This is a genomic window from Streptomyces sp. NPDC048389, from assembly GCF_040706335.1.
Lineage (GTDB): Bacteria > Actinomycetota > Actinomycetes > Streptomycetales > Streptomycetaceae > Streptomyces.
The window spans coordinates 1-57165 of record NZ_JBEZKP010000004.1; the positions used below are offsets into that span (position 1 = coordinate 1).

The 57165-nt window shown below is 70.3% G+C and carries 49 protein-coding genes and 2 pseudogenes (1 of these 51 only partly in view); 24 read left to right on the forward strand and 27 right to left on the reverse strand.

The features are described 5' to 3' along the window. The first annotated feature begins 396 nt into the window (after window positions 1-396). A complete protein-coding gene (locus tag AB0903_RS04285) occupies window positions 397-804 on the forward strand; it encodes a hypothetical protein (protein WP_366698842.1) in 408 nt (135 codons plus the stop codon). Between the two features lie 17 nt (window positions 805-821). Here AB0903_RS04285 and AB0903_RS04290 read toward each other — a convergent pair whose 3' ends face one another. Further along, window positions 822-2075 carry an IS256 family transposase gene (locus tag AB0903_RS04290; protein ID WP_366698844.1) on the reverse strand — a complete coding sequence of 418 codons (1254 nt, stop codon included), beginning with the start codon at window positions 2073-2075 and terminating at the stop codon, window positions 822-824. A 261-nt stretch (window positions 2076-2336) separates the two neighbouring features. After that, entirely contained in the window at window positions 2337-2852 is a 516-nt protein-coding gene (locus AB0903_RS04295) for a hypothetical protein (RefSeq protein ID WP_366698846.1), read from the reverse strand. Between the two features lie 423 nt (window positions 2853-3275). Here AB0903_RS04295 and AB0903_RS04300 point away from each other — a divergent pair, with 423 nt between their 5' ends. The 4 genes from AB0903_RS04300 to AB0903_RS04315 all read left to right on the forward strand — a co-directional run bounded on the left by AB0903_RS04300 (window position 3276) and on the right by AB0903_RS04315 (window position 7269). Continuing rightward, complete coding sequence (locus AB0903_RS04300) at window positions 3276-3812, forward strand: low molecular weight phosphatase family protein (protein WP_366698848.1); 537 nt, start codon at window positions 3276-3278, stop codon at window positions 3810-3812. Window positions 3813-4126: 314 nt separating this feature from the next. Further along, a complete protein-coding gene (locus AB0903_RS04305; protein ID WP_366698850.1) occupies window positions 4127-4882 on the forward strand; it encodes a Clp protease N-terminal domain-containing protein in 756 nt (251 codons plus the stop codon). Between the two features lie 81 nt (window positions 4883-4963). After that, on the forward strand, window positions 4964-6529 hold the full coding sequence (locus tag AB0903_RS04310) for a histidine kinase (protein ID WP_366698852.1): 1566 nt from the start codon (window positions 4964-4966) through the stop codon (window positions 6527-6529). A gap of 113 nt (window positions 6530-6642) precedes the next feature. Next, a complete protein-coding gene (locus AB0903_RS04315; protein WP_366698853.1) occupies window positions 6643-7269 on the forward strand; it encodes a glyoxalase in 627 nt (208 codons plus the stop codon). A 64-nt stretch (window positions 7270-7333) separates the two neighbouring features. Here the strand turns inward: AB0903_RS04315 and AB0903_RS04320 are convergent, their stop codons facing one another. The 3 genes from AB0903_RS04320 to AB0903_RS04330 form a co-directional block, all read right to left on the reverse strand. Next, a complete protein-coding gene (locus AB0903_RS04320; RefSeq protein ID WP_366699210.1) occupies window positions 7334-8434 on the reverse strand; it encodes a M20 family metallopeptidase in 1101 nt (366 codons plus the stop codon). Between the two features lie 103 nt (window positions 8435-8537). Further along, window positions 8538-8945: an ATP-binding protein gene (locus AB0903_RS04325; protein ID WP_366698854.1), complete on the reverse strand. Its 408-nt coding sequence runs from the start codon at window positions 8943-8945 to the stop codon at window positions 8538-8540. After that, window positions 8945-9247, reverse strand: a complete 303-nt coding sequence (locus tag AB0903_RS04330; RefSeq protein WP_366698855.1) for a hypothetical protein — start codon at window positions 9245-9247, stop codon at window positions 8945-8947. The genes AB0903_RS04325 and AB0903_RS04330 overlap by 1 nt, the downstream gene beginning before the upstream one ends. Window positions 9248-9551: 304 nt before the next feature. On the opposite strand from AB0903_RS04330, the gene AB0903_RS04335 reads away from it, so the two are divergent. Both AB0903_RS04335 and AB0903_RS04340 read left to right on the forward strand, forming a co-directional pair. Next, window positions 9552-10433: a helix-turn-helix transcriptional regulator gene (locus tag AB0903_RS04335; RefSeq protein WP_366698857.1), complete on the forward strand. Its 882-nt coding sequence runs from the start codon at window positions 9552-9554 to the stop codon at window positions 10431-10433. Further along, window positions 10433-10627 carry a DUF397 domain-containing protein gene (locus AB0903_RS04340; protein WP_366699212.1) on the forward strand — a complete coding sequence of 65 codons (195 nt, stop codon included), beginning with the start codon at window positions 10433-10435 and terminating at the stop codon, window positions 10625-10627. The genes AB0903_RS04335 and AB0903_RS04340 overlap by 1 nt, the downstream gene beginning before the upstream one ends. A 170-nt stretch (window positions 10628-10797) precedes the next feature. On the opposite strand, the gene glgP is transcribed toward AB0903_RS04340, so the two are convergent. After that, complete coding sequence (gene glgP / locus AB0903_RS04345) at window positions 10798-13476, reverse strand: alpha-glucan family phosphorylase (RefSeq protein WP_366698859.1); 2679 nt, start codon at window positions 13474-13476, stop codon at window positions 10798-10800. 478 nt (window positions 13477-13954) lie between these two features. On the opposite strand from glgP, the gene AB0903_RS04350 reads away from it, so the two are divergent. The 4 genes from AB0903_RS04350 to glgB all read left to right on the forward strand — a co-directional run bounded on the left by AB0903_RS04350 (window position 13955) and on the right by glgB (window position 22578). Then, entirely contained in the window at window positions 13955-15952 is a 1998-nt protein-coding gene (locus AB0903_RS04350; protein WP_366698860.1) for an alpha-1,4-glucan--maltose-1-phosphate maltosyltransferase, read from the forward strand. Beyond that, a complete protein-coding gene (treS, locus tag AB0903_RS04355; RefSeq protein WP_366698862.1) occupies window positions 15949-17721 on the forward strand; it encodes a maltose alpha-D-glucosyltransferase in 1773 nt (590 codons plus the stop codon). Before AB0903_RS04350 ends, treS begins: the two co-directional genes overlap by 4 nt. 176 nt (window positions 17722-17897) lie before the next feature. After that, entirely contained in the window at window positions 17898-19283 is a 1386-nt protein-coding gene (locus tag AB0903_RS04360; RefSeq protein WP_366698864.1) for a maltokinase, read from the forward strand. Between the two features lie 733 nt (window positions 19284-20016). After that, window positions 20017-22578, forward strand: a complete 2562-nt coding sequence (glgB, locus tag AB0903_RS04365) for a 1,4-alpha-glucan branching enzyme (RefSeq protein WP_366699214.1) — start codon at window positions 20017-20019, stop codon at window positions 22576-22578. A 70-nt stretch (window positions 22579-22648) separates the two neighbouring features. On the opposite strand, the gene AB0903_RS04370 is transcribed toward glgB, so the two are convergent. Continuing rightward, the gene (locus AB0903_RS04370; protein ID WP_366698866.1) at window positions 22649-24874 is read right to left on the reverse strand and encodes a UvrD-helicase domain-containing protein; all 2226 of its coding nucleotides are present in this window, start codon (window positions 24872-24874) and stop codon (window positions 22649-22651) included. Window positions 24875-25176: 302 nt separating this feature from the next. On the opposite strand from AB0903_RS04370, the gene AB0903_RS04375 reads away from it, so the two are divergent. Continuing rightward, the gene (locus tag AB0903_RS04375; protein ID WP_366698868.1) at window positions 25177-26616 is read left to right on the forward strand and encodes a WGR domain-containing protein; all 1440 of its coding nucleotides are present in this window, start codon (window positions 25177-25179) and stop codon (window positions 26614-26616) included. Between the two features lie 67 nt (window positions 26617-26683). Here the strand turns inward: AB0903_RS04375 and trxA are convergent, their stop codons facing one another. From trxA to AB0903_RS04390, 3 genes are read right to left on the reverse strand one after another with little or no spacing between them, the layout of a single operon-like run. After that, window positions 26684-27019: a thioredoxin gene (gene trxA / locus AB0903_RS04380; RefSeq protein ID WP_366698870.1), complete on the reverse strand. Its 336-nt coding sequence runs from the start codon at window positions 27017-27019 to the stop codon at window positions 26684-26686. Between the two features lie 3 nt (window positions 27020-27022). Further along, window positions 27023-27415 carry a MerR family transcriptional regulator gene (locus AB0903_RS04385; protein ID WP_366698872.1) on the reverse strand — a complete coding sequence of 131 codons (393 nt, stop codon included), beginning with the start codon at window positions 27413-27415 and terminating at the stop codon, window positions 27023-27025. Window positions 27416-27473: 58 nt separating this feature from the next. Further along, on the reverse strand, window positions 27474-27995 hold the full coding sequence (locus AB0903_RS04390; protein ID WP_366698874.1) for an Lrp/AsnC family transcriptional regulator: 522 nt from the start codon (window positions 27993-27995) through the stop codon (window positions 27474-27476). 91 nt (window positions 27996-28086) lie between these two features. On the opposite strand from AB0903_RS04390, the gene AB0903_RS04395 reads away from it, so the two are divergent. Together AB0903_RS04395 and AB0903_RS04400 are read left to right on the forward strand one after the other, a co-directional pair. Continuing rightward, window positions 28087-28998, forward strand: coding sequence for an NAD-dependent epimerase/dehydratase family protein (locus AB0903_RS04395; protein WP_366698876.1), 912 nt, complete (start codon window positions 28087-28089; stop codon window positions 28996-28998). Further along, a pseudogene (locus AB0903_RS04400) lies at window positions 28998-29875 on the forward strand (aldo/keto reductase). The gene AB0903_RS04395 and the pseudogene AB0903_RS04400 overlap by 1 nt, the downstream one beginning before the upstream one ends. 398 nt (window positions 29876-30273) lie before the next feature. Here AB0903_RS04400 and AB0903_RS04405 read toward each other — a convergent pair. From AB0903_RS04405 to AB0903_RS04415, 3 genes and pseudogenes are all read right to left on the reverse strand, one after another. Further along, window positions 30274-31731: a cellulase family glycosylhydrolase gene (locus AB0903_RS04405; RefSeq protein WP_366698878.1), complete on the reverse strand. Its 1458-nt coding sequence runs from the start codon at window positions 31729-31731 to the stop codon at window positions 30274-30276. A gap of 39 nt (window positions 31732-31770) precedes the next feature. Then, window positions 31771-32010, reverse strand: a pseudogene (locus tag AB0903_RS04410) (recombinase family protein); the annotation flags it as partial. 293 nt (window positions 32011-32303) lie between these two features. Continuing rightward, the gene (locus AB0903_RS04415) at window positions 32304-33677 is read right to left on the reverse strand and encodes a cation:dicarboxylase symporter family transporter (RefSeq protein ID WP_366698880.1); all 1374 of its coding nucleotides are present in this window, start codon (window positions 33675-33677) and stop codon (window positions 32304-32306) included. A 127-nt stretch (window positions 33678-33804) separates the two neighbouring features. Between AB0903_RS04415 and AB0903_RS04420 the strand changes: the two genes are divergently transcribed. From AB0903_RS04420 to AB0903_RS04430, 3 genes are all read left to right on the forward strand, one after another. After that, a complete protein-coding gene (locus AB0903_RS04420) occupies window positions 33805-35430 on the forward strand; it encodes an ATP-binding protein (protein WP_366698882.1) in 1626 nt (541 codons plus the stop codon). Beyond that, window positions 35427-36107 carry a response regulator gene (locus tag AB0903_RS04425; protein ID WP_366698884.1) on the forward strand — a complete coding sequence of 227 codons (681 nt, stop codon included), beginning with the start codon at window positions 35427-35429 and terminating at the stop codon, window positions 36105-36107. The genes AB0903_RS04420 and AB0903_RS04425 overlap by 4 nt, the downstream gene beginning before the upstream one ends. Window positions 36108-36406: 299 nt before the next feature. Further along, complete coding sequence (locus AB0903_RS04430) at window positions 36407-37138, forward strand: helix-turn-helix transcriptional regulator (protein ID WP_366698886.1); 732 nt, start codon at window positions 36407-36409, stop codon at window positions 37136-37138. Between the two features lie 189 nt (window positions 37139-37327). On the opposite strand, the gene AB0903_RS04435 is transcribed toward AB0903_RS04430, so the two are convergent. Beyond that, on the reverse strand, window positions 37328-38353 hold the full coding sequence (locus tag AB0903_RS04435; RefSeq protein WP_366698888.1) for an ATP-dependent 6-phosphofructokinase: 1026 nt from the start codon (window positions 38351-38353) through the stop codon (window positions 37328-37330). A gap of 353 nt (window positions 38354-38706) precedes the next feature. On the opposite strand from AB0903_RS04435, the gene pta reads away from it, so the two are divergent. From pta to AB0903_RS04460, 5 genes are all read left to right on the forward strand, one after another. After that, window positions 38707-40836, forward strand: coding sequence for a phosphate acetyltransferase (gene pta / locus AB0903_RS04440; RefSeq protein ID WP_366698890.1), 2130 nt, complete (start codon window positions 38707-38709; stop codon window positions 40834-40836). Beyond that, the gene (locus AB0903_RS04445) at window positions 40833-42038 is read left to right on the forward strand and encodes an acetate kinase (protein WP_366698892.1); all 1206 of its coding nucleotides are present in this window, start codon (window positions 40833-40835) and stop codon (window positions 42036-42038) included. Before pta ends, AB0903_RS04445 begins: the two co-directional genes overlap by 4 nt. Before the next feature lie 138 nt (window positions 42039-42176). Then, window positions 42177-43607, forward strand: coding sequence for a pyruvate kinase (gene pyk / locus AB0903_RS04450; RefSeq protein WP_366698894.1), 1431 nt, complete (start codon window positions 42177-42179; stop codon window positions 43605-43607). A 143-nt stretch (window positions 43608-43750) separates the two neighbouring features. After that, window positions 43751-44020 (forward strand): type II toxin-antitoxin system prevent-host-death family antitoxin, encoded by a 270-nt coding sequence (locus AB0903_RS04455; protein ID WP_366698896.1) that lies wholly within the window; start codon window positions 43751-43753, stop codon window positions 44018-44020. Continuing rightward, window positions 44010-44492 (forward strand): type II toxin-antitoxin system VapC family toxin, encoded by a 483-nt coding sequence (locus AB0903_RS04460; protein WP_366698898.1) that lies wholly within the window; start codon window positions 44010-44012, stop codon window positions 44490-44492. Before AB0903_RS04455 ends, AB0903_RS04460 begins: the two co-directional genes overlap by 11 nt. A gap of 343 nt (window positions 44493-44835) precedes the next feature. Here the strand turns inward: AB0903_RS04460 and AB0903_RS04465 are convergent, their stop codons facing one another. From AB0903_RS04465 to AB0903_RS04480, 4 genes are all read right to left on the reverse strand, one after another. Further along, entirely contained in the window at window positions 44836-46146 is a 1311-nt protein-coding gene (locus tag AB0903_RS04465) for a hypothetical protein (protein WP_366698900.1), read from the reverse strand. Between the two features lies 1 nt (window position 46147). Next, complete coding sequence (locus AB0903_RS04470; protein ID WP_366698902.1) at window positions 46148-46705, reverse strand: DUF6114 domain-containing protein; 558 nt, start codon at window positions 46703-46705, stop codon at window positions 46148-46150. A 97-nt stretch (window positions 46706-46802) separates the two neighbouring features. Then, complete coding sequence (locus AB0903_RS04475; RefSeq protein WP_366698904.1) at window positions 46803-47459, reverse strand: DUF6230 family protein; 657 nt, start codon at window positions 47457-47459, stop codon at window positions 46803-46805. Window positions 47460-48214: 755 nt separating this feature from the next. Continuing rightward, a complete protein-coding gene (locus AB0903_RS04480) occupies window positions 48215-49183 on the reverse strand; it encodes a tetratricopeptide repeat protein (RefSeq protein ID WP_366698905.1) in 969 nt (322 codons plus the stop codon). A 205-nt stretch (window positions 49184-49388) separates the two neighbouring features. Between AB0903_RS04480 and AB0903_RS04485 the strand changes: the two genes are divergently transcribed. Further along, on the forward strand, window positions 49389-50024 hold the full coding sequence (locus AB0903_RS04485; RefSeq protein ID WP_366698907.1) for a TetR/AcrR family transcriptional regulator: 636 nt from the start codon (window positions 49389-49391) through the stop codon (window positions 50022-50024). A gap of 135 nt (window positions 50025-50159) precedes the next feature. Here the strand turns inward: AB0903_RS04485 and AB0903_RS04490 are convergent, their stop codons facing one another. The 9 genes from AB0903_RS04490 to AB0903_RS04530 form a co-directional block, all read right to left on the reverse strand. Then, the gene (locus tag AB0903_RS04490; protein ID WP_366698909.1) at window positions 50160-51860 is read right to left on the reverse strand and encodes a methylmalonyl-CoA mutase family protein; all 1701 of its coding nucleotides are present in this window, start codon (window positions 51858-51860) and stop codon (window positions 50160-50162) included. A gap of 78 nt (window positions 51861-51938) precedes the next feature. After that, a complete protein-coding gene (locus tag AB0903_RS04495) occupies window positions 51939-52268 on the reverse strand; it encodes a DUF3817 domain-containing protein (protein WP_366698911.1) in 330 nt (109 codons plus the stop codon). A gap of 190 nt (window positions 52269-52458) precedes the next feature. Continuing rightward, a complete protein-coding gene (locus AB0903_RS04500; protein WP_366698913.1) occupies window positions 52459-52968 on the reverse strand; it encodes a MarR family transcriptional regulator in 510 nt (169 codons plus the stop codon). 90 nt (window positions 52969-53058) lie between these two features. Continuing rightward, complete coding sequence (locus AB0903_RS04505; protein ID WP_366698915.1) at window positions 53059-53673, reverse strand: XRE family transcriptional regulator; 615 nt, start codon at window positions 53671-53673, stop codon at window positions 53059-53061. Window positions 53674-53830: 157 nt separating this feature from the next. Further along, on the reverse strand, window positions 53831-54568 hold the full coding sequence (locus tag AB0903_RS04510; protein ID WP_366698917.1) for a TetR/AcrR family transcriptional regulator: 738 nt from the start codon (window positions 54566-54568) through the stop codon (window positions 53831-53833). After that, a complete protein-coding gene (locus AB0903_RS04515) occupies window positions 54565-55248 on the reverse strand; it encodes a DUF4166 domain-containing protein (RefSeq protein ID WP_366698919.1) in 684 nt (227 codons plus the stop codon). The genes AB0903_RS04510 and AB0903_RS04515 overlap by 4 nt, the downstream gene beginning before the upstream one ends. Then, complete coding sequence (locus tag AB0903_RS04520) at window positions 55245-55973, reverse strand: hypothetical protein (RefSeq protein WP_366698920.1); 729 nt, start codon at window positions 55971-55973, stop codon at window positions 55245-55247. The genes AB0903_RS04515 and AB0903_RS04520 overlap by 4 nt, the downstream gene beginning before the upstream one ends. Window positions 55974-56106: 133 nt before the next feature. Next, window positions 56107-56400 carry an MTH1187 family thiamine-binding protein gene (locus AB0903_RS04525; RefSeq protein WP_366698922.1) on the reverse strand — a complete coding sequence of 98 codons (294 nt, stop codon included), beginning with the start codon at window positions 56398-56400 and terminating at the stop codon, window positions 56107-56109. Next, on the reverse strand, window positions 56397-56741 hold the full coding sequence (locus tag AB0903_RS04530) for a DUF3817 domain-containing protein (RefSeq protein ID WP_366698924.1): 345 nt from the start codon (window positions 56739-56741) through the stop codon (window positions 56397-56399). The genes AB0903_RS04525 and AB0903_RS04530 overlap by 4 nt, the downstream gene beginning before the upstream one ends. Window positions 56742-56910: 169 nt before the next feature. Here AB0903_RS04530 and AB0903_RS04535 point away from each other — a divergent pair, with 169 nt between their 5' ends. Beyond that, window positions 56911-57165, forward strand: partial view of an AIM24 family protein gene (locus tag AB0903_RS04535; protein ID WP_366699216.1) — the 5' portion only. 378 nt of this gene lie beyond the right edge of the window; 255 of the gene's 633 nt are visible here — the first part of the coding sequence; it begins with the start codon at window positions 56911-56913; its stop codon lies off the right edge, out of view.

The following is a 57165-nucleotide window of genomic DNA, read 5'->3' on the forward strand; positions in this document are numbered from 1 at the left end:
CTTCATCGTGGACACCGCCCGCCGACCAGCGCGAGCACGGAAGGACGCCCGCACACCAGACCCGTGACCTGCAACTTCACGATGCACACCGCTCACTGGGGCATGATGAAAGCCTTGTGCTCGAGCCTGGCATGCTGGCCCGGGAGGGCTTGCCGACCGGACGTGGAGCTTCAAGGCGCCGACGGCGGTGTCTCATATGCTCAGCCTATGAGAGAGCCTCATCCGATCGAGCCACCAGGAACGTTTGTCACCAGGGGTGATGATCGTTGGCGCGATGATCGGTGGTATGGGCGGTACCGGTTGTGGTTTCCTCAGGTGTCGCCGTGGCCCGACCCGCACTGGACGTTTGTTCGAGTGCGTCCGGGATGGCGATCTTTGGTCGAGGAGACGCTCTCGGTGGTGGCCACCGAGGTACCCAGGCAGAAAACCTGGCCGGTCCATTTGCTCAACCAGAAGGTCCATGGGCGAGGCTGGGGCTTCGACCTGGGCCCACCTGATGCTGACTACCTCTGCCTGGAGCAGCTGTCTGACATCTGCTACATCGACATGCGCAACCTTCACAAGCTCATCGATCTCCTGGCACCGGCTATGGAGGACGCGCACTTCTTCGTCTACTCGGCGGGCGACGGCCTCGACCGGTGGGTCGACGAAGTACACATCCGTGACGGGCGTAGCATCGTTGCCAGGTGGACCGTCGAGGGCGAGGCCTGGGCTGATTTCCCTGCGTTGTGCGCGGAGTTCGCCGGTAATCGCGCTGGGGACGAGGCCTTCGGTCGCTTCGTCACCTGTCTGAGCGATCAGTGAGCCCAGCCGCGAAGCCATCACGCGGCACTGTTCTCCAGGCGTTCGATGAGGACACCGTTCTCGAACCTGGCGCCGGAGCGGACGAGCGCGACGAGGTGGGCTCCGGTGATCGCGCGCCAGCGGTACTGTGCGGACTCGACGAGCTTGAACACCATCGCCAGCGCCGCGGCCGGGCTGCCGGCCCCGCGGGTGACCTTGGTCCTCAACTTCACGGTGCTGAAAGTGCTCTCGATGGGATTCGTCGTGCGCAGGTGCACCCAGTGCTCGGCGGGGAAGTCGTAGAACACGAGGAGCTCGTCGGCCTCGTCGGTGACCTTCTTGGTCGCTTTCTGCCACTTCGCTCCATAGGTGCGCTCGAAGTCCTTGATTGCCTTCTCGGCGTGGTCGCGGTCCTCGGCGTTGTAGATCTCCCGCAGGGCCTTCTTCGCGCCGGGCTGAGCCGACTTCGGTAGCGCGTTCATGACATTGCGAACCTTGTGAACCCAGCACCTCTGGTGCCTGGCCTGCGGAAACACTTCTGCGAGGGCCCTCCACAGGCTCATCGCGCCGTCACCGACTACAAGTTCGGGATCGCGCATGCCGCGTCGGCGGCAGTCACGCAGCAGATCCGCCCACGACTCGGTCGATTCACGCAGCCTCTCGGCCAGCGCGATGAGTTCCTTACCACCGTCGGTTCGCACGCCCATGAGGACCAGGACGCAGGAGTGGGCCTGGCCGAGGCGGACCTTGGGGTGGACGCCGTCGGCCCACACGTAGACGTAGTCAGAATCCGACAGGTCGCGGGCCTGGAAGGCGGTGTGGTCGTCGGTCCACTGCTTCGTCAGCCCGGTCACCGTCGCCGGCGAGAGGCCGGCCGAGGAGCCCAGGAACTGCTCCATCGCGGGCACGAAGTCCCCGGAGGACAGTCCGTGGAGGTAGAGCAGGGGCAGGACCTCGCTGATCTTCGGGGACTTGCGGCACCACGGCGCGAGGATCTTCGACGAGAACCGCTTGCGCTCGCCGGTCTCCACGTCGACGCGCTTGTCGTTCACGCGGGGCGCCTTCACCGCGACCGGCCCGGCGGCGGTGGTTACCGTCCGTTCGCGATGATGGCCGTTGCGGACCACCAGACGGCGGCCGACCTCGTCCCGCTCACCAGCCAACTCGGCTATGTAGGGGTTGGCTTCGGCTTCCACGGCTGCAGCGAGCATCCGCCGGGCACCCTCGCGGACGATGTCGTCCATCAGGGATGCGGTCTCGGTGGTTCCGTCGTTGTTGACTACGCTGAGCACGGGCGTACCTTCCCAACCCGCGGTGCAACGCGGGTCTACTCGGTGACCATCAATCGATCACTCGGGAAGGTACGCCCTCCGCGTTCCGCGAGGCACCCCTCCCGAGCCCGATCCACAGGTCTTGAGCATTGCTCCCAGGGTTCAGCGCGAGGGGGCATGGCGGCAGCGGCCGACAGCACGTGCTCCGAGGACGCGAGGTCATGCGTCGGGAGATCGGCTGCCGGCCGCTGGTCTTCGCAGCTGCCTGAAGAAACCGGGTGGTCAGTCGCGCTTCAGCCGGCGGATGGCCATCATTGCGCCGCCTCCGAGCACGAGCATCCCTGCGGCTCCGCCCAGCAAAGGGGCCGAGCCGTCCTCACCGGTGTTGGCGAGGTGAGGCCTGTGCGAGCGTACGGTGATCGCGGCTGAGAGCTTCAGTTTTGATTCCTTCCCCTTAAGACGGAAGGTGTACCGGCCCGGGTCTGTCCACTTGGGGATGGTGACGGTTCCCTCCACCGTGCCGTTGCTGTCAGCGGTGAAGAAGCCCAGCTTGATCGGTTTCGAGAGGAATGCGCCCACCCCCTCGTTCGGATCGAACCCGGTTCCGGTGAAGCTGAGCTCGTCTCCTGCGTCCACGGTGGTGGCGCTGAGGGTGAGGCTCGGGGAGTCGGGTGGATAGGGATAGGGATGGGCGTGGGCAGTTTGGGCTCCTACGACGGGGACTGCGGCCAGGACAGCAGAGGCTGCCGTGGCCGCGAAGGCAGCACGCCACTTCGATGACGCCGTCATCGCATTCACGCTCCTCAAGTGGAATCAGGCCGATGTCATGGTCCGCCTCGCGAGTACGGTATGTGGAATGGATGTCGCGGAATAGCACCTGTTAAGCGCCCTCAGGAAATAAGACGCCGTATGGGGTACATGGATCACCGGATCGGCCGTCAGTACCCCCGCGGCACGAGGAGCCAAGCCGGCCGATATGCGAAATCTTGGCCACCCGGCAGCGCTCGCCTTCGGACGTCCCGGGACTTCGGCAGATCTCCTGGTCGGTCAAACCCGACCATGGCCGGTGGCGCAGGCGGCGAACACACAAACGCACAGCGGGAAACGCTCATTGAAGTACACACCCGACGGAGATGTCGGGTGAATACTGACACCGCGTCGCACGTCTTGGTCTGCTCTTCCTCCCCTCCTGGAGCGTGTGTGCCCCCATTCCGTGTACTCGTGGTGTGCACCGGCAACCTCTATCGCTCTCCGCTTGCCGAGTGCCTGCTCAGGCACCGGCTGCTCGAGCATCGGCGGGTGATCCACCTGAGCAGTGCAGGCACCCGGGCTGTCGCGGATATGCCGATGGCGGCTGATGTCGCCTCCTTCCTCCTCGGACGTGGCGTTCAGCCCTGCGGGACGGGCTCCCGCCGACTGACCAAGGAGATGGTCGAAAGCGCGGACCTGGTACTGGGCGCTGCGACGGAACATCGTGAGGCCGCTGTGCGGCTGTCCCCTGTGCGTGCGTTGTCCCGTGCATTCACCTTCCGCGAATTCGCCTGGCTGGTGCGTCGCGAGGACGCCGCGGGCGTCGTGGATCCGGCCGCACGGTTTGCGACCCTCGTCCGGGGCGCGGCCGCTCGCCGTGGTTCCGTGTCGACACGCGACGCAGACGTGAACGACCCTCTTGGCGCACCTCCACTGCAAGTACATGAGTGCCTGGTTCAGATCGCGGAGGTCGTGGAGCGCATCGCCGCGCCCATGCGGACCAACTAGCCCCGCTGTTTCACTTGGGGACGGCCGACTGGGACGGAGGTACGAAAGTGCCTTCCTGGCCTGGGCGATGAGCCTTGCCGAGGGGTTGTGTCGGTCCAAGCCGGAGCCTTGTACGTGCAGGCTGTCGGGTTGCCTCCGAAGGCCCGGGTCGGTGCCGACGGTTCGGGGCGGTCGGTCATGCCGGCAGGAGCACTCTCCGATGGAGACACCCGCCTGGCTGGCTGTCGGTGACCGCGATTACCTGATGGGCCGGTGGACCCGAAAGCGACAACTCTGGGTTGACGATAAGCACATCGTCAACCTAGAGTTGTCGCATGACAGATCCAGTCCGCATGACTCATCCTGTCCGGCTCGACGATCTGATCGACGCCATCAAGAAGGCGCACACCGACGCGCTCGACCAGCTCTCCGACGCGGTCATCGCCGCTGACCACCTCGGTGACATCGCCGACCACCTCATCGGCCACTTCGTCGACCAGGCCCGGCGTTCCGGGGCGTCCTGGACCGACATCGGCCGGTCCATGGGCGTGTCCAAGCAAGCCGTCCAGAAGCGCTTCGTCACCAAGGAATCGGACCAGCCACTCGACCTCGACCCCAGCCAGGGCTTCGGCCGCTTCACCGACCGCGCCCGGAACGTGGTCATGGCCGCGCAGAACGAAGCCCGTTCCGCCGGCAACGCCCAGGTGGGTCCGGAACACCTCGCACTCGGCCTGCTCGCCGAGCCGGACGGCCTCGCCGCCAGGGCGGTCATCGCGCAGGGCGTGACCCTCGACATGGTCCGCGGCTCCGCCACCACGGCGCTGCCTGCCCCTGCCGAGGAACTGCCCGAGGTCATCCCCTACGACGCACGGGCCCGCAAGGCAATCGAACTCACCTTCCGCGAGGCGCTGCGCCTCGGCCACAACTACATCGGCACGGAGCACATCCTGCTTGCCCTGCTGGAGGCGGAAAACGGGGCGGGCCCCCTGTCGGGCCTCGGCCTGACCAAGGAAGCGACCGAGCAGCACGTCACCGAGACACTGGCACCCTTCATGGGCACCCAGGAGAACCCTGCCACCCGGGAGAAGTGAACGGAGCAGAAACGAGCGGGCCGTTTATGCCCCCACTTTCGTCAGGGGCCCTGTCCAGGGGCCGTACGGCAGGGTGGGGGCATGCGCGGAGACCTGCGGAGGAACCGGCGGAAGGACCGGCTCACGGACCTGGCCCTGTGGGCGGTCGTGGCCGGTCCCGTCGCACTGAGGTACGGCACCGAAAGCTGGTGGCCGGCCGTCCTGAGCACAGGAGTGACCGGCCTCGCCGTCCTGCTGTGCCGGGTGCGGCCGCTGGTGTCGCTGCTGATCGTGATCGCGGCCGGTCTCGTCCAGAGCCTGGAACTGCTCAGCCCGTCCTACGCCCTCCCGCTGGCCGCCTTCGGGTATCTGACGGGCCGCCGCAGTGCGACCGCACGGCCCGCGCTGCTCTCCTTCGCGGGCGTCGCGGCAGCGGGGCTGGGCCTCTGCCTGGCCCTGGACGACCTGTGGACCTGGTTCGCCCAGCTCGGCACGCTCCTCTTCGCCGTCGTGGTGCCGTGGCTGGTGGGCCGCTACGTCCGCCAGTACGCCGAACTCGCCAGCAAGGGCCGGCAGCTGGCCGACCGTATGGAACGCGAACAGCGGGCGGTCGCCGACCGTGAGCGGCTGCGCGAGCGGTCCCGGATCGCCGGGGACATGCACGACTGTCTCGGCCACGAACTGTCGCTGATCGCGGTACGGGCCGCCGCCCTTGAGGTCGACCCGGACCTGGACGCCCGCCGCCAGGCCGCGGCGGGTGAGCTGCGCCAGGCCGCCGCGGACGCCACGGCCCGCCTGCGCGACATCATCGGCGTGCTGCGCGCGGACGGCGACCCGCCGACTTCACCCGCCGACGAGACGGTGACCGCGCTCGTCGAACGGGCGCGGGGCTCCGGCATGCCGGTCGAGCTGACGCAGAAAGGCACGCCGCCCGCGCTGCCGCCGATGACGGACCGGGCCGTGCACCGCGTCGTCCAGGAGTCCCTGACGAACACGGCCAAACACGCACCGGGCGCGGCCGTCCGCGTACGGCTGTCGTACGGCGAGGGCGACGTCACCGTCCGCGTCACGAACTCCCGTGCCGCCTCGGCTTCTTCCCTCCCCTCGAGCGGTACGGGCCTGGTCGGTCTGGACGAACGGGTCCGCCTCGCGGGCGGCACGCTCACCCACGGCCCGGACGGTGACGGCTTCACGGTCTCCGCCCGCCTCCCGCTGACCACCGGCCCCCCGGCCGCGCCCACGCCCCCGGCCCCGACGTCTGCCCGCGAACTGGACCAGGACCGCCGCCGGGTGCGGCGCGGCCTGGTCCAAGTGATCACCGTGCCGGTGGCGGTGGCCGCCGTGCTCGGCGTCCTCGTCCTCGGCTTCCGGATGTACAGCGACACCCGCACGGTCATGGACCGCGACCAGTACGACCGCGTCCAGGTCGGAGACTTCCGCGCCGACGTCCTGACCCGCCTGCCCCGTCTCTCCCTCGACGGCGCGCCCGCCGGCGTCGACCCCGAACCGCCGGACGCCGGAGGCTGCGAGTACTACCGCGCCGTGAAGTACGAGTCGTCCCCCGCGTACCGCCTCTGCTTCAAGAACGGCCACCTCGCCTCGAAGGCGATCGTGGCCGATGTCGACAACGAGGAGGAACGCGACCGAGAACACGCCCCGACCGGGTAGGCCGTGCTCGCTGAGCATTGCGCGTCACGATGGCCGCTGACCCCAGGCCCGGGCCGCGTTCCGGTCAGGATTCGAGAAGCGCAGGTCCCGGAGCCGCGGCTAGCGTCATTGTCATGACTTCCATCGAATCCGTCACCCTCGAGGTGGCCGACCCCGCGACCGCCGACCGCTTCTACACCACCGCCTTCGGCCTGGGCAGTCAGATCCGTCTGCGGGCCTCACAGGAGCCCACGACCGGCTTCCGGGGCTTCACTCTGTCGCTCGTGGTGTCCCAGCCGGCGAACGTCAACGCTCTCTTCGACGCGGCCGTGGATGCAGGCGCCACGACACTGAAACCCGCCGCCAAGTCCCTCTGGGGCTACGGGGGCGTCGTACAGGCCCCCGACGGGACGATCTGGCAGCTCGCATCGTCGTCCAAGAAGGACACCGGCCCGGCCACCCGGCAGATCGACCACATGGTGCTCCTGCTGGGGGTCGCGGACGTGGCCCGGAGCAAGCAGTTCTACGTCGAGCGCGGCCTCGCCGTGGCGAAGAGTTTCGGCAGCAAGTACGTCGAGTTCGCGGCCGGGTCGGGGCCTCTCAACCTGTCCCTGTACAAGCGCCGCGGCCTGGCAAAGGTCGCGGGGGTCTCTCCCGACGGCACCGGCTCGCACCGGCTGACGATCGACAGCGATGCCGCGCCGTTCACCGACCCTGACGGGTTCGTGTGGACGACCGCGTCGGAGGCCGGGTCGTCGTGAACCGGGTGACGCGGGTGACGCGGGTGCATGTCGACCCGGCCCACCGGCACGTCCGGCGGCCGCATCAGGGCCTGTGAGCCGTCAGGGCCTTCACCAGTCCGGCCACGAGGCGCGCCCGCTCGGCCATGGCGTCGACCACCAGGTACTCGTGGTCGGCGTGGGCACCGCCCCCGACCGCGCCGAGACCGTCGAGCGTCGGCACCCCGAGCGCGGCCGTGAAGTTGCCGTCGCTTCCGCCCCCGACCGCCCTGCCTTCGATGCCGGGAAGCAGCCGCTCGGCCAGCGCGAAGAGCCCGGCCGACGCCGACTCGGGCATCGGAGGCCGGCCGACACCGCCCTCAATCGCGATCTTCGCCTCGTCGAGATGCGTGGCGAGTGCCGCGAAGGCGGCCTCGACACGTTCCTTCTCACCTGCCGACTCGACCCGGACATCGACGAGGACGGTCGCCTCCGCGGGCACGACGTTGTCCGACGTCCCCGCGGACGCGACGGTCGGTGTGACCGTCGTGCCGATGTCGGGGCGGCCGAGCGCTGCGATGGCCAGCACCTGGTGTGCCGCTTCGACCAGGGCGTTGACCCCGGCCGCGGGCTCCAGGCCCGCGTGCGACGCCCGGCCTGTGACGGAGACCTTGAACGAGCCGCAGCCCTTGCGGCCGGTCTTCAGTGCTCCGCCGTCGGCGGCGCCTTCGAGCACGAGTACCGCGCCGCAGGCCATGGCTCGTTCCTCGATCAGGGCCCGGGAGGAGTGGGAGCCGACCTCTTCGTCGGCGGTCACCAGGATCTCGACGCCCGACCGGTCGTCCAGCGCCGCCAGGCCATGGACGGCCTGCACCAGACCGCCGAGCATGTCGAACACTCCGGGGCCGGTCGCCCGCCCGTCCTCCACCGTGAACGGACGGCGTGCAAGGGTGCCGAGCGGGAACACCGTGTCATGGTGACCGAGGATCAGCACGCTCGGATCGCCGCCCCCCGACCAGTGGACGTGCGGCCCTGCCTCGCTCTCGACGAGGACGGCCTGCCCGCCGAGCCGGCTCTCGATGATCGCGGCGACCGCTTTGGCCGACGCCGTCAAGGCGCCGAGGTCGCGTGAGGGCGACTCCACCTCGACGAGTGTCCTGAGGTCGTCGAGCATCGCGTCGACACTCACATCGGCGGTGTTGTGCATCGTCACGCCGCAAGAGTACGCGGTGGGGCGGTGACGAAGTCCCGCCTCACGCCCCGAGCCAGGTACGCGTCAGTGGATGCAAGTCGCCCCCGCCGAGCGGCGACTATGTGACCGACAGCACCGCCCAGACAAGCTTGCCCGGCCCCTCCCGGTCGGCGACACCCCATTTCGCAGCCAGCACGTCGACGAGGGGCAGGCCCCATCCGCCTGTCGCGTCCTCGCGTGGGATCGCCATCAGCGGACGAACCTCGGAGGCGTCGTGGACTTCGATCCGGAAGCCGTCGGGCACCTGGAGGTACCGGGTCTCGATCTCGCGGCCCGGGGTCGTCGCATGCCGGACGGCGTTGGTCAGCAGCTCCGAGAGGACGAGGGACGCCGCGTCCTCGATGCCGCTGAGGCCCCAACCCGCCAGCACCGCACGGAGTTCCGCCCTCGCCCGGCCGACGTTGCGCCGACTGCGGCTCCAGCGACGGACGACGACGCCGGCCACCACTGTGACGGACGGTTCCATCACGCCACCTCCACGCCGTGGATGAGACGCGGGCCCACGTCGATGCCGTGCACGGCGAGCCACAGCGCCCTTCGGCGCTGCCGTTGCAGCCGGACGGACTCCCGCGCCTCGTGGGCGGTGAGGTAGGGCCGTACGAGGCGGCTGTCCTCGCCGCGCAGGAGCGGGCAAGGCGGGGACTGCGCGACAACCGCCGAAGCGGTTCCGCAGGAAGGTTGCGGCCGGCCGTGGTGGCGGTGACGACCAGAGGGAGGCAGCAGGAACCGCAACAGCGGTTCGCACAGGAGAAGGATAAAGTGCAGCACGTTGACGCTCCTAGCAAGCGTTGGCCATGCCCCCGGATCGTTGGCCCGATCGCGGGGGTCTCTGCTGTGTCGATGTCGTAGAGGGCGGCGGCGGGCCACGCGATCCACAGGCCCGGTCGCTTGATGGCACGTCAGTCGACGTGGAGCCCCCTGTCACTAAGTGACCCCGCCACCCAAACTACGGGTACTCACTCCGCTACCGCAAGTGACTCTATCGCAAATTTGCGCCGCCTCTCCGAAGTGCCCCGCTGGCCTCCTCCACAGGCAACGCGGCACACTTACCCGCACGTTGAGGGGAGAGAGCATGCCCGCTGGTGGGAGGCCCACCGTTCGCAGCCGGAGGCTCGGAGCGGCGTTGAAGCGCCATCGAGAGGCCGCCGGCCTCGATCAGTCGACGGCCGCAGCAGCGATCCTGAAGTCGATCACCAAAGTGAGCCGCCTCGAGAGCGGACACGTCTCTGCCTCCCCGCTGGAGGTCCGCACCCTGCTCGATCGCTACGGTGTCGACGACGAGGACGAGCGCAGCAGGCTGGAGAGGCTGGCACGGGCCAGCAATGAGCGCGGCTGGTGGCTCGACTACCAGGAGATCGTCAGGCCGGGCTACGCGGACCACATCACGTTGGAGACCGACTCGACCTACATCCGATCGTGGGAGCCGGCCCTCATCCCTGGGCTGCTGCAGACCTCTGAATACGCTGAGGCCGTCATCACCTCGGGCCCGACCTTCATCACGCCCGAGCGGGTGGCCGAGTTGGTCAAGGTGCGCCAGGAGCGACAGAAGCGCATCGAAGCAGGCGGAGTACACTTCACCGCCATCGTCTGGGAACCTGCGGTGGTTTCTCTCACTGCTCACGATCCGATGGTCCGCAACCGTCAGCTTCAGCGGCTGCTCGACGCGGGCGAACGCCAGAACGTCACGGTGCAGATCCTGCCGCAGGCAGCGAGTACGGCCGCCGGAATGTCAGGGCCGTTCGTGGCCTTCTCCTTCGGCGTAGAGCCGAACGTCGAGGCGGTATCCGTCAGAACCGTCGCCAACACCACCGTCGTGGAGTCGCCGGAAGACCTGGCCCTCTACGTCAACGTTTTCGACCAACTGCGCTCTGCGGCCATGTCCCCGGTGGACAGCGCCGAGCGGATTCGCGGACTGCTCGCTGAGACGCCAGTACCAACGGAAGAGGCATCGTGATACCCGAGATCGTCAGTACCTTTCGCAAGTCGTCCTACTCGGACCAGCAAGGCGACTGCGTCGAGGTGGCCCGCACCTTCGACCAGGGCCGTGCCGTACGCGACAGCAAGAACACCACCGGCCCGGTACTGGCCTTCGGCCTCGCCCCATGGCGCGCGTTCCTCAGCGGTCTGGCGGCCGAAGCACGCGGCTGAAGCAACAGCCCGGCCCCCGCTGGCTGTTCGGCAGGCGTGGACGGGAGCCCGCCAAGGCGCACGGCTCTCCGTTCCCGGCGGCCCGGCTCCCCCGCCTGACAGGAAGACGGCGCCCCCGCCCGGCCACCACCCGGGCAGGGGACGCCGTCCCCGGCAATCGCGTCACCCCGTCACCGCAGCAGCACGCCGCCCGATTCCTCCGCCACCGACTCCGTCGGGACCGCGACGAGGCCGAGGTCCGCGCCCACCGGGATGAGCCGGTGCGAGGGCAGGATGCGGACCGTGTAGCCGAAGGGGCCGGTGCGGTCGAGGGCGAGGGGGCCCTCGTACACCCAGCGGCCCTCCAGGTCCGGACCGCTCGCCGGTTTCAGCGGGAAGGTGCGGGCGTCGCGGATGGCGTCGTCGGAGTCGACGCGGCCCGCGACCACCTGCACTTCGACGTCGTCCGGCTGCAGTTCGCCGAGCGTGGCCTGAACGCGCAGCGTGAGTGTCGAGCCGAGACCGGCCGTCGCGGAGGCGCCCGCCGCCGCGTCCTGGTCGACGGCCTCCACGTGGTCGACGGCCACCTGCCGCCACGCGGAGCGCACCCGGGACTTCCAGGCGGCGAGTTCCTGGGCGCTGGTGGCGTCCATGGAACGGTGCGCGTGCGCGGCGGGGGCGTACAGCCGCTCGACGTACTCGCGGACCATGCGGCCCGCGAGCACCTTGGGGCCGAGGGTGGTGAGGGTGCGCCGGACCATCTCGATCCAGCGGTCGGGGAGGCCCCCGCTGCCCCGGTCGTAGAAGCGGGGGGCGACCCGGTCCTCGATCAGCGAGTAGAGCGCCGCCGCCTCGAGTTCGTCGCGGCGGTCCTCGTCGGTGGACGCTCCGTCGGCGGTGGGGATCGCCCAGCCGTAGTCGGGCTCGTACCACTCGTCCCACCAGCCGTCGAGGACCGACAGGTTGAGCGCGCCGTTCAGCGCGGCCTTCATGCCGCTGGTGCCGCATGCCTCCAGGGGGCGCAGCGGGTTGTTGAGCCAGACGTCGCAGCCGGGGTAGAGCTTCTTGGCCATCGCCATGCCGTAGTCGGGCAGGAAGACGATGCGGTGGCGCACGCGCGGGTCGTCGGCGAAGCGCACCAGTTCCCGCACCAGCCGCTTGCCCCCGTCGTCGGCCGGGTGGGCCTTGCCGGCGACGACGATCTGGATCGGCTGGGTGGGGTGGAGCAGCATCTCCGTCAGCCGCTCCCGGTCGCGAAGCATCAGCGTGAGCCGCTTGTACGAGGGCACCCGGCGGGCGAAGCCGATGGTGAGCACGTCCGGGTCGAGTACGCCGTCGATCCAGCCGAGTTCGGCGGAGCCCGCGCCGCGCTGGCGCCAGGAGGCGCGCAGCCGGTCCCGTACCTCGTGCACCAACTGCTCGCGCAGTGAGCGGCGCAGCTCCCAGATGTCGGCATCGGGGATGTTGCCGACGGCGTCCCAGCGTCCCGAGCCGCCGACGGTCAGGGCGTCCTCCGCGCGGGCGGCGCCGATCTGGCGGGCGCCGAGGCGGAACACCTCCGGTGCCACCCAGGTCGGGGCGTGCACCCCGTTGGTGACGGAGGTGATGGGCACTTCCGTGGCGTCGAATCCCGGCCAGAGTCCGGCGAACATGCTTCGGCTGACCGCGCCGTGCAGTTCGGAGACGCCGTTGGCGCGCTGGGCGAGCCGCAGGCCCATCACCGCCATGTTGAAGAGGCCGGGTTCGCCGCCCGGGTAGGTCTCCATGCCGAGTTGGAGCACCTTGTCGACGGGCACGCCCGGCAGTTCGGCGCCCTCGGCGAAGTGGCGTGCGACGAGTTCGCGGTCGAAGCGGTCGATGCCGGCCGGTACGGGGGTGTGGGTGGTGAAGACGGTCCCGGCGCGCACCGCCTCCAGCGCCGCGTCGAAGCCGAGGCCGCTGCCGCCGTGTTCGGGCGCTTCGCCCAGTTCGCGGATGCGTTCGAGACCGAGGAAGCCGGCGTGGCCCTCGTTGGTGTGGAACACCTCGGGGGCGGGGTGGCCGGTGAGCCGGCAGTACGTGCGGACGGCCCGGACTCCGCCGATACCGAGCAGCATCTCCTGGAGCAGCCGGTGCTCGCTGCCGCCGCCGTACAGCCGGTCGGTGACGTCGCGGGCGCCGGGCCCGTTCTCCTCGATGTCGGAGTCGAGCATCAGCAGCGGTACGCGGCCGACCTGGGCGACCCAGATGTGCGCGTGCAGCGAGCGGCCGCCGGGCAGGGCGAGGGACACCCGGGCCGGGGCGCCGTCCGCCTCGCGCAGCAGGCCGACGGGCAGCTCGTTCGGGTCGAGGACGGGGTAGTGCTCCTGCTGCCAGCCGTCGCGGGACAGCGACTGGCGGAAGTAGCCGTGGCGGTAGAGCAGGCCGACGCCGATGAGCGGTACGCCGAGGTCACTGGCCGCCTTGAGGTGGTCGCCGGCGAGGATGCCGAGGCCGCCGGAGTACTGCGGCAGGGCGGCGGTGACGCCGAACTCGGGTGAGAAGTAGGCGATGGCCTCCGGGAAGGCGGGGGTGTCGGGGCCGCCGTCGCCGCCGTGGGACTGGTACCACCTGCGGCCGTGCAGATAGTCGTCGAGGTCGTCGGCGGCGGCGGTGAGCCGGCGGAGGAACCGCCGGTCCTTGGCCAGTTCGGCCATGCGGGTGGCGGAGACGTTCCCGAGGAGCCTTACGGGGTCGCCGCCGACGGCCCGCCACCCCTCGGGATCGACGCATCGGAACAGTTCTCGGGTCTCGGTGTGCCAGGACCAGCGCAGATTGCGTGCGAGGTCACTGAGAGGCCCGAGCGGCTCTGGGAGGACGGGGCGGACGGTGAATCGACGAATGGCCTTCACAAGTTCCACCTTCGCAGGGGAGGTACGCATCCGAGGGGACGCACGACGGTGCGTCCTTTTCCGTCATTTCCGACGGTATCGGTCCGCGCCGTACGTAACCACGGCGCACTGACGTGCGCCCGGCGCATTGGGGCACCCGGCGCGCTGACGGTCGTCGGACAAGACCGGTTCCGGCCTCGTGTCGGGCCGGTCTCTTCACGTGTGTCTTGTGCGACCCCGTACGTCCTAGTAGTTAACACATCACCGGATTGCCCACCCGAACGGCGTGGGTAAGGCTCACCCGGAACGCAGGCGAGAGCACTCCCGATCGGCCTCCCTACCGTCCAACCGAGTGAACGCGGACAGGAGCGGACATGCCCGCAGCCCGCCAGTCACCGACTCAGCAGATACAAATAAAACCCAGTCAAATGAGACTTGGTCCGCACAAACGAGATATTCCGCTCCATCCGACCTGCCCGCACAGCCCTCAGGTGATGTTGTGAACTCGCTCATCGGTCGCATCCCCGTCCTGGACGTCCGCCCACTCGTCGACTGCGGCAGAAGGCCCGCGAAGGCCGTGGCGGGTGAGACCTTCCAGGTCACCGCCACGGTCTTCCGCGAGGGCCATGACGCTGTCGCCGCCAATGTCGTGCTGTACGACCCGAAGGGCCGCCCCGGCCCCTTCACCCCCATGCGGGAGCTCGCCCCCGGCACCGACCGGTGGGGAGCGGAGGTCACCCCCGCCGCTGAAGGCCACTGGACCTACACCGTCGAGGCATGGAGCGACCCCGTCGCCACCTGGCGCCACCACGCCGGCATCAAGATCCCGGCCGGGATCGACACCGAACTGGTGCTGGCCGAGGGCGCGGAGCTCTACGAACGCGCCGCCGCCGGGGTGCCCAAGAAGGACGGCCGGGAGGCCGTGCTCGCCGCCGTCGACGCGCTGCGCGACACGGCGCGGCCCGCCGAGGCGCGGCTCGCCGCGGCGCTCGCCGCCGACGCGGACGCCGCCCTTTCCCGGCATCCGCTGCGCGAGCTGGTCAGCGCCTCCCCGCCGCTGCCCCTGCTGGTGGAGCGGCGACGGGCGCTCTACGGCTCCTGGTACGAGCTGTTCCCCCGATCGGAGGGCGCCGTCGTCAAGGAGGGTGAGCCACCGGTCTCCGGCACCTTCCGCACCGCGGCGGAGCGGCTGCCCGCCGTCGCCGCGATGGGCTTCGACGTGGTGTACCTGCCGCCGATCCACCCGATCGGCACCACCCACCGCAAGGGACCGGACAACACGCTCACCGCGGGCCCCGACGACGTCGGTGTGCCCTGGGCGATCGGCTCCGCGTTCGGCGGGCACGACGCCGTCCATCCCGACCTCGGCACGCTCGCCGACTTCGACCGCTTCGTGACGGCCGCCCGGTCACTGCGCATGGAGGTGGCGCTCGACTTCGCGCTGCAGTGCTCCCCCGACCACCCCTGGGTGAACGAGCACCCCGAGTGGTTCCACCACCGGGCCGACGGGACCATCGCGTACGCGGAGAACCCGCCGAAGAAGTACCAGGACATCTATCCCGTCGCCTTCGACAAGGACATGTTGGGCATCGTCCGGGAGACGGTGCGGGTGCTGCGGTTCTGGATGGACCACGGCGTACGGATCTTCCGGGTCGACAATCCGCACACGAAACCGGTCGTCTTCTGGGAGCAGGTGATCGCGGAGATCAACGGCTCCGACCCCGACGTCATCTTCCTGGCGGAGGCGTTCACCAGGCCGGCGATGATGCACACCCTGGGCGCGATCGGCTTCCAGCAGTCGTACACGTACTTCACCTGGCGCAACACCAAGCACGAGCTCACCGAGTACGTCACCGAACTCTCCGGCGAGGCCGCCTCGTACATGCGGCCCAACTTCTTCGTGAACACCCCCGACATCCTGCACGCCTACCTCCAGGAGGGCGGCCGGCCCGCCTACGAGGTGCGCGCCGTGCTCGCCGCGACGCTGTCCCCCTCCTGGGGTCTCTACGCGGGCTACGAACTCTGCGAGAACGTCCCGCTGCGGGTCGGCAGTGAGGAGTACCGGCACTCGGAGAAGTACCAACTGCGGCCGCGCGACTGGGAGTCGGCCGATCGGGAGGGGCACACGATCACCCCCCTGATCACCGCGCTCAACCGGATCAGGCGCCGTCACCCGGCGCTCCAGCAGCTGCGCGACGTCCACTTCCACCACATCGACAACGACCGGATGATCGCCTACTCCAAACGCTCGGGACCCGACGTCGTCCTCGTCGTCGCCAACCTCGATCCCCACCACACCCAGGAGGCCACGGTCTCGTTGGACATGCCGCAACTCGGTCTCGCAGGGGACGAGACCGTACCGGTGCGCGACGAGCTCACCGGCGAGACCTATCACTGGGGCAGGGCCAACTATGTGCGCCTCGAGCCGGGTACCGCGCCCGCGCACATCCTCACCCTGCGACCGTCCCAGCAGACCGGAGGGTCACCCACATCATGATCGTGAATGAGCCCGTCCACGACACGTTCGAGGACACACCCGCACGCGACCGCGACCCCGACTGGTTCAAGCGGGCCGTCTTCTACGAGGTCCTGGTCCGCTCCTTCCAGGACAGCAACGGCGACGGCGTCGGTGATCTGAAGGGCATCACCGCCAAACTGGACTACCTGCAGTGGCTGGGCGTGGACTGCCTCTGGCTGCCGCCGTTCTTCAAGTCCCCCCTGCGGGACGGCGGCTACGACGTCGCCGACTACACCTCCGTACTGCCCGAGTTCGGCGACCTCGCCGACTTCGTGGAGTTCGTGGACGCCGCCCACCAGCGCGGCATGCGCGTCATCATCGACTTCGTCATGAACCACACCAGCGACCAGCACCCGTGGTTCCAGGAGTCCCGTACCGATCCGGACGGGCCCTACGGCGACTACTACATCTGGGCCGACGACGACAAGCAGTACCAGGACGCGCGGATCATCTTCGTCGACACCGAGGCGTCGAACTGGACCTTCGACCCGGTGCGCAAGCAGTACTACTGGCACCGGTTCTTCTCCCACCAGCCGGACCTCAACTACGAGAACCCGGCCGTGCAGGAGGAGATCATCTCCGCGCTGCGGTTCTGGCTGGACCTGGGCATCGACGGCTTCCGGCTGGACGCCGTGCCGTACCTGTACCAGGAGGAGGGCACCAACTGCGAGAACCTCCCGCGCACCCACTCCTTCCTCAAGCGGGTCCGCAAGGAGATCGACACGCACTACCCGGACACCGTGCTGCTGGCGGAGGCCAACCAGTGGCCGGAGGACGTCGTCGACTACTTCGGCGACTACCGGGTCGGCGGCGACGAGTGCCACATGGCCTTCCACTTCCCGGTGATGCCGCGCATCTTCATGGCGGTCCGGCGCGAGTCCCGCTACCCGGTGTCGGAAATCCTGGCCAAGACACCGGTCATCCCGAAGAGCTGCCAGTGGGGCATCTTCCTGCGCAACCACGACGAGCTCACGCTCGAGATGGTCACGGACGAAGAGCGCGACTACATGTACGCGGAGTACGCCAAGGATCCGCGGATGCGCGCCAACATCGGCATCCGCCGGCGGCTCGCCCCGCTGCTGGACAACGACCGCAACCAGATCGAGCTGTTCACCGCGCTCCTGCTGTCGCTTCCCGGCTCCCCGATCCTGTACTACGGGGACGAGATCGGGATGGGCGACAACATCTGGCTCGGCGACCGGGACGCGGTCCGCACCCCGATGCAGTGGACACCCGACCGCAACGCGGGCTTCTCCTCCTGCGACCCGGGACGGCTCTATCTGCCGACCATCATGGACCCCGTCTACGGCTACCAGGTCACCAACGTCGAGGCGTCGATGTCCTCGCCGTCGTCGCTGCTGCACTGGACGCGGCGGATGATCGAGATCCGTAAGCAGAATCCTGCCTTCGGGCTCGGGTCCTACACGGAGCTCCCGTCCTCCAACCCGGCCGTGCTCGCGTTCCTGCGGGAGGCGCCCTCCCAGGAGGAGGGAGGCGACGACCTCGTGCTGTGCGTCCACAACTTCTCGCGGTTCGCACAGCCGACGGAGCTCGATCTGCGGACGTTCGCCGGACGGCATCCGGTGGAACTGATCGGCGGCGTGCGGTTCCCGCCCATCGGGCAGTGGCCGTATCTGCTCACCCTCGCGGGTCACGGCTTCTACTGGTTCCGTCTGCGCAAGGACGCGAAGACCCTCGCGGAGACCAAGGCCGTCGTGGACACGAAGGCCGTCGTGACCAAACCCTGACGTGCCCACAGGGGGACCCGACCCGTCCGAAAGACGCCCCCTACTCCGGCGGGGCGGTTTCCGCCGCCCCGCACCGGGCACTCCCCCCTCATCCCCGCGCGCCGCCGGACAGCCACAGCTGCAATCCGGGACACTTTGCGCATTCGTGGTGTACCCGGGGAAAGGACGCGATGCCCATGTCGGAGGCTGCATCCACCCGGACTCCGCTCGGCCTGCTTCCCTCGCTCGCCCCCCTGCTGCGCCGATGGCTGCCCGGCCAGCGCTGGTTCGCGGGCAAGGGATGCGCGGTCGCAGGCTTCTCGCTCGTCTCCGCGACGGAGCTGCTGCCCATGAACGGGCCGGGCCCCGGACTCCTGCATCTGCTCGTACGTGTCCGGCAGCAGGAAACGCCGTCGCCCTCGTCCGACGACTGCTACCAGCTGCTCATCGGCGTCCGCGAGACCCTGCCACCGGCTCTCGCCCCCGCGCTGATCGGCCACCTCACCGAAGGACCGCTCGCCGGGCGGACCGTGTACGAGGGGACCCGCGACCCGCGGCTCGCCACACTCCTGCTGGAACGGCTGCGCACATCGGGCTCGCTCGGACCGCTGCGCTTCGACCGGTTCGACGGCGCACCCGAGATCCCGGCGAACCTGGCGAATCTGGCCGGGCGGCCCCTGGACGCGGAGCAGTCCAACTCCTCGCTCGTCTACGGCGACGCCTACATCCTCAAACTCTTCCGCCGTATCCACCCCGGCCCCAACCCGGATCTGGAGCTGCCGCTCGCCCTCGCCCGCGCAGGCTGCCGACGGGTGCCGACCCCGGTCGCCTGGTACGAGGCGGCCACGCCGGAACCTTTCACCCTGGGCGTGCTCCAGCCTTTTCTGGCGGGCTCGCGTGACGGCTGGGTGCTGGCACTGGAGGCCCTCGCGGACGGCCGCCCCTTCCTCGGTGAGGCCCGCGCACTGGGCCGGGTCACCGCCGAGGTGCACACGGCGCTCGCCGATGCCCTGCCCACAATCAAGCTCGGCGGCCCGCACACCGAGCGGCTGGCGGCGGCCATGGTCCGCCGGCTGGAGGCGGCGACGCGGGCCGTGCCCGCCCTGGTGCCTTACGCACCGAGGCTGCGCGCCGCCTTCGACGCGGTCGAGGCGCTCGGCGCGCGCGGCCGCACCTGGGCCGCGCAGCGGGTCCACGGCGACCTGCATCTGGGCCAGATACTGCGAGGCCCCGAGGACACCCCGTGGTCCGTCATCGACTTCGAGGGCGAGCCCGCCAGGCCGCTCACCGAGCGGCGCCGGCCGCAGCCCGCCGTGCGGGACGTCGCGGGCATGCTCCGGTCCTTCGACTACGCGGCCCGCACACACCGGCCCTGGAACCCGGCCTGGGCCGAGCGGTGCCGTGAGGCGTACTGCGACGGGTACGCCGAAGCCGGCGGCGACGATCCGCGCGAGGAGCCGGAGCTGCTGCACGCGTACGAGACCGACAAGGCCGTCTACGAAGTGGTCTACGAGGCGAGGCACCGGCCGGACTGGCTGCCGGTGCCGATGGCCGCGATCGAACGTCTCGCCGCACTCGACTGACCGACCGCCCCTCCCCGACCGACCCGACCGCTTGTGCCCCGTACCGCTCCGCCACCGCTGCCCGACCGCCGTCGCACCGCTGCCCCACCGCAGTTGCCCGCCGCTCGCCGTAGTCCGCCGCAGTCCGCCGCCTGAGGAGGCAGAATCCGTGACCGCCCGACCGTCGTCCCGCAAGTCCTCGGGACCGGAAGTCCCGCACCAGCCGACCGAGACGCACAGCGCAGACACCGACCCCGCCGTGCCGGCCGGGCCGGACCCGGTGCGCGGCACGGGAGCGCGCCCCGCCTCCACCGGGCCGGGCGAGCCCGGCAACGAACCCGACACGCAGGCCGGCTCCGCCGCGGAAGAGGCGGCCGGGTCCGGCAGGGGGCGCCGCCGCTCCGGGCGGGCGGGCACCGCCGCGGCCAGGACGGGCAGTGGCGCGGCAGAAACGCAGGATGCCGCCGACCCGCGAGACGCGGCGGGAGCGGGCCCGGACCGCCAGGGTGGTGACTCCCCGGAGGCCGGGACCGGCGCACGGGCCGTGGCGGTACCGGACGGCGGCGAGCCGGCGGCCGGTGCGGGTCCGGCACGGGGTTCCGGCCGCACGAAGCGCGCCAGGGCGGGCGGGACCGGTTCCGCGGCCGTCACCGCCGAGGCGGTCGCGACCGTACCGGAGCCCGTCGGGCCGAGTGCGGAGGAGGCGGGTTCCACGGACACCGTGCACGCGGCCCCCTCCGTTGCCGCCGAGGCGGTGCCGGCAGGCCGGGCAGCCACCGCGGCCGGCCGGACTCCCGCCCGCAGGGGCACCGCACGGGCGAAGACCGCACGGGCCGGCTCCGGGAGGACCGGGGCGAGCCGGCCGGCCGCGGCCGCCAAGAGCACACCAGCCCGCGCGGCACGCGCCTCGGCCGAAAGGACCACGGGGGCCGGCGCGGCCGGCGAGGCCGTGGCCTCCGATGCGAACGGGACCGGGACCGGGGCCGACAGGTCCACGGTTGCCGGCGGAGCGAGCCGGGACGAGGGGCCCGCGGTTGACGAGGCGGGCACGCCGGTGGGCGGCGCCGCCGGGCCGGGGAAGGCCGGACGGGGCAAGCCCGCGGGCGCGCCGCGACCGCGTGACGGGCAGCGGGGGGTCCGCGCGGCACGGCCGCTCGGCGACGACGACCGGGCCCGGCTCCTCAGCGGCGGCCACCACGACCCGCACGCCCTGCTCGGCGCCCACTCGGTGCGCGGGGGCGTCCAGCTGCGGGTGCTCCGCCCGCACGCGCTGTCCGTCACGGTCCTCGCCAAGGGCCTGCGCGCGGAACTGAACGACGACGGCGACGGGCTCTTCTCCGGCGTTCTCCCCCTGCTCACCACTCCCGAGTACCGCCTCCTCGTCACCTACGAGGGCCACGAGGACGGCTTCGAGGTGGAGGACCCGTACCGCTTCCTCCCCGCGCTCGGCGATCTCGATCTGTATCTGATCGGCGAGGGCCGGCACGAGGAACTGTGGAAGGCGCTCGGTGCCCACCCGATGACCCACCAGCAGGTCACCGGCACGCGGTTCACCGTCTGGGCGCCGAACGCACGGGGCGTGCGCGTGGTCGGCGACTTCAACTTCTGGGACGGCGCCGGTTTCCCCATGCGCTCGCTCGGCGGGACCGGGGTGTGGGAGCTGTTCCTGCCCGGCATCGGTGACGGCGCACTGTACAAGTTCGAGATCATGCGTCCGGACGGCTCGTACACGCAGCGGGCCGACCCGATGGCCCGGCGCGCCGAGGTGCCGCCGGCCAACGCGTCGGTCGTGACCGAGTCGCACCACGAGTGGGGCGACCAGGAGTGGATGTCCCACCGCGCCGACCGCCCCCTCCACGAAGCACCGCTGTCGGTCTACGAGGTGCACCTTCCGTCCTGGCGACCGGGGCTGACATACCGCCAGCTCGCGGTGCAGCTTCCGCAGTACGTGAAGGACCTCGGCTTCACCCACGTCGAGTTCATGCCGGTGGCCGAGCATCCGTTCGGCGGATCCTGGGGTTACCAGGTGACCGGTTTCTACGCGCCGACGTCACGCATGGGCACTCCCGACGACTTCCGGCACCTGGTGGACAGCCTGCACCGGGCGGGCATCGGCGTGCTGGTGGACTGGGTGCCGGCGCACTTCCCCCGGGACGACTGGGCGCTTGCGGAGTTCGACGGCCGCCCCCTCTACGAGCACAGCGACCCCGCGCGGGCGGCACATCCGGACTGGGGAACGCTCGAGTTCGACTACGGACGCAAGGAGGTCCGCAACTTCCTGGTGGCCAACGCGACGTACTGGTGCGAGGAGTTCCACATCGACGGCCTGCGGGTCGACGCGGTCGCCTCCATGCTGTACCTCGACTACTCCCGCGAGGACGGCCAGTGGTCGCCGAACGAGTACGGCGGCCGGGAGAACCTGGACGCCGTGTCCTTCCTCCAGGAGATGAACGCCACCGTCTACCGGCGCAACCCGGGTGTCGTCACCATCGCCGAGGAGTCCACGGCGTGGACCGGCGTGACCCGCCCGACGGACCACGGCGGGCTCGGCTTCGGCCTGAAGTGGAACATGGGCTGGATGCACGACTCGCTGGTGTACGTCTCCAAGGAGCCGGTGCACCGCAAGTACCACCACAACGAGATGACGTTCTCGATGGTGTACGCCTACAGCGAGAACTACGTGCTGCCGATCTCGCACGACGAGGTGGTGCACGGCAAGCGGGCGCTGGTGAGCAAGATGCCCGGCGACTGGTGGCAGCAGCGGGCCAACCACCGCGCGTACCTGGGCTTCATGTGGTCCCACCCGGGCAAGCAACTCCTCTTCATGGGCCAGGAGTTCGCCCAGGGGGCCGAGTGGTCGGAGGGCCACGGCCCCGACTGGTGGCTGCTCGACCCGTCCTACTCGGCGGAGCCCGACCACCGCGGAGTACGGGACCTGGTCCGCGAACTGAACGAGGTGTACGGCGCCACCCCTGCCCTGTGGCAGCAGGACACCGTGCCCGAGGGGTTCGCGTGGGTGGACGGCGGCGCCTGGGAGGACAACGTCTTCGCCTTCCTCCGCTTCGACAAGCACGGCGCGCCGCTGCTCGTGGTGAGCAACTTCTCGCCGGTCGTACGGCACGGCTTCCGCCTCGGCGTCCCCGAGACGGTCCCCGCCTGGACCGAGGTCGTCAACACCGACGAGGAACGCTTCGGCGGCTCCGGCGTGCGCAACGCGGACCCGCTGAAGCCCGAGCAGGTCGAGTCGCACGGCCGGCGTACGTCGATCGCTCCGACGCTGCCGCCGCTGGCGACGGTCTGGTTCCGCCCGGCGTGAAGAGGTCCGGGACGGTCACGGCCGGTCGGCCCGTGACCGTCCCGGGCTGCCAACGACTGCTACCGGGCGGTTACCGGGCGGTGCGGACCACACCCAGGCGCTGGGTGGCCCGCGTGTACGCCACATACAGGTCGTTCACCCCGTGTGCGGAGCCGGAGCGGATCAGCTCCGGCTCCACCACGATCACGGTGTCGAACTCCAGACCCTTCGCGGCCCTCGCGTCGAGGAGCACGACCGGCTGTGTCAGGTCCGGCTCACCGGTGGCGGACACGCCCGGGAGGGCGCAGGCGAGGGCGGTGTGCAGGGAGGCGGGGGCGATCACCGCGATCCGGCCCTCGTGCGGCGCGTCGGCGACCCGGACGGCGACGGCCTCGGCCAGGCCGGCCCGCTCCACGGTGACCTCCCACGGCTCGACGCCGGTCGAGCGCACCGAGCGCGGCGGCCGGAACCCCGGGTCCGCGCTGCGCCGTACCTCGGCGGCCAGTTCCATGATCTCGGCGGGCGTGCGGTAGTTGACGCGGAGCGTCGTGTGCTCGAAGCGGTCGCCGACGTACGGTTCGAGGATCTCCTGCCAGGAGCCGCAGCCCGCCGCGTCGCCGGTCTGGGCCGGGTCGCCGACCAGCGTCATCGACCGGGTCGGGCAGCGGCGCATCAAAAGGCGCCACGCCATCTGCGACAGCTCCTGCGCCTCGTCGACGATGATGTGCCCGAACGCCCAGGTGCGGTCGGCGGCGGCGCGTTCCGCGGCGCTGCGGTGGTCGGCCTCCTCCTGCCGCTCCGCCATCCGCTCCGCGTCGATGACGTCGTGCGCGGCCAGGACCTCCGAATCCTCGTCGTCCTTGTCCTCGAACTCGTACGTCCGCGAGGCGTAGGAGAGGTCCAGGACGCCCTGCGCGTAGGCGATCTGCCGTGCGCGTTCGGCCTCGGCGTGGGCGCGGGCGGCGGAGTCGTCCTCACCGAGGAGTTCCGCGACCTCGTCCAGGAGCGGCACGTCGGCGGGGGTCCAGGGGCCCGTCGCACGCCGCAGCAGCGCGGCCTCCTCCTCCGGCAGGTGGGCCGGCTCCGCGAGGAAGTCCGCGAGGAAGTCCTGCGGAGTGAGCGGCGGCCACAGCGTGGCGATCGCCGCGTGCACGTCGGCGCTGGCGGCGATGGCCTTGCCGAGCTGGGCGATGTCGTCGGGGCCGAGGAAGTTGGGGCCGCCGTAGGGGTCGGCGCCGATGCGGTCCGCGAGCTGTGAGGTCAGGTCGTCGATGATCCGGAACACGAAGTACGGCCGGGCGAGGTTGTGCGGCAGCCCCGTCTCGCGGGCCTTGTGGCGTGCCTCGACGGCCATGCCCCAGTCGATGACGAGGTCGCCGTCGTCGTGGGGAACGACGAGCGGCACGTCCTTGTCCGGCACCTGCTGCCGGTCCCGTACCGCCTCGGACAGTACGTCGGCCATGGCGGCGCGGCCCTTGAGGGCGGCGGCGGGGATGTCGGTGCCGGTGGCGTGCACGCCGGGGAAGAGCTCGCCGACAGTCGACAGCAGCACGCCGGTCTCACCGAGCGAGGGCAGTACCTCCCCGATGTAGCCGAGGAAGGCCGGGTTGGGTCCGACGATCAGCACGGCGCGCTTGGCAAGCTGCTCCCGGTGCGCGTACAGCAGATACGCGGCGCGGTGGAGCGCGACGGCCGTCTTCCCCGTACCGGGGCCGCCCTCCACGACGAGCACACCGGTCTGCGGGGCGCGGATGATCCGGTCCTGCTCGGCCTGGATGGTCGACACGATGTCGCCCATCCGCCCCGTCCGGGCGCTGTTCAGCGCGGCGAGCAGCACCTCGTCGGCGTCGTGGGACTCGTACCCGGTGCGGGTGGTGTCGGCGAGATCCATGATCTCGTCGTGCAGCGCGGTGACCGTCCGGCCCTGCGTGGTGATGTGCCGACGACGGCGCAGGCCCATCGGTTCGTAACCGGTGGCGAGGTAGAAGGGGCGCGCGACCGGGGCCCGCCAGTCGATCAGCAGCGGCGTCCTTTCCGCGTCGTCGCGGCGGATTCCGGTGCGTCCGATGTGATGCGTCACTCCGTCACGCCGGTCGATGCGCCCGAAACAGAGCCCGGTGTCGGCGGCATTCAGCGCGGCCAAGGTCGCGGAGTGCTCCACGACCCCGATGTCCCGCTCCACTCGCGCCTGCCGACCGGTCCCGACCTGCGCGATCGTGCCGCTCAGGGCTGCTTCGGCCTCGTCACGGAGCTGGTCGAGCCGCTCGTGCACGAGAGAGACGAATTGCTGTTCCCGTCGCAATTCCTCGGTTGACAATTCAGCTCCTGACGCGGTAAGGTTCGTTTATTGAACTTCTCCGTGATGTTGATTAATCGCAAACACGGAATCCCCTAATATACGCAGCAAAACACCCCGGCCGTCAATTCGGACCGGGGTTTCCTGTGTCCGGCGGCGATCACGGATTCCTGGCGGACGGCCCCGGCTGACGGCCGCCGGGGCCGAAGGAGCCCCGCAACCGAGGAACCGCGGACCGGGCGTTGTCAGTGGCGGCCTCTAGCGTTCTCCCCAGTGGAACGGGCGGGGACGACCGTCTGTTCGGTCCTGGGGAGGGGTCTTCCGTGTCGCGGACGAAGACGTATCTGGAGCTGTCGCAGGACGACGGCACGGCGCACAAGTTCTACGAGGTGGTCGTCGAGGGGACGGTCGTCTCGGTGCGATACGGCCGGATCGGCGCCACCGGCCAGCTGCAGACCTCTTCCTTCCCCACTGTCGAGAAGGCGCAGGCCGCCGCGTCGAAGAAGATCGGCGAGAAGGTACGCAAGGGGTACGCGCCGGCCGTCCAGGGACAGCGCGCCGCCCGTCCGGTGACGCGCCGGCAGGTGGCGTCGGCACCGTCCACCGCTCGCTCCACGGCCCCGGTCCTGTGGCGGTTCCGGACGGGCTCAGCGGCTTTCGGCATCCACATCGACGAGGACCGCTGCTGGGTGGGCAACCAGGCCGGCGACGTCTACACCCTCGGTCACGACGGTGAGGTGCTGGCCAGGTACGCCCTGCCGGACGGCGTCAAGTGCCTGGTCGCGGACGACTTCTGGATCTACGCGGGCTGCGACGACGGCAAGGTGTACGACCTGTCCTCGAAGCTGCCGTTCGCCGCGTACGACATCGCGGCGGATGTCGACATCTTCTGGCTCGACATCAGGGAGGGCGTTCTCAACGTCTCCGGCGCCGACGGCGGTCTCACCGTCATCGACCACGAGGACGAGTACCAGTGGGCCCGGAAGTCGTCCGGCGGGCAGGCGTGGATGGTGCGGGCGGACGAAGAAGCCGTCTACCACGGCCACCAGAGGGGAGTCACCGCCTACTCCCCCGACGGCAACGGCGAGTTGTGGCACACGCCGACGACCGGTGCCGTGCTCTTCGGCTGGCAGGAGGACACCTCGGTCTACGCCGGCACGGCACGCAACGTGGTGCAGCGCCTGTCGAAGCGGACGGGCGCCGTCGAGGCGACGTACCGCTGCGACACCGCGGTGTACTCGTGCGCCACCTCGCCGGACGGGCGTTTCGTGTTCGCCGGCGATTCCTCGTCCTCGGTCTACTGCTTCGCCTCCGACGGCACCCGCCTGTGGAAGCTGCGCACCGGCGGAGGGTCGGCCCTGTCCATGCAGTACCGCCGGGAGAAGCTGTACATGGTCACCACCGACGGCTCACTGGTCTGCATGGACGCGAGCGAGGCTGCGGTCACCTCCGCCCAGCAGGGCACGGTGCCCGTGGCGAAGGACATCAAGTCCGCTGCCGCACTGCCCACCTACACCCCCGCCGCATCGCTGCGGGCGGTGGCCACCGTCTCTGCGCCACCGGCTGGCGGCGTCGTGGTGGAGTGCGTCCAGACGGACGGGAAACTGCGGGTCCACGTCGTCTCCGACGGTTTCGAGCCATCGTGGAACGTGCAGTTCCCGCGCGGGATACGCGAGGCGGGCGCACGCTACGTGGTGGACGCACTGCATCCGGCGCAGTCCGGTTTCTACCGCGTGCGCGGCGAGATCCGCCGACTGCTCTGAGGCGAGCCCCCTTCGGCCGGCCCCGTCGGACGACCGACCTGCGGGCCGGCTGACCTGCGGGGGCCGGCTACGCGAGGACGTCCTCGAGTTCCTGGAGCAGCCGGCGCTTGGGCCGGGCGCCCACCAAGGACTTCACGGGCTCCCCCCGGTCGAACACCATCAGCGTCGGCATGGAGAGCACGCCGTAGCGGATCATGGTCTCCGGGTTACTGTCCGCGTCGATCCGGAGCACCTTCAGGCGTGCCGCCTCCTCCTTCGCGACCGCGCTCAGGACCGGGGCGAGCCGGCGGCAGGGGCCGCACCAGTCCGCGGTGAACTCGACGAGGACCGGGCGGTCCGCACCCAGCACCTCGATGTCGAAGTCCGTGTCCGTCACCGCGGTGACACCTTCTGCGTGGATCATTCGTCAGCCTCCGAATTCGCACTGTGGGTCCGGGCCTTGCGGCAGTTGCGCCTCTGCCCGTACGAGCTGCGCACGGACCTGCACCCGCACGGACTGCAACTGACCGATGAGGGTTTCCAGTTCGGCGAGCTTGGTCCGGTAGACGGCGATCGAGGCCGGGCACGAGTCACCCTCCGGGTGGCCCGCGCGCAGGCATTCGACGAACGGCCTGGTCTCCTCCAGGTCGAACCCGAAGTCCTGCAGGGTCCGGATCTGCCGGAGCAGCCGCAGGTCGTCCTCGTCGTAGGTGCGGTAGCCGTTCACCGCACGCCGGGCGGGCAGCAGCCCGCGGGACTCGTAGTAGCGCAGAGTGCGGGTGGTCGTCCCGGCCCGCTCCGCGAGCTCGCCGATTCGCATGGCCCGACCGTAAGCCTTGACGCCGACGTCAAGGCAACGGCCGACGCTCCGCCCCGTGTCAGGCTTCGCGCGGCAGCAGCGGTTTCCGGGGCAGCGGTGAAGTCAGCACGATCGACGTCGTCGTGCGGCCCAGCGCGGAGACGTGCTCCAGCACGTCCTCAAGATGGACCGTGTCGGTCACCGCGACCTTGAGGATCCAGCAGTCCTCACCGACCACATGATGCGCCTCGATCACCTCGGGCCGCTCCAGCAGCTCCAAGGTCCGCGGGTGCTTGAAGTTGTAGCCGGCGTGCGGATTCACCCGGACGAACGCCTGGATGCCGTACCCGAGACGGGCGGGGGTGACATGGGCGCCGTAACCGGTGACCGCGCCGCAGGTCTCGAGCCTGCGGACGCGTTCGGCGACCGCGGCGGGGCTGAGCCGCACCCGGCGGCCGAGCTCGCTCAGCTTGATCCGGCCGTCGCTCTGCACAAGCTCCAGGATGTGCCGGTCCACCGCGTCGAAGCCGCCCACCGTCGTTTCACCGGTCGCGGCCCGCAGCTGCCGTGGTTCCTTCTGCCCGGACGCCGGATCTCCCATGATTCCCCCTTCAGGACGCCGTCCGTCAACGTAACACTGGTACCGGAAGGCGTAACACCACATGAATTCAAGGGAATCGGGGGACCGCGGAATGCGTGACATCTGCGTCATCGGCGGCAGCCGCTATGTCGGAAAGCGGCTCACAGCACGGTTGCTCGCCGCCGGTGACCGTGTCACCGTCGTCAATCGCGGCTCGTCCGTACCGCCGGAAGGAGCGCTTCATCTTGTCGCCGACAGAAACGACGAGGCGGCGCTGTGCGATGTTCTGGGCGACCGGACTTTCGATGTCGTCGTCGACCAGGTCTGTTACACGCCGCGCCAGGCGAGGACCGCTCGGCGCGTCTTCGGCGGCCGCACCGGGCGGTACGTCCTGACCTCCTCGGTCGAGGTGTACGAGTACGAGGACTCGGAGGCCCCCGTCCGCGAGGAGGCGGTCGATCCAGGCGCTGTCCGGGTCGACCTCGACGCCCCCTGGGACGATGCCGGGTATCTGGAGCACCATTACGGAGAAGGGAATCGCCAGGCGGAGGCGGTCCTCGCGGCGGCCGGCCCCGAGCTGCCCTGGGTCTCCGTGCGGACCGCCCATGTCCTGGGCGGCACGGATGATTTCACCGGGCGCGTCGAGCACTACGCCTCCCGGATGCGGGACGCCAAGCCGGTCCGCGTCCCCGTGGGCAACCGGCCCGCGACCTACATCCATGTCGAGGAGATCGCCGACTTCCTTTACTGGACCGCCGGCCGGGAATTCACCGGACCGGTGAACGCGAACTCGCACGGACCGCTCGTCACCGCCGACATCTGCGAGGCGATCCGGCGCACGGCCGGCGGCACAACGGCATTCGCTGCGGTGGAGGTGGGCACGTACTCCCCGTTCTCGTTCGCCCGCTCCTACGGCATGGACAACACCCGGGCCACAAAGCTCGGTTTCTCCTTCTCCCACACCTCCGAATGGCTGGACCGGGCCGTCGGCGAGACCCTGAACTCCCGGAAGGGCGGCACGTAATGAGGTACCGCACCATCGGCGATCTCCGCGTCGGAGCCGTCGGGTACGGCGCGATGCCGCTGTCCATCGAGGGGCACCCGGACGAACGGCAGGCTGTCGCCACGATCCACGCGGCGCTGGACGCGGGCATCACCCTGATCGATACGGCCGACTCGTACCACGTGCCGGGTGCCGGACCCGGCCCCGGCGAACTGCTCGTCGCACGGGCCCTGTCCTCGTACGGCGGCGACACCGGCTCCGTGCTGGTCGCCACCAAGGGCGGGCGCGGCCGGACCGCCGACGGCGGCTGGAGCGTGAACGGCGACCCGAAACACCTCAAGCGGGCCGCGAGGACTCCGCGGCCCGCCTCGGCGGGAAGGCGATCGGGCTGTACCAGCTCCACAAGCCGGACCCTGCCGTCCCCTACGCCGAGTCGCTGGGAGCGCTGCGGGAGTTGCTGACCGAGGGGACGATCCTGCGGGCGGGGATCTCGAACGTCGGCAGGGAGCAGATTCTGCTGGCCCGCGAGGTGCTGGGTGAGAGGCTGGTGTCCGTGCAGAACCGGTACTCGCCCGAGGTGCGCGACAGCGAGCCGGAGCTGCGGCTCTGTACGGAGCTGGGTTTCGCGTTCCTGCCGTGGAGTCCGCTGGGCGGGATCTCGCGCAGCGCGCTGGACGGCCCGTCGGCACTCACGGCGACACGGCGGTACGTCTCCTTCCACGCGGTGGCCCGCGAGCGGGGCGTCAGCCCGCAGCAGGTGGCGCTGGCCTGGCTGCTGGCGAAGTCGCCTGCGGTGGTGCCGATTCCCGGCGCGAGCAGGCCCCGCACCGTCGCGGACTCGGCCGCCGCAGCGGACCTCGTGCTGACGGCCGCCGAACTGGCCTCCCTCGACGGCTGACCGGGGCGGGAGCGCACCACCCGGCGCCGGGCCGAGAGCCAGAGCGCAGGGCGGGAGCGCACCCGGCGCGGGGCCGAGAGCCAGCGCGCGGGGCGGGAGCCAGAGTGCGGGGCGTGGGTCGGCAGCCCGGTCGCCCCGGCGAACCCAGGGGCGCCTGGGGCCGCGGGGCACGACCTCTTTCGTTCACATACACGCCCCTTGTGCGGGAACATGCACAGGGTGGCGACAAGGTGGCCGTGGGCCCCACGGACGGCAACGGCGGTGCGCGAACGGACCCCAACGGCTCATCGGAGGCGTCGGCGCCCCACGGAACGCCGCGCCGCCCGCCCCGGGGAAGCTCCGGGCGGGCGGCGTGGACGGCCCGGCGGTGGAACGGCCGGGAAGGAGGAAGGGAAGGGTCAGCCGACCGGGAACGCGTCCGGGGTACGGATGCGGTCGCGGACCCAGACACCGGCCTGCTTCAGGGACGACGTCCCGGCCCAGGGGCCGCTGCCGGCACAGGTGCCCGTCTTGAACACGGCTCCGGAGCGGTGGTCGTCCGAGAAGTTCCAGTTGGTCCAGCTGATCTTCTCGGCCTTCATCAGGTCGAGGTAGCGCTGGGCCATCGCGAAATCATTGGCCTCCTCGCCCGCGTAGTTCTGGGTGCCGAACTCCGTGACGAACACGGGGATCCGGTCGGCGGCCCGGGACAGCGCCGCCAGGTACTCCTCGCGGTGCGAGGCGGCGTAGAAGTGGAAGGTGTACATGATGTTGGCGGCGGCGACCGGGTTGCCGATCACCTCGGACTCGTCCCCGCCCTCTGAGACCCCGAGCGAGGACCAGGCGCGGGTGCCGACGAGGACGGGTGCGTCGGAGTCGATGTTCCGGATGACCGGGATGATCTGCTCGGCGTAGCTCTTGATCCGGGGCCAGCTCACACCGCTGGGCTCGTTGGCGATCTCGTAGAGGATGTTGGTCTTGCCCTTGTTGCGGTTCGCGATGTCGGTGAAGAACTTCCGCGCGTTGGCGAGGTTGGCGTTCGGGTCGCCGGGGCTGAGCATGTGCCAGTCGACGATCACGTACATGCCGCGGTCGGTCGCCTGCTGGACGAGAAAGTCGGCGAGGTCCGTGAAGCGCTGGGGGTCGGTCTCGTAACCACCCTCCTGCACATAGGTGGAGACGCGCAGGACGTCGGCGTTCCAGTCGTTCGCCAGGGCGTCGAGCGAGCCGCCGGTCAGGCACTGCGCGTACCACTGGGTGCCGTGGGTGCTCATGCCGCGGAGCTGGATCGGATTGCCGCGCTCGTTGCAGAGCTTGGTGCCGCAGACCTTCAGCTGTCCGTTGACGGCGACGGGGGTCCCGGCCGCGGGGGGATCGGTGGGCGGGTCGGTCGGTGTGCCGCCGCCGTCGCAGGGCAGGCCGTTGACGGTGCAGTTGAGAGGGAGTCCGGTTCCGCGGGTGTTGAAGCCGAAGGTCTCTTGTCCGCCCGGAGCGATGTCGCCGTTGTAGGAGACGTTGGTGAAGGTGTGGTGCCGTCCCTGCCGGACCTCGGTGGCGGACCAGTGGTTCGAGACGTCCGTCCCGGTGGGCAGGTCGAACTCGACCTTCCAGCCCGTGGCCTTGGCGTCACCGCCGTTGGTGAGGGTGACGCCGGCGGTGTAGCCGGTATCCCACACCGAGGACCGGGTGATCTCCGCGGTCACCCGGGCGGCGGCCTGTGTACCGAAGGCGGCGGGGGCCGCGCGGTCCAGGGCCGGTGGGGCGGATGCCGCCGGCGCGGCCGGTGCGACGGGTGCCGCGGTGAGAGCGAGGAGCAGGGCACTGCCGAGGGCCGCCGCGGCGGCGGCCGGGCGTAGCCGGAAACGGGACGGTCGCATGTGGGGGCTCCATCCGGAAGCGGAAGTTAGGAAACTTTCCTAACGGTAGGGAACCAAGGGCTGGGAGGGTTCCGCAAGGTGCATGCCAATCTCTCTCTCCGCCGGGAGGCCGTTCACAGCCATGGACGCCGGAGCGCGTTCTTGGTCCCGGCTCGCCGGGATGCCCTGCTCGACGACGTGCAGCCCGATGCCGCGCTCGCGCAGTTCGGCGCCGAGGGTCACCAGGTGGAGCACGGAGCGGGAGAGCCGGTCGAGCCGGGTGACCTTCAGCGTGGGCCCGATCGCTGTGCCGACCGACCATGATCGATTCCAGCGCCGACCACGGTTCCGTTGATCTCCGGGGCCGGACAAGGCCGCACACGGGCGGACGCCGTTCGCGTCCACCTCCGCCGAGCGGGCCGAGGCCCTCGCCGGGTCGAGCCGGGGCGGACGGCACCGTGACCGCAGCGACGAGCGGGCTCACCGGCACCGGTCTCGCTCCGCGACGCGGAGCCGGTGAGTGGACAGCGGCGTGTGCCGGACCCGGGGGGAGGAGGTCCGGCACACGCCTGGGAAGGAAGGTCCGCGGGGAGTCAGACCTTCACGGGCTCGCGCTCGCCGTCCCGCGGCGAGGAGATGTCCGCCTCCTCGGCGCCGCCGGGCGCGGCATGGTCGTCGACCAGGGTCTTCTCGTCGAAGGGGACCTTGCCCGCGAGCACCTGGGCGGCCCGGTCCTTGTCGATCTCCTTCGTCCAGGTGCCGACCAGGACGGTGGCCACGGCGTTGCCCGCGAAGTTCGTCAGGGCACGCGCCTCGCTCATGAAGCGGTCGATGCCGACGATCAGGCCCACGCCGTCGACCAGGTCCGGCCGGTGCGACTGCAGACCGCCGGCCAGCGTCGCGAGACCCGCTCCGGTGACGCCCGCCGCACCCTTCGAGGCGATGATCATGAAGACCAGCAGCGAGATCTGCTCGGAGGCGCTGAGCGGCGCGCCCGTCGCGTTGGCGATGAACAGCGAGGCCATCGTCAGATAGATCGCGGTGCCGTCGAGGTTGAAGGAGTAGCCGGTCGGGACCGTGATGCCGACCACCGGCTTGCTCACGCCCATGTGCTCCATCTTCGCGATCAGCCGGGGCAGCGCCGACTCGGAGGAGGAGGTGGAGAGGATCAGCAGGAACTCACGGCCCAGGTACTTCAGCAGGGTGAAGATGTTCATCCCGGCGACGAGGCGCAGCAGCAGGCCCAGCACCACGAAGACGAAGAGAGCACAGGTGACGTAGAACCCGATCATGATGACGGCCAGCGACTTCAGCGCGTCGAGACCGGTCTCGCCGACCACGGCGGCGATGGCTCCGAAGGCACCGACCGGCGCGACCCACATGATCATGGCCAGGATGCGGAACACCAGGCGCTGAAGGTGCCCGATACCGCGCAGCACCGGCTCTCCTGCCGCGCCCATGGCCTGCAGGGCGAAGCCGGCCAGCAGCGCGACCAGCAGTGTCTGCAGCACCTCGCCCTCGGTGAAGGCGGAGACCAGCGTCGTCGGGATGATCCCCAGCAGGAAGTCCGCGGTGCTTTCGCCGCCACCGGACGCCTGCTCGGCGCCCGCCTCGCGTGCCGCCTCGGTCAGGTGGAGACCGGAGCCCGGCTCCAGCACGTTGCCGACGACCAGACCGATGGCGAGGGCCACGGTCGACATGGCGAGGAAGTAGCCGAGGGCCAGTCCGCCGACCGCGCCGACCTTGGCCGCCTTCCGCACCGAGCCGATACCGAGCACGATCGTGCAGAAGATCACCGGCGAGATCATCATCTTGATGAGATTCACGAAGCCCTTGCCGATGGGCTTGAGTTCGACGGCCACCCCGGGGGCAGCGAAGCCGACGGCGATGCCGAGTACCACCGCGGCGATGACTGCCAGGTACAGATAATGGGTACGGTCCCGCTTGCCTGCGGCTGTGTTGGCCACGGGGTGCCTCCTCGTTGGATTGTGCGTCCACGTCCCGGTGGATCTCAGCGACTATCCATCGGGACGTGACACCGGTCACCCTTGCGTTCCTTTCGTTCACACAAAACCGGCCAGGCAGACTGAACCCATGCGTATACCCCGTCCTCGCAGCCTCGCGGCCCAGCTCTTCGCGATGCAGGTCGTGCTCGTCGCCGCGATCGTGGCGGGCTTCGCGCTGTTCGAGTACCTCACCGACCGGTCGCAGGCAGAGGAGAGCGCCCGCCTGCAGTCCCGGGCCACCGCGGCGGCCGCCGCCCGCTCGCCGTCGGTCGCCGCCGCGGTGCGGTCCCCGGACCCGTCGGCGGTGCTCCAGCCGTACGCGGAGGGTCTGCGCGAGGACGCCGACATGGACTTCGTCGTGATCATGGACCCGGAGGGGCGGCGCTGGACGCACCCCGTGCCCGAGCGGATCGGACGCACCTATCTCGGCCACACCGAGCCCGCGCTGGCCGGCCGGATCTACAGCGAGCAGTACGTGGGGACGCTCGGCCTGTCCGTACGCACGGTGGCGCCGGTGTACGACGACGGGAGGGTCGTCGCGCTCGTCAGCGCCGGCATCACCGTCGAGGAGATCACCGAGCAGGTGCGCGACCAGGTCACGGCGATGCTCGCCATGGCCGGGGCGGCGCTCGCGCTCGGCGGCCTCGGCACCTACGTCATCAACGCCCGGCTGCGCCGCCACACCCACGGAATGAACGCGACCGAGCTCGGCCGCGTGCACGACTACCACCAGGCAGCGCTGCACGCCGTACGGGAAGGACTCGTCATGCTCGACGGCAACCGCCGGATCGCGCTCGCCAACGACGGCGCGCGAGAGCTGCTGGGCCTCGGCGAGGACCCCGTGGGACGCCCCGTCGCCGACCTCGGCCTGCCCCCGCCCCTGACCGGTGCGCTGCTGGCCTCCGAGCCGCGCGTCGACGAGGTCCATCTCTCCGCGGACCGCGTCGTCGTCGTCAACACCCGGCCGGTGGTGGGCGGCGAGCAGCACGGAACGGTGGTCACCCTGCGGGACCACACCGAACTCCAGGCGCTCTCCGGGGAACTCGACTCCGAGCGGGGTTTCACCCAGGCCCTGCGCTCCCAGGCCCACGAGGCCGCCAACCGGCTCCACACCGTCGTCTCCCTGATCGAGCTCGGCCGGGCCGACGAGGCGGTCGACTTCGCCACGGCCGAACTCGAACTGGCCCAGACCCTGACCGACCGCGTCGTCGACGCCGTCGGCGAACCGGTGCTGGCGGCGCTGCTCCTCGGCAAGGCGGCGCAGGCGAACGAGCGCGGTGTGGAACTGGTCCTCACCGAGGACAGCCGCATCGACGACGGTGTCGTCCCCCGCACGCTCCCCTCCCGCGACCTGGTGACGATCCTGGGCAACCTGATCGACAACGCGGTCGACGCGGCCTCCGAGCCGTCGGCCGGCTCCGAGGAGGCAACGCGCCGTGCCGAGCGGGCGCGGGTGACCGTCACCGCCCGGGTCGAGGGCGGTGAGGTGCTGCTGCGGGTGGGCGACACGGGCGCCGGTGTCGATCCACGGGACGCCTCGGAGGTGTTCCGGCGCGGCTGGTCCACGCACGGCGCGGGCCGCGGGCTCGGGCTCGCGCTGGTGCGGCAGGCGGTGCGCCGCGGCCGTGGCACCGTCGATCTGGACCGCGGCCCGGACGGCGGCGCGGAGTTCACCGTGCGGCTGCCGCTGAGACGCGCGGAGGTGACCACGTGACGATCAAGGTCCTGGTCGTCGAGGACGACCCCGTCGCCGCCGACGCGCACGCCCTGTACGTGGACCGGGTCACCGGGTTCGAGGTCGCCGGGATCGCCCACTCGCGCGCCGGGGCCGTACGCCTCCTGGAGCGCACGAAGGTGGATCTGCTGCTGCTCGACCTCTACCTCCCCGATGGCCACGGGCTGTCGCTCGTACGGTCGTTGCGCGCGGCCGGCCATCAGGCGGACGTCATCGCCGTCACCTCCGCCCGCGATCTGGCCATCGTCCGCGAGGGCGTGTCCCTGGGCGTCGTGCAGTACGTCCTCAAGCCGTTCACCTTCGCCACCCTGCGGGACCGGCTCACCCGTTACGCCGAGTTCCGGTCCTCCGCCGGCGAGGCCAGCGGGCAGGACGAGGTCGACCGGACGCTCGCCACCCTGCGCGCCCCCCGTACCGGCACCACGCTCCCCAAGGGCCTCAGCGGCCCGACGCTGGAGGCGGTCACACGGACCCTGCGCGAGTCGGAGCAGGGGCTGACCGCCACGGAGGCCGCTGCCGCCGTCGGCATCGCGCGTATCACCGCCCGCCGCTATCTGGAGCATCTCGTCACCGCCGGTCGGGCGGCCCGCGCCCCCCAGTACGGCCAGATCGGCCGCCCGGAACTCCAGTACCGCTGGATCAGCGCGGTCCGCTGAGCGGGCGCGGCGCCGTTGCCCCCGGCATTGCCGCCGCCGACCGACCGGCCGTACGGTTACCGGACAGTACCGTCGGCCGCCCGTCCGCCCGTGACCGCCTCTCCCCTCCCCACCGCCCTTCCTTCCTCCCACCGGCCGGCCGTCCATCGCGACCGGCCGACCCCAGCCATCAGTCGTCGTTCATCGCCACCGGTCGTCCGCAGCCGACCGGCCGGTAACCGCCGTCGACACATTCCTCCCGTGATCGACTCGGACGTTTGGACGAATCGTGGCTTTGGGCATACGCACCGTAGTCACCGATGGTCCGCCGCGCCTACGTTGTGCGCGTGCAGCACAACCCCTCCCCGCCCTTCAACGCCCCCGCCGCGCGCCGTCTTCGCGAGGCCCTGGGGATGGCGACCGGTCATGTGGCGTACGGGCTACGGGCCCAGTACGGCATGCATGTCACCCCTGACACGGTCGCGGCCTGGGAGCGGGGGCTCGCCGTGCCGGACGCCAGGGAGCTGACCGCGCTCGCCGGGGTCCTGTGGTGCTCGCCCGGTGAACTGCTGGCCACCGCGACGACCCTGCGCGAACACCGGATCGCTTGCGGCCTCGCACCGGACGAGCTGGCCCGGCGCGTGGGCCTGGACACCTCCGCGTATCTGCGGATGGAGGAGTCGGGCCGATGGCGCGGCAACGAACGGCAGACCTCCGCCCTCGCCGGCGTACTCGGCCTCGGACCCCGTGAGCTGCTCGCCGCGACCGGCCGCGACCGGCAGCTGGCCGAGCTCCTGCGGAGCGCGGTGACCTCACGCTGGCAGGCGTACGTGCGGCCGGTCGGCAAGATGCTTCCGCTGGACCGCGACCACATCGAGGACGTGCTCCAGCAACTGCACGCCGACTACCAGTCCCGGATGGTGGCCACGCTCAGCTGGGGCGACGCGGCACAGGACACGGGCGAGCCGGGGCGGGAGTTCCTGGCCCGGATCGTCGACCACTTCTGGGACGTGGCACGCGGCCGGGGGCCAGGGGCGGGCCGCCAAGGTTGACCGGCGCCTCCGCGGGCCGCCAAGGCTGACCGGCGTCCTCCGCGGGTCGGCGGTCGAAGGGAGAACGGCCGTGCGGGCCGCCCCCGGAACGGGGCAGCGGTCTTCGCCGACTCCCGGCGGTGGAAGGACATGCGGCCTTCATCGCCGCAGCGGACGGTCAAGGCCACGACACCGCTCGGGGCGTAAGCCTCAGAACACGGACTCCGCCTCGAACATCCGGCTGTCCGGGACGGTCTTGAGCCGCGTGACCGCCTCGGCCAGCGGCACCGTGACCACGTCCGTACCGCGCAGGGCGGTCATCATGCCGAACTCGCCCCGGTGCACGGCCTCCACCGCGTGCCAGCCGAAGCGCGTCGCCAGCACCCTGTCGTACGCCGTCGGCGTGCCGCCGCGCTGCACATGGCCGAGGATGACCGGCTTGGCCTCCTTGCCGAGCCGGCGCTCCAGCTCGGTGGCGAGCCGGTTGCCGATGCCCTGGAAGCGCTCGTGGCCGAACTGGTCGATCTCGCCCTTGGCGTACTCCATCGAGCCCTCGGCCGGGTGCGCGCCCTCCGCGACGCAGATGACCGCGAACTTCTTGCCGCGGGCGAAACGCTCCTCGACCATCTTGATCAGGTCGCCGACCTCGAAGGGCCGCTCGGGCAGGCAGATGCCGTGCGCGCCGCCCGCCATGCCGGACTCCAGGGCGATCCAGCCGGCGTGCCGGCCCATGACCTCGACGACCATGACCCGCTGGTGCGACTCCGCGGTGGTCTTGAGGCGGTCGATGGCCTCGGTGGCGACCGTGACCGCGGTGTCGAAACCGAAGGTGCGGTCGGTGGAGGAGATGTCGTTGTCGATCGTCTTGGGGACGCCGACGACCGGCATCCCGGCGTCGGCCAGCATCCGGGACGCCGTGAGCGTGCCCTCGCCACCGATCGGGATGAGCGCGTCGAGGCCGTACTGCTGCGCCAACTCCGTCGCGTTCTCCGCCGCTTCGCGCAGCCGGCCGCGCTCCAGACGGGCAGAGCCGAGGATGGTCCCGCCGCGGGCCAGGATGCCGCTGACGGCGTTGAGGTCGAGCGGACGGTAGTGGCCGTCGAGAAGCCCCTTGAAACCGTCCTCGAAACCGATGACTTCGTCGCCGTGACCGGCCATGGCACGGTGCACGACCGACCGGATCACAGCGTTCAGACCCGGGCAGTCGCCGCCTGCGGTGAGAACTCCGATGCGCATCGTGCTGTCTCTCCTGCTCGTCGGTCGTCCTGGTGAGCCACGTTCGATTGTCCCACGCTCCGGGGATCGACCGCGCTCCCTGCTACTCCGCGCCCGCCGCCGCTCCCCGCCCGCCCGGCAGGCGCCTTAGCCAGCCTCGGAGGTATTGTCAAGAGGGCATTGCCGCTTCGAGCGGCCCTGCGGCGTGCCCGCCGCCCGGCCCCCGGGCAGTGCGGCCGCGCTGCCCGGGGGCAGCACGGACAGCGCCACAGGGCGGGCCCGCCGGAGCGTTCGCGGCGGTGGGGCACGCCCGGCACGGACGTCGGGGCATCAGGGACGGCAACAACGTCATGAACATGGACGGGAGAGCACGCGTGACACGGAGCGTGTACGTGACCGGGATCGACCGCGGCGACGGACGGCAGGTGGTCGAACTGGGAGTCATGGAGCTCCTGACCCGCCAGGTGGACCGGGTGGGCGTCTTCCGGCCGCTCGTCCACGACGGCCCCGACCGCCTCTTCGAACTGCTGCGGGCGCGCTACCGGCTCTCCCAGGACTCGGCCTCCGTCTACGGCATGGACTACCTCGAGGCGGCCGCCCTCCAGGCGGAGAAAGGCATCGACGAGCTGGTCTCGCTCCTGGTCGAGCGCTTCCTGGCGGTGGCCAGACGGTACGAGGTCGTGCTGGTCCTGGGCACCGACTACGCGGGCACCCAGCTTCCTGACGAGCTCGCGTTCAACGCGCGGCTCGCCAACGAGTTCGGCGCCTCCGTGATCGCGGTGGTGGGCGGGAAGGACCGGCCGCCCCGGTCCGTACGGGCGGAGACGCACAACGCCTTCCGCGCCTACGAGGCCCTGGGCTGCAACGTCCTCGCCATGGTCGCCAACCGGGTCGCCCCCGACGAGCGTACGGGCATAGCGGAGCGGCTCGCGGCCCGCCTGCCGGTGCCCTGCTACGTGATCCCCGACGAGCCCGCCCTCGCCGCGCCCACGGTCGCCCAGATCACCCACGCCCTCGGCGGCACGGTACTGCTCGGCGACGACTCCGGCCTCGCGCGCGACGCCCTGGACTTCGTCATCGGCGCGGCGACACTACCGAGCTTCCTGCCGGCGCTGACCCCCGGCTGCCTCGTCGTGACACCGGGCGACCGCGCCGACCTGGTGGTCGGCGCGCTCGCCGCGCACTCGGCGGGGACTCCGCCCATCGCGGGCGTCCTGCTGACGCTGAACGAGCGCCCGAACGACGAGATCCTCACCCTCGCGGCCCGCCTCGCCCCCGGCACCCCGGTCGTCTCCGTGGCGGGCAACAGCTTCCCCACCGCCGGGGAACTGTTCGCGATGGAGGGGAAGTTGAACGCCTCCACGCCACGCAAGGCGGAGACCGCGCTCGGTGTCTTCGAGCGCCATGTGGACACCGCCGACCTGCTGGCCCGGCTGTCCGTCGCCCGCAGCAGCCGGGTCACGCCGATGATGTTCGAGCACGAACTGCTGGAGCAGGCGCGCGCCGACCGCCGTCGTGTGGTGCTGCCCGAGGGCACCGAGGAGCGGGTGCTGCGCGCGGCCGACGTGCTGATCCGCCGGGACGTGTGCGACCTGACCCTGCTCGGCGACACCGAGACCATCCGCAAGAAGGCCGCCGACCTCGGCATCGACCTGTCGGCCGCCCAGCTGATCGACCCCGCGACCTCTGAGCTGCGCCAGTCCTTCGCCGAGCGCTACGCCGCGCTGCGCGCCCACCGCGGCGTGACGGTCGAGCTGGCGTACGACGTGGTGGCGGACGTGAACTACTTCGGCACCCTCATGGTGCAGCAGGGCCTGGCCGACGGCATGGTGTCGGGCTCCGTCCACTCCACGGCGGCCACGATCCGTCCGGCGTTCGAGATCATCAAGACGAAGCCCGAGGCGTCGATCGTCTCGTCCGTGTTCTTCATGTGTCTGGCCGACAAGGTCCTCGTCTACGGCGACTGCGCGGTCAACCCGGACCCGGACGCCGAGCAGCTCGCCGACATCGCCGTCCAGTCGGCCGCGACGGCGGCCAGGTTCGGCGTGGAGCCGCGGATCGCGATGCTGTCGTACTCGACGGGCACCTCGGGCTCGGGCGCCGACGTGGACAAGGTGCGCGAGGCGACGAAGCTGGCGCGCGGGGCTCGTCCGGACCTTCGGATCGAGGGCCCGATCCAGTACGACGCGGCCGTCGAGCCGTCCGTCGCGGCGACCAAGCTGCCGGACTCCGAGGTCGCCGGCCGGGCGACGGTCCTGATCTTCCCGGACCTGAACACCGGCAACAACACGTACAAGGCCGTGCAGCGCTCGGCGGGTGCCGTCGCGGTCGGGCCGGTGCTCCAGGGCCTGCGCAAGCCGGTCAACGACCTGTCCCGCGGCGCACTGGTCGGCGACATCGTCAACACGGTCGCGATCACCGCGATCCAGTCCCAGGATCCGTCGAAGGCTGCGGAGCAGTCGAGAACCCAGGATCCGTCGAAGGCCCAGGAGCCCTCCGTATGACCGCCACTCGCGTCCTCGTCCTCAACTCCGGCTCGTCGTCGGTCAAGTACCAGCTGCTCGACATGCGGGACTCGTCCCGGCTCGCGGTCGGGCTGGTCGAGCGGATCGGCGAGGCGAACTCCCGTCTCGTGCACACTCCGCCGGTGGACGGCGGCACCGGGCGCCGCGAACGCTCCGGCCCGATCGCCGACCACGAAGCGGCGCTCAAGGCGGTGGCCGACGAACTGACGCGCGACGGTCTCGGGCTGGACTCCCCCGAACTCGCCGCCATCGGCCACCGCGTCGTGCACGGCGGCCTGAGGTTCAGCGACCCGACCGTCGTCACGGACGAGGTCCTCGCGGAAATCGAGCGCCTCGTCCCCGTCGCGCCGCTGCACAACCCCGCCAACCTCACCGGTATCCGTACGGCGCGGGCGCTGCGCCCGGACCTGCCGCAGGTCGCCGTCTTCGACACGGCCTTCCACACCACGATGCCGGAGGCGGCGGCCCGGTACGCGATCGACGTCGAGACCGCGGACGCGCACCGTATCCGCCGCTACGGATTCCACGGCACCTCGCACGCCTACGTGTCCCGGGCCACGGCCGCACTGCTCGGCAGGGACCCGTCGGAGGTGAACGTCATCGTGCTGCACCTCGGCAACGGCGCTTCGGCCTCGGCGGTGGCCGGTGGCCGGTGCGTGGAGACCTCGATGGGGCTCACGCCTTTGGAGGGCCTCGTGATGGGTACGCGCTCCGGAGACATCGACCCGGCGGTGACGTTCCACCTCGAGCGGGTCGCCGGGATGAGTACGGACGAGATCGACGCGCTGCTCAACAAGAGAAGCGGTCTGGTGGGTCTGTGCGGGGACAACGACATGAGGGAGATCCACCGCCGCATGGAGGAGGGTGACGAGCGCGCCGGGCTGGCGTTCGACATTTACGTCCACCGGCTGAAGAAGTACATCGGCGCGTACTACGCGGTGCTCGGGCGGGTGGACGCGGTGGCGTTCACGGCCGGCGTCGGCGAGAACGCGGCACCCGTGAGGGAGGCCGCGCTCGCCGGTCTGGAGGGCCTCGGTCTCACGGTGGACTCCGGGCTGAACGCCGTACGGTCCGGCGAGGCACGGCTGATCTCGCCCGGGGGCGCGCGGGTGGCGGTGGCCGTGGTCCCGACGGACGAGGAGCTCGAGATCGCGCGTCAGACCTTCGAGCTGGTGAAGTGAGTGGTGAACCGCGAGTGGTGAAGCGTCAGTGCTGTGGTGGTGAAGTGAATTGCTGAACGCCTGAGCGGGCTGGCGCCCATTTGTACATTCCACCAGACGGAATATTCCGCAGGGAAACAAACCGATAGGATCCGCCTTATGCGCCGTTCCAAAATCGTCTGCACACTGGGCCCCGCCGTCGACTCATACGAGCAGCTGAAAGCGCTCATCGAGGCCGGTATGAACGTGGCCCGCTTCAACTTCAGCCACGGGACCCACGCCGATCATGAGGAGCGGTACCACCGCGTCCGCCGTGCGTCGGAGGACACCGGCCGCGCCGTGGGCGTGCTCGCCGACCTACAGGGCCCCAAGATCCGCCTGGAGACCTTCGCCGAGGGGCCGGTCGAACTGGTCCGCGGCGACGAGTTCACCATCACCACGGAGGACGTCGCCGGCGACAAGTCCATCTGCGGCACCACCTACAAGGGCCTTCCGCAGGACGTCTCCAAGGGAGACCAGATCCTGATCAACGACGGCAACGTCGAACTGCGCGTCGTCGAGGTCGACGGCTCGCACGTCAAGACGATCGTCGTCGAGGGCGGCGTCATCTCCGACCACAAGGGCATCAACCTGCCGGGCGCGGCGGTCAACGTCCCCGCCCTGTCGGAGAAGGACATCGAGGACCTCCGCTTCGCGCTCCGCATGGGCTGCGACATGGTCGCCCTCTCCTTCGTCCGGGACGCGGCCGACGTGAAGGACGTCCACAAGGTGATGGACGAGGAGGGCCGCCGGGTCCCGGTCATCGCCAAGGTGGAGAAGCCGCAGGCGGTCGACAACATGCAGGACGTCGTCGCGGCGTTCGACGCGGTGATGGTGGCGCGCGGCGACCTCGCCGTCGAGTACCCGCTCGAGCGCGTCCCGATGGTGCAGAAGCGCCTCATCGAGCTGTGCCGCCGCAACGCCAAGCCGGTGATCGTGGCGACGCAGATGATGGAGTCGATGATCACCAACTCCCGCCCGACCCGCGCGGAGGCGTCCGACGTCGCCAACGCGATCCTGGACGGCGCGGACGCGGTCATGCTCTCCGCGGAGTCGTCGGTCGGCGCGTACCCGATCGAGACGGTCAAGACGATGTCGAAGATCGTCTCCGCGGCGGAGGAGGAGCTTCTCTCCAAGGGCCTCCAGCCGCTGGTGCCCGGCAAGAAGCCGCGCACCCAGGGCGGCTCGGTCGCTCGCGCGGCCGCCGAGATCGCGGACTTCCTGGGCGGCAAGGCCCTGATCGCCTTCACCCAGTCCGGCGACACGGCCCGCCGCCTCTCCCGCTACCGCGCCGAGCAGCAGATCCTGGCCTTCACCACCGACCCGCACACGCGCAACCAGCTGACGCTGAGCTGGGGCGTGGAGTCCTTCCTGGTGCCGTTCGTCGAGACCACGGACGCGATGGTCGACCTGGTGGACGCGGAGCTGCTGAAGCTCCAGCGCTACAACGCGGGCGACATCATGATCATCACGGCCGGTTCCCCTCCTGGCGTGCCCGGCACGACGAACATGGTGCGGGTGCACCACCTGGGCGGCCAGACCCAGGACTGACGGCCCCGACTCGTTCGCCTCACGGGCGGCCTCCGGACCCTTCGGGGTCGGGGGCCGCCTTCTCGTCGGGCCGGGCGAGGCCCGGCAGAGCACGCTGTAGCACCTGGTGGCACATGCCACTGTAGGTGCGTACCGTGGTCGACATGAGCGCACAACCCGAGATCACTCAGCGCGACCTCCGAAACAGATCCAAAGAGATCATGGACGCTGTACAGGGCGGCCAGTCGTTCATCGTCACGCGGGACGGCCACCGGATCGGCGAGCTGACCCCCCTGCGCCGGCGTCGGCGCTTCGTTCCTCGCGGCGAGTTCGCGGCCCTGTCGCACTCGGCTCCCGACATCTCGCTCCATGCCTTCCGTGCGGATCAGGAGTCAACCGCCGACCGCCTCGAGGACGACCCCTATGCCCGCTGAGCCGGCCGACACGGTGCCCGTAGAGCATCAGCAGGGCATTCTCGACACGAACATCATGATTCTTCGCAAGGGGATCGACCCCTCGGAGCTGCCTGCCGAAGTGGCGATCAGCGTCGTCACGCTGGCCGAACTCTCCGCCGGCCCGCACGAGGTCCGCAGAGACGACGAACAGAGCGACTACGACGAGTACGCCGAGCGGGCCAGAAGGCTCGACGTACTGCAGCGCGCCGAGAGCGAGTTCGACCCCATTCCCTTCGGTGTGGAAGCGGCCCGAATGTACGGAAGGGTCTGCGCGGCCGTGATCTCTGCGGGCCGCGAACCGAGGCGCCGAGTGGCGGACCTGATGATCGCGGCCATCGCGGCCGCCGAACGCCTGCCCCTGTTCACCACCAACCCCGACGACTTCAAGGGCCTGGACGAACTACTCACGGTGGTACCGGTGACACGCCCGGCCGTGCTGCACGACCGCTGACTCCAGGCCGCCGGAGCCGGAGCACGGAGGACGTCAGGCTCCATAAAGAGGCACAGCTCATAAAAGTGTGCCCCTATACGGAGCACCGGTACGCGCACGGCGGTTGTGCGCGGGGCGGTGGGGGCGGCGCAGGACTTGGGGCCGCTCGGTCCGGCGATGCTGTACGGAAGGTTCTGAACAGTCACCCCTCCCGTGTCCATTCCCAGCCCGGACAGTCGCCGGGGGACCCAATCCTGATCTGCCATGTCTACGGCCTCCTGAGGCTGCTGGAACGGCTGTGGGCCGCACCCCATGAACGGGTGGCGCCCCACAGCCCTTTTCGCGGCTCCCGGTGGTCCTGGGATCAGGCGTTGCCGCCGGTGAAGTAGTTGTGCAGGCCGGGGACGGTGAGCGTTCCGCCGAACTGGCCGGCCTGGGTCACCTTCACGTTGGTGAACATCGCGATGGGGACGTTCAGCGGCGGCGGGGTCTCGGGGCTGAAGGTGATCGGGATGATGCCGAAGAGGTTGCCCTTCAGCTCCTCCGTGTACATCGTCACCGTGCCGTTGCGGATCTCCGAGGTCGAGCCCTTGCGTGCCTCGACGTGCGCGGTCGTGCCGTTCGGGCCGACCGTGAGCTGGTGCAGGTCCTTGATGTCCACGCCCGTCGCGGTGAACTTCAGGGCCTTCTTGATCTTTCCGCTGCCGGTCTTCACCTCGACGATGCCGTGGTAGTCCAGGCCCGTCAGGGTGAGCATCGAGCTCTCCAGGATCCACGGTTCGTCCGGGAGCAGCGGGATGCCCGGCTCGATCTCGGCGGCCGCCAGGGCGTCCGGGTCCGGGGTCGGGCACGGGAAGCGGGGCTTGGCGCCGTCCGGGATGTCCTCGTCCTTGACGGGGTCGAGTCCCTTGACGTCCTCGTCCAGCTCTTCGACCTCGGCGCCGGCCTTGTCGGCGGCGTCCTTGATCGCTTCCTTGGTCTTGTCGACGGTGTCGTCCACCGCGTCGGTGGCCTTCTCGACCGGCTTGTCCGCGGGCTCGTCGGCAGGTGCCGCAGCGGCGGGCTTCTCCGCCGGCTCCTCGGCCGGCTTCGTGGCGGTCTCGCTCTCGGACGGCGTCTGCTTCGGCTCCGTCTCGCCCCGCAGCGTGTCGCCGATGCCGTCGAAGAAGTCCTTGACCTTGTCGCCCACACCCAGCGGGTCGAGCGGGTTCCTGGTCTGGCTCGCGGACGGCTCCGGCGCGGGGGCCTTCTGCTCCGTCCCGGCCGCGGAGGCGGACGGGCTCTCGGCGGGCTTCGGCTCCTGCGCCTCGCCCTCGGCGCCGGTTCCGGACGTGGCGCTCGGGGTCGGCTCCGGCTTGGCCGTGTCCGTCGGGGTCGGCGACTCGGACGGCTTCGCCGACTCCGAGGCGGACGGCGAGGCGGACTCCGACGGTTCGTCCGAGCGGGTCACGCACGGGCCGGGTGCGAAGGGGATCTCCTTGTCGTCCGCCAGGGCGAGCTTGGGCGTGAGGCCCATGCCGACGAAGACGGCGGTGGGCATCGCGGCCAGGGCTATCGCCTTGCTCGCGGGCAACTGGAGCTTGGTGAACAGCGACTTCCTGGGGGCGGCGTGCCGCGGCCCTCTTCTCTCCCGCGAGCCGTCGCCGCCCGCGGCCGCGGTCAGCGGTGGTGTCACGTCACCCGGCACTGTTCCTCCCGCCGTTACCTTCGATGAATGTCGCGTGCGTGTCCGTGCCGTGGCCGTCCCACCGCTCCTGCTCCGGGAGGGCCGGGGTGCCGGCGTCGTCGCCCGAGACCGGCTCCTCGACCGCGGCAGCGGACCGCGGGGTCTTGACCGGCACCCACGACAGCGACAGGGCACCGCCCGTGAGGGAGAGGACGAACCCGACGACGAAGCCGCCCAGGTTGGCGATCGGCAGGGAGACCAGCGCCAGGAGAATCGTGGCGACGCCGGCGAACACCCGTACGATGTGCTGGAACCACATCGTCAGACCCAGCGTGACCAGCAGCACGCCGATGATCAGCGAGCCGGCCCCCGCCGTCGTCTGCATCGCGAGGTTCATGTGGCCGATTTTGAAGGTCGCATACGGGAAGTAGGCGATGGGGATCCCTCCGAGCAGGGTCAACAGACCTGCCCAGAACGGCCGCTGCCCCCGCCAGTTACGGAAGTTCCGCCGAAGGACGCGGATGTAGTGCTCGTCCTGCCCCTGTGACACTGCAGTCTCGGCGCTCATGGAAAACAGCTCCCTGGTACTGGCGTTGCTGTGTGAAGAGAGTGGCGGGCGGGCGAAGCTGCCAGAGTTTCACCCGCCCGCCCGGACGGGGCTACCGTCAGTAGCACTCGACCTTGGGGCCGCTGCCCTTGTGCAGGCGCATGCTCAGACCACTGAGCTCGAAGGTGCCGGCGGTCGTCGCCCACGCCTTCTGCTTGACACCGCTCAACTCGACCTCATCCGCCTGCTGGGCGAACCCGTTAGGCAGAATGGAGGTGTCCTTGACCGCCGGACCCTTGCCGAGCTTCGGGTCGTCCGTGTCCTTGGCCGCGACGCCGATGTCGATGTTCTTGAACTTGGCGTCCGCGTCCAGCTCGGAGATGTCCAGGTAGAGCTTCTCGGCCCGGACGTCGGTGCCCTTGTCGCCGGCGGTCAGCTTCAGCGTGATGTTGCCGACGAACGGAACGTCGGTGACCACCGACTGGCACATCTTGGTGATCGACGCGTTCTTGAAGGTCGAGATCGCAACGGGGTGCGCGACCTTCTCTTCGCCCTTGAGGTCCTTGTACCCCATGTCGACGCCGCCGTACTGGGCGAACCCACTACCGACGAGCTTTCCGGCCGTGACCTTGAACTCCTGGCCCGACACGGCGAAGGACGCGGCGAGCGCCCCCTGTGCCAGGCCGACGCCTATCGCGGCCGTCGCGGCCACGCTCGGCACCATGACCAGGGCGAACCGCTTCCATCTGGTTCCACCACGAGCCATAGACTCCATGACTTTCCTCCTTCTCGGACGTACATCTCCGGTCCGGGCGTGGGCCCGTCCTGGGATGGGAGAAGTGCTACGTCCTCGGGAAGGAGAGCGCCCGCTCTCTCGGGCGCGATGTGCGTCCGAAAGGCACCGGCGATCACCCCCGAGCGACAACCACTGGTCGCGCCTGACTCGTCACGCACAACCTGTTCGGACAGGCCCTGCCGCTCCTGTGGCAGGAACCCCCCTGTCCGCGACCGGTGCCACTGACACCGATCGGCCCGGTGGGGACCCAAGGGCCGCGGCACGGCTGGGAGCCGGGCTGGTGCGGTATTGGACCGAGCGTCGCCGATCGTTGTCCATTCCAGGCCGGGGCACAAGAGGTTCGTTACTGGGCGGTAATGGCCCGATAACCTCGCCACGACCGCGCGATGTCGCGCGAGCACGCTCGGTGCCGCTCGGTTCGTATACAGAGAGGGCGATAGACGGCGATAACCGGACAGACGCCGAGTGCTGCTGTACTCCGAGTAACCCGGCTGGGCGTTTACCAAGTTTTGGCAAAGGCGGGTCGCGTTTTGTCACCGTGTCGCCAAAGCGGCGGTGACGCCGCGTCAGCGCCACCGCCGCAAATCCATCAGAACGGGACTCTCAGGACACCCTTGTCATAACCGCTGTCAATGAAGCGTCAACAAAACGCCCCTGAGCGGCCGGTGAAACCTCAGGGGCTCCACAGGACTCCCCGAGAGCCCGGCCACCGGACCCGGAACCCGACCGGGACCTCAGAAGAGCACCCGCGCCAGCGCCTGACGCGCCGCCGTCACCCGCGGGTCGTCAGGACCGACCACCTCGAAGAGCTCCAACAGCCGCACCCGCGCCGCGTCACGCTCGTCGCCCGCCGTGCGCCGCACCGTCTCGACGAGCCGGCCGAAGGCGTCTTCCACATGACCGCCGACGAGGTCCAGGTCGGCCGCGGCGATCTGCGCGGCGGCGTCGGCCGGGTCGCCGGCCGCGTCCTGGCGAACCTTCTGCGGGTCCATGTCCTTGACGCGGCCCAGCAGTTCGGCCTGCGCGAGGCCGAGCTTCGCCTCCGTGTTGCCGGGATCGTCGGAGAGCACGTTCTTGTACGCCTGGACGGCACCACCGAAGTCGCCGGCGTCCAGGGCCTGCACCGCCGCTTCGAGCAGTGCGTCGTAAGGGCCGGCCGGCACCGGAGCCTCGGCGCTCTCGCCCGACGCGTCCGCATCGACCGCGACACCGGTCAGACCGAAGCGCTCCTCTGCCACCTGCACGAGCTGGTCCAGCGTCTGGCGGATCTGGGCCTCGGGGGCCGCGCCCTGGAAGAGGGGCAGCGCCTGGCCGGCCACCACCGCGAACACCGCGGGGATCCCCTGGATCCCGAACTGCTGCATCAGCATCTGGTTGGCGTCGACGTCGACCTTGGCGAGGACGAAACGGCCGTTGTACTCCGCGGCAAGGCGCTCCAGCAGGGGGCCGAGCTGCTTGCACGGCTCGCACCACTCGGCCCAGAAGTCGATGACGACCGGGACCTCGGTGGAGCGCTGGAGGACGTCACGCTCGAAGTTCGCCTCGTCGGTGTCGATCACCAGGGCGGCGGGGGGCACGGCACCGCCGCCCCCCTGACGGGCGGCTTCGGCCCTCGCCTGCTCCGCCTTGGCCTTGGCCTCGTTGGCCGCCTTCACCGCGGCGAGGTCGACGACGCCGCTCATGGACATGTTCCTAGGCTGCATGCGTACATCCTCCCCCTTCCGCGCGCCCATGTGAAAAAAGACGGCGCCTGGTCCCCACCTCGGCGCCATGTGGTTGTCGCGACGAACCGGTCACGGCTTTCGCTACGAGCCGTAGCGTATCTAGGCGCAGCCCGCGGCGTGAAGGGTTTTCCGGTGAGCTGCCTCACAGCCGCCTTTCTCCTTACCGACGGGTATGGTCGCGGGCATGTCCAGCAGCACCCACCCCGAACCCCCACGTACGGGTCGTACCGGGCGCCCTCGCAGCGCCGAGGCCGATACCGCCATCCTGGAGGCGACCCGCGCCTCCCTCGTCGAGCTGGGCTGGTCGAAGCTGACCATGGGGGACGTGGCAACGCGGGCGGGGGTCGCCAAGACCACCCTGTACCGCCGCTGGGCGAACAAGAACGAACTGGTCGTCGACGCCGTCGCGGTCCTCTTCGACGAGCTCGAACTCCCGGACCGCGGCAGCCTCGCCGCGGACGTCGAGGGCGTCGTCCTGCAGTTCGCGGATCTGCTCCGGCAGCCGGAGACCAAGACGGCGCTGATGGGTGTCGTCGCGGAGTCGACGACGGACGAGGCGCTGCGCGGACGTATCCGTTCGGCGATCGTCGAGCGGCAGAAGCGTCTCGTCCTCGAGGGCCGCGAACGCGCTCAGGCCCGCGGCGAGCTGCCGTACGAGGACGACCCCGAGGCGGCAGCCCGCAACACGGACCTGATCTTCGACGTGGTGGCGGGCGCCGTCGTCCACCGGGCGCTGGTGAGTGCGGAACCGGTGGACGAGGAGTGGGCGCGCCGCTTCACCGTCCTGCTGGTGTCAGGGCTGGGCTCCCTGAACGCCTGAGAGGTTGAGCCCGGTCGGCCCCTGGGTGCCTGAGCGCGGCGGGGCGTGGCCAGCTCCCCTGGGCGCGGTCCGCTGCCCGTACGCCTGAGCGCGGGCCGCTCTCCCTACGCCTGGGCGCGGCGGGGCGGGTTCGGCTCAGAAGCCGGGCGGCTCCGTGTAGACGCCCCACTCGTCGCGCAGTGCGTCGCAGATCTCGCCCAGCGTGGCCTCCGCCCGTACGGCGTCGAGCATCGGACCGATCATGTTGGAGCCGTCGCGGGCGGCGGTGAGCATGGCGTCGAGCGAGGACCGTACGAGCGCGTCGTCCCGGCCCGCCTTGCGGTCGGCCAGTTCCCGCACCTGCTCCCGCTCGACCTCGTGGCTGACCCGGAGGATCTCCAGGTCGCCGGTGACCGAGCCGGTGGCCGTGTTGACGCCGACGACCTTCTTGTCGCCCTTCTCCAGGGACTGCTGGTAGCGGAAGGCCGATTCGGCGATCTCGCCGGTGAACCAGCCGTCCTCGATACCGCGCAGGATGCCGGAGGTGATCGGACCGATCGGGTGCTGCCCGGCGGGGTGCGCCCGGCGGCCTCGCTCCTTGATCTGCTCGAAGATCTTCTCGGCGTCGGCCTCGATGCGGTCGGTGAGCTGCTCGACGTACCAGGAGCCGCCCAGCGGGTCGGCGACGTTGGCGACGCCGGTCTCCTCCATCAGCACCTGCTGGGTGCGCAGCGCGATCTCGGCGGCCTGCTCGGAAGGCAGGGCGAGAGTCTCGTCGAGGGCGTTGGTGTGCAGCGAGTTGGTGCCGCCGAGGACCGCGGACAGCGCCTCGACCGCCGTGCGGACGACGTTGTTGTACGGCTGCTGGGCGGTGAGGGAGACACCGGCGGTCTGGGTGTGGAAGCGCAGCCACTGCGCCTTGTCGGTCTTCGCGCCGTACATCTCCTTCATCCAGCGCGCCCAGATCCGCCGTGCGGCTCGGAACTTGGCGATCTCCTCGAAGAAGTCGAGGTGCGCGTCGAAGAAGAAGGACAGGCCGGGTGCGAAGGTGTCGACGTCCAGACCGCGGGACAGGCCCAGCTCCACATAGCCGAACCCGTCGGCGAGGGTGTACGCGAGCTCCTGCGCGGCCGTCGCACCGGCCTCGCGGATGTGGTAGCCGGAGACCGACAGGGGCTTGTACGCGGGGATGCCCTGCGCGCAGTGCTCCATCAGGTCGCCGATCAGACGCAGATGCGGCTCGGGCTGGAAGAGCCACTCCTTCTGCGCGATGTACTCCTTGAAGATGTCGGTCTGCAGGGTGCCGTTCAGCACGCCGGGGTCGACGCCCTGGCGCTCGGCCGCGACCAGGTACATGCAGAAGACCGGGACCGCCGGTCCGGAGATCGTCATCGACGTCGTCACGTCGCCGAGGGGGATGTCCTTGAACAGGATCTCCATGTCGGCGGCCGAGTCGATGGCGACACCGCAGTGGCCGACCTCGCCGAGGGAGCGGGGGTCGTCGGAGTCGCGTCCCATGAGGGTGGGCATGTCGAAGGCGACGGAGAGCCCGCCGCCGCCGGCGGCGAGGATCATCTTGTAGCGCTCGTTGGTCTGCTCGGCGTTGCCGAAGCCGGCGAACTGGCGGATGGTCCAGGTGCGGCCGCGGTAGCCGGTGGCGTACAGCCCGCGGGTGAACGGGTACTCACCGGGCCAACCGATGCGCTCGAAACCGTCGTACCTGTCCCCTGGGCGGGGGCCGTAGACGGGCTCGACCTCGTCCCCGGAGAGCGTGGTGAAGTCTGCCTCCCGCTTGCGGGCCTTGTCGTAACGGGCCTGCCAGCGTCGGCGGCCTTCCTCGATCGCGTCAGCGTCCATACCTCGAATTTACTAGGACGTCCTAGTAAATGTCGATGGCAAAGCGCCACGAGCCGTGCTCGCGGCGCTTCGGGGTTGCTAGGCGCCGGCCGTCGCCGGGGCGGCGTCGCCGGCGATCAGGGCGCGGGCCTCCCGCGTCACCTTCGGCTCCACGAAGAACGAGGCGAACGGGATGCAGCCCGCGGCCAGCACCCACAGCAGCTTGCCGAAGGGCCACTTCGCCTTGGAGCCGAGATCGAAGGCGAAGATCACGTAGACGATGAACAGCACACCGTGGACCTGCGAGATCAGCATGGTGTCGCCGGTGTCGAACCCGTACTTCATGACGATGGCGCCGGTGAACACAAGCAGCCACACGGCAGTGATGTACGCCAGCACCCGGTAGCGGGTCAGGACATTCGCTTTCATGGCATCGAGCGTAACCGGGCGCAGGGGGCGATCTTCGCTCGGGTCGCCCGGGTGCTTCCCCGGAATCCGCGGCCTCCGTCCCCCTGAAGCCGCGGCCTGCTCCACCCGGAAGTCCGCCACCTGCTTCCCGTGGAAGCCGCCGCCCTGCTTCCTCCGGTAGCCGCCGCCCGCTCCCCGCCGAAGCCGCCGCCTACTTCTCCTCGAAATCCGCCGCCGCGACCCGCAGCGGGCGCAACATCGCGAAGATCTCCGCGCACTCCTCCGCGTCGTACGTGCCCAGACCGAAGTCCATACCCATCAGGTCCGAAGTGGCCGCCTCCACGACCTCGCGGCCCTTGTCCGTGATCGAGGCGAGCGTGCCGCGGCCGTCGTTCGGGTTGGGCCGCTTGGCGACCAGACCCGACCGCACGAGCCGGTCGACCGTGTTCGTCACCGAGGTGGGGTGCACCATCAGCCGCTCGCCGATCTTGGACATCGGCAGCTCGCCCGCCTTGGAGAAGGTCAGCAGCACCAGCGCCTCGTAACGGGCGAAGGTCAGCCCGTACGGCTTGACCACGGCGTCGACCTCGGCGAGCAGGATCTGGTGGGCCCGCATGATGGAGGTGATCGCCGCCATCGAGGGCACGGGCCCCCAGCGCTGCCGCCAGAGCTCGTCGGCGCGGGCGATGGGATCGAAGGGAAGACTGAGCGGCTTCGGCACGCCACCGACCTTACCGACTGGTCACATGCCGGTCAGCCCCGTCTCGGCCTTCGGTCCTTCAACCGTTTCATCGGACGGTCCGGCCACGTCTCACCCGCCCGGTGCAGGACGTGGCCGCGCACGCTCCCGCAGCTCCCCGGAATGCTCGACGAAACGGTCGAACATGCCGTTGCCGACGTGGCGGCCCAGATGCAGCAACGGGGAATCGTGTCCGACGAGGCGGGCGCGATGGGGCGTCACCAGGGCGTTGTCGTCGAAGCGGAACACGGGCAGGCTCACATGGCTGACCGCATCCGACGGGTGAGAGAACCGTGCCTCCAGGCCGTCGAGCGGTCCGAGACGATCGAGGTGCTCCCGTGTGATCCTGCTACGCGTGGAGACGGAGAGGGCGACATCCTCGACCATCTCCCGCCGGCAGGTGACCTCGCCCTCCGGGTCACCGAGCAGGAACCGCACCCGGCACCCCGCCCCGGCCCTTCGCCGGACCGTGTCCGCGAAGTGCGGCACCGGAGTCCAGAAGAAGTAGTTGGTGTACCCGGTGAAGGACAGCTCCGACCGCGCCGGTTCGACGAGCTCGTTCCAGACCGTGGACGGGCATGCGGAGGTCGTCGATGACCCGCAACTGCGCGCTGTTGAAGCACGAGTGCTGCTGAAGACGCGCGCTTCCCGCGACGGCGGGCGGACCTGGGGTGCGGAGCGGATCATGCGGAGCGGCGACGGACTCGCCCCGATACCGTCCTCCGTGTGGCCGCCCTGCCGCTGCCCGCGCTGCGCCGGGCATACATGAGGCGGACGCTCCCCGGCTGCAGCGCCCGCCGGGCGCAACTGGAGCCCGCCGGGCCCGGTCCGGCCGGAAGGCGGGTCAGCGGCGCAGCGTGCGCTGCACCTGCATGCGGAGCGCGCGCCGGGCGACCGGTCCGAGGGTGTCGAGTGCGGTCAGGAGGGCGGCGAGCTGCTCCAGGGCGTCGAGCGCGTGGGCGGCCCCGGCAGGGTCGGCGCCCTCGTAGAGTTCCAGGCCCACGAAGGACGCGGCGACCGCCCGGGCCAGACCCGCCGGGTCGGCGACGCCGGCGAGGGGCGTCACGTCGAGGACCCGGGTGAGTACCTGCTCGATCTCGGTGATCCACAGGTCGAGCCCGGCGGCCGTCGCGGGGCCGAGGCGCGGCTGCGACTGGGCGCCGGCGAGGAGTTGGGCGAGCACCGCGACAGTGCCCTCCTCACGCTCCCGCGCGTGCATCCGCCGACCGAACTCCAGCAGTCCGGCGAGCGTGGTGATGCTCCTCAGCTCGTCCCGGTAGCGGGCGACGCGTTGCTCGGCGCCGTAGCGGCAGGCGGCGGCGAGCAGGCCGTCGACGGAGCCGAAATGGTAGAAGACGAGTGCCTGGTTGACCCCGGCCGCCGCTGCGACCGAGCGGGCGGAGGTCTTGGCGATGCCCTGCTCGACGAGCGTGGTCAGCGCACCCCGCAGCAGCTTCTCCCTGGTCCCGCAGGAGTTCTCGGCGGTGCTCGCGTTCGCGGCCGTCCTCGTGGCCGGCTTCGGCGCCGCGTTCGTACCCTCGGTCATGCCCTCGCTCGCGCCCTCCCTCCTGCCCTCGCTCATGCCCTCGCCTCCTCGCGCACGGGACGCAGCCCGGCGCGCACCCCGAGGGAGCCCGCGTCCTGGTACCGGGCCGTGAACGAGCCCTCGTAGCCGAAGAGCGGCCCGAAGCGGCGGTTCGTCACCCGTACACGTATCCGGAAGCGGCCGGTGGTCTCGTCGAAGGACTCGCGGACCTCGGCGTCCCCGCCGATCAGCTCGGGTACGCGGAGGTCGAACGGCCCTTCCCGGAAGCGGTGTGTGCCGGAGCGGATGAGGAGGGACCCGTCCGTCTCTGCGGTCAGGTGGAGGTCGCTGGCGAGATGCTGGTGGGTGCCGAGGTAGTCGAGGACGCGGTCGCCGCCCGGCGCGAGCACCATGGTGGCGTCGAAGCGGCGCGGCCCGGACGGCAGGGCGAAGGTGCGCACGAAGGTGACCGTCTCACGGCCGTACGAGTCGGCGTAGGGCACGTTCTCGATGGTGAACGGGACGTCGCGGCCGGTGCGCGGGACGAGGATGTTCCGACTGCCGCCGAGCGCGAGGAACGGCTTCGTGAAGGCGCGCCCGTGCCAGATCCGGTCCATCACCCCGCGTCCCAGGCACGCCTCGCCGGATGCCAGACCCACGGAGAAGCGGCGCCGCAGCTCGGGGTGGAGGCGGTCGAAGGCGGCGGCGCCCATCGCTCTGCGGAAGATCGAACTCATGCGGGCTCCAGGGTGTCGAGGAGTGCCGGGACCGAGGTGCGCGGTGGCGCGGTGCGCAGGCAGCGGCGGGCTGCCGGGGTCAGCCGCGAGGGTGGCAGCAGCACGGCGGCGGCGAGGGCGAGGAGGGCCGCGGCCGGCGGGAGGATCACGGCGGCCGCGACCGGGACGAGCAACCTCGAGGCCGTCTCCGCCAGCCAGTGCGCCCGCGCCCGCTCCGGACTGACTCCCGCCTCGCACCAGAGCCGCAAGCGGTCGAAGGACCAGGCCGTGGCCCAGCCCATCAGAGGCCGGAACACCCACCGGTCCGCGACGCGGCCGAACCGGCCCCAGCGCGGCCGGTAGTCGTAGCCGGTGAGGAAGCGGACGCCGCCGTCGACCGGCACATAGCGCCAGTAGCCGCTGCCTTCCTTCAGCAGGGAGAGCGGGTGCGGTGAGGCGAACCGGAGGGCCGACACCCGGGTGCCGTCCGCCCGCCGGGTCTCCCCCGCGCTGGTCCCCGTACCGGCGACGGTGAGGAAGCGGGGGGTGCGGGAGGGGAACAGGCGTGTGGCATAGCGGAAGCGCTGCGGCTCGCCGTCCGCCTTCGGAAGGTAGGTGATCTCCGTGAACCGCAGATCCCACCGCTGATGCTCCCCCGGCTCCTGGGTCCGCGCCCAGAGGGTTTCCGGATCGGTACGGATCAAGGTCTCCACGTACAGCCGCCGCACCGCGTTCCCCCTGCTCAAAGCTGATTTGAGCGTTCGCTCAAATATCGATGGCGCATCGTAGCCCACTTTTGAGCAGTCGCTCAAGAGTGCTCGTGCCGCCCGGAGCACGCGAGAGCCCCCGGCCGTCGGCCGGGGGCTCTGTTGGCGACGATCAGGCGGAGAGGTGACGCTCCACCGTGTCGACCTTGGACGTCAGACCGTCGGTGACACCCGGGCGGATGTCGGCCTTGAGAACCAGGGAGACGCGCGGCGCGCGGGCCTCGACGGCGGCGACCGCGCGCTTCACCACGTCCATCACCTCGTCCCAGTCCCCCTCGATCGAGGTGAACATCGCGTCCGTACGGTTGGGCAGCCCCGACTCCCTTACGACGCGGACGGCCTCGGCGACGTACTCACCCACGTCCTCGCCCACTCCCAGAGGCGTGACGGAGAAGGCGACGATCATGCGTCGACCGCGTCCTCGCGGCGGGCACGGGAGGCGGCGACCGCGTCGTCGGCCTCACGCTTGAGCCTGCGGTCGGCGAAGAAGCCGCCGAAGGGAAGAACGGAGAGGACGAAGTAGAGGGCCGCGGTCTTCAGATCCCACTTGGTGCGGTTCCAGGCGTCCAGCCAGAAGAGCACGTACAGGATGAAGAGCACGCCGTGGATCGCGCCCATCACCGGGACCGCGTTGAAGTCCGTCGTGCGCTTGAGCACCGAGCAGACGAGCAGCAGGAGGAACGAGACGGCCTCCGGCGCGGAGACGAGACGCAGGCGGTGGAGGGAGGCGGCGGTCTTGATGTCCACGGTTCACCTTCGTTGGCGATGGATGGGCAGCGGCATGGATCTTGTGAATGCATGCACAAACTTCCGGACCATTGTGGCAGGCCATTTTGCGAACTCTTTGTCAGGGTCGGGATCCTCCTTCGGGACGCTGCCCCCAGCCGTGCTCACGGGATAACGTCGGCCCGTGGCAATGTTCCGGCTCCAAGGGAGCAAGGTGCTCGCGGTCGACCTGGCCGGCGACACCGTCAAGGCGAAGAACGGGTCGATGGTCGCTTACGACGGCCAGATGGCCTTCAAGAAGATGACCGGCGGCGGTGAGGGCATCCGCGGGATGGTCACCCGCCGGCTCACCGGCGAGCAGATGACCATGATGGAGGTGAAGGGACAGGGCACCTGCTACTTCGCCGACCGGGCAAGCGAGATCAACCTGGTGCAGCTGCACGGC

What these genes read in the sequence shown, in the direction of transcription:
- AB0903_RS04305 (WP_366698850.1), top strand. Translation starts at nt 4,127, where the DNA reads ATGACAGATCCAGTCCGCATGACTCATCCTGTCCGGCTCGACGATCTG.
- AB0903_RS04310 (WP_366698852.1), top strand. Translation starts at nt 4,964, where the DNA reads ATGCGCGGAGACCTGCGGAGGAACCGGCGGAAGGACCGGCTCACGGAC.
- AB0903_RS04315 (WP_366698853.1), top strand. Translation starts at nt 6,643, where the DNA reads ATGACTTCCATCGAATCCGTCACCCTCGAGGTGGCCGACCCCGCGACC.
- AB0903_RS04320 (WP_366699210.1), bottom strand. Translation starts at nt 8,434, where the DNA reads ATGCACAACACCGCCGATGTGAGTGTCGACGCGATGCTCGACGACCTC.
- AB0903_RS04325 (WP_366698854.1), bottom strand. Translation starts at nt 8,945, where the DNA reads ATGGAACCGTCCGTCACAGTGGTGGCCGGCGTCGTCGTCCGTCGCTGG.
- AB0903_RS04335 (WP_366698857.1), top strand. Translation starts at nt 9,552, where the DNA reads ATGCCCGCTGGTGGGAGGCCCACCGTTCGCAGCCGGAGGCTCGGAGCG.
- treS (WP_366698862.1), top strand. Translation starts at nt 15,949, where the DNA reads ATGATCGTGAATGAGCCCGTCCACGACACGTTCGAGGACACACCCGCA.
- AB0903_RS04360 (WP_366698864.1), top strand. Translation starts at nt 17,898, where the DNA reads ATGTCGGAGGCTGCATCCACCCGGACTCCGCTCGGCCTGCTTCCCTCG.
- trxA (WP_366698870.1), bottom strand. Translation starts at nt 27,019, where the DNA reads ATGATCCACGCAGAAGGTGTCACCGCGGTGACGGACACGGACTTCGAC.
- AB0903_RS04385 (WP_366698872.1), bottom strand. Translation starts at nt 27,415, where the DNA reads ATGCGAATCGGCGAGCTCGCGGAGCGGGCCGGGACGACCACCCGCACT.
- AB0903_RS04390 (WP_366698874.1), bottom strand. Translation starts at nt 27,995, where the DNA reads ATGGGAGATCCGGCGTCCGGGCAGAAGGAACCACGGCAGCTGCGGGCC.
- AB0903_RS04395 (WP_366698876.1), top strand. Translation starts at nt 28,087, where the DNA reads ATGCGTGACATCTGCGTCATCGGCGGCAGCCGCTATGTCGGAAAGCGG.
- AB0903_RS04405 (WP_366698878.1), bottom strand. Translation starts at nt 31,731, where the DNA reads ATGCGACCGTCCCGTTTCCGGCTACGCCCGGCCGCCGCCGCGGCGGCC.
- AB0903_RS04420 (WP_366698882.1), top strand. Translation starts at nt 33,805, where the DNA reads ATGCGTATACCCCGTCCTCGCAGCCTCGCGGCCCAGCTCTTCGCGATG.
- AB0903_RS04430 (WP_366698886.1), top strand. Translation starts at nt 36,407, where the DNA reads ATGGTCCGCCGCGCCTACGTTGTGCGCGTGCAGCACAACCCCTCCCCG.
- AB0903_RS04435 (WP_366698888.1), bottom strand. Translation starts at nt 38,353, where the DNA reads ATGCGCATCGGAGTTCTCACCGCAGGCGGCGACTGCCCGGGTCTGAAC.
- AB0903_RS04445 (WP_366698892.1), top strand. Translation starts at nt 40,833, where the DNA reads ATGACCGCCACTCGCGTCCTCGTCCTCAACTCCGGCTCGTCGTCGGTC.
- pyk (WP_366698894.1), top strand. Translation starts at nt 42,177, where the DNA reads ATGCGCCGTTCCAAAATCGTCTGCACACTGGGCCCCGCCGTCGACTCA.
- AB0903_RS04455 (WP_366698896.1), top strand. Translation starts at nt 43,751, where the DNA reads ATGAGCGCACAACCCGAGATCACTCAGCGCGACCTCCGAAACAGATCC.
- AB0903_RS04460 (WP_366698898.1), top strand. Translation starts at nt 44,010, where the DNA reads ATGCCCGCTGAGCCGGCCGACACGGTGCCCGTAGAGCATCAGCAGGGC.
- AB0903_RS04470 (WP_366698902.1), bottom strand. Translation starts at nt 46,705, where the DNA reads ATGAGCGCCGAGACTGCAGTGTCACAGGGGCAGGACGAGCACTACATC.
- AB0903_RS04475 (WP_366698904.1), bottom strand. Translation starts at nt 47,459, where the DNA reads ATGGAGTCTATGGCTCGTGGTGGAACCAGATGGAAGCGGTTCGCCCTG.
- AB0903_RS04480 (WP_366698905.1), bottom strand. Translation starts at nt 49,183, where the DNA reads ATGCAGCCTAGGAACATGTCCATGAGCGGCGTCGTCGACCTCGCCGCG.
- AB0903_RS04485 (WP_366698907.1), top strand. Translation starts at nt 49,389, where the DNA reads ATGTCCAGCAGCACCCACCCCGAACCCCCACGTACGGGTCGTACCGGG.
- AB0903_RS04490 (WP_366698909.1), bottom strand. Translation starts at nt 51,860, where the DNA reads ATGGACGCTGACGCGATCGAGGAAGGCCGCCGACGCTGGCAGGCCCGT.
- AB0903_RS04495 (WP_366698911.1), bottom strand. Translation starts at nt 52,268, where the DNA reads ATGAAAGCGAATGTCCTGACCCGCTACCGGGTGCTGGCGTACATCACT.
- AB0903_RS04505 (WP_366698915.1), bottom strand. Translation starts at nt 53,673, where the DNA reads ATGATCCGCTCCGCACCCCAGGTCCGCCCGCCGTCGCGGGAAGCGCGC.
- AB0903_RS04510 (WP_366698917.1), bottom strand. Translation starts at nt 54,568, where the DNA reads ATGAGCGAGGGCAGGAGGGAGGGCGCGAGCGAGGGCATGACCGAGGGT.
- AB0903_RS04515 (WP_366698919.1), bottom strand. Translation starts at nt 55,248, where the DNA reads ATGAGTTCGATCTTCCGCAGAGCGATGGGCGCCGCCGCCTTCGACCGC.
- AB0903_RS04525 (WP_366698922.1), bottom strand. Translation starts at nt 56,400, where the DNA reads ATGATCGTCGCCTTCTCCGTCACGCCTCTGGGAGTGGGCGAGGACGTG.